The organism is Parabacteroides sp. AT13 (assembly GCF_002272965.1).
Lineage (GTDB): Bacteria > Bacteroidota > Bacteroidia > Bacteroidales > Tannerellaceae > Parabacteroides > Parabacteroides distasonis.
Map to the genome: position 1 here is coordinate 2501028 of NZ_NQMH01000001.1, position 57671 is coordinate 2558698.

General features: G+C 43.9%; 40 protein-coding genes (1 of these 40 only partly in view). 30 read left to right on the forward strand and 10 right to left on the reverse strand.

Annotated elements, in window-relative coordinates; translation table 11 throughout:
• Nucleotides 1–58: 58 nt before the first annotated feature.
• Nucleotides 59–1033, reverse strand: coding sequence for a GNAT family N-acetyltransferase (locus CI959_RS10385; RefSeq protein ID WP_005866962.1), 975 nt, complete (start codon nucleotides 1031–1033; stop codon nucleotides 59–61).
• A 12-nt stretch (nucleotides 1034–1045) separates the two neighbouring features.
• Complete coding sequence (locus CI959_RS10390; RefSeq protein WP_005861355.1) at nucleotides 1046–1870, reverse strand: 1-acyl-sn-glycerol-3-phosphate acyltransferase; 825 nt, start codon at nucleotides 1868–1870, stop codon at nucleotides 1046–1048.
• Between the two features lie 476 nt (nucleotides 1871–2346).
• Between CI959_RS10390 and rsmH the strand changes: the two genes are divergently transcribed.
• From rsmH to CI959_RS10460, 14 genes are all read left to right on the forward strand, one after another.
• Nucleotides 2347–3264 carry a 16S rRNA (cytosine(1402)-N(4))-methyltransferase RsmH gene (gene rsmH, locus CI959_RS10395; RefSeq protein ID WP_005861358.1) on the forward strand — a complete coding sequence of 306 codons (918 nt, stop codon included), beginning with the start codon at nucleotides 2347–2349 and terminating at the stop codon, nucleotides 3262–3264.
• A 12-nt stretch (nucleotides 3265–3276) separates the two neighbouring features.
• Entirely contained in the window at nucleotides 3277–3630 is a 354-nt protein-coding gene (locus CI959_RS10400; protein WP_005861360.1) for an FtsL-like putative cell division protein, read from the forward strand.
• Nucleotides 3631–3648: 18 nt separating this feature from the next.
• A complete protein-coding gene (locus CI959_RS10405) occupies nucleotides 3649–5844 on the forward strand; it encodes a penicillin-binding protein (protein ID WP_005861362.1) in 2196 nt (731 codons plus the stop codon).
• Nucleotides 5845–5846: 2 nt separating this feature from the next.
• On the forward strand, nucleotides 5847–7307 hold the full coding sequence (locus tag CI959_RS10410) for a UDP-N-acetylmuramoyl-L-alanyl-D-glutamate--2,6-diaminopimelate ligase (RefSeq protein ID WP_005861365.1): 1461 nt from the start codon (nucleotides 5847–5849) through the stop codon (nucleotides 7305–7307).
• 13 nt (nucleotides 7308–7320) lie between these two features.
• Nucleotides 7321–8580 carry a phospho-N-acetylmuramoyl-pentapeptide-transferase gene (mraY, locus tag CI959_RS10415; protein WP_005861367.1) on the forward strand — a complete coding sequence of 420 codons (1260 nt, stop codon included), beginning with the start codon at nucleotides 7321–7323 and terminating at the stop codon, nucleotides 8578–8580.
• Between the two features lie 3 nt (nucleotides 8581–8583).
• Nucleotides 8584–9921: a UDP-N-acetylmuramoyl-L-alanine--D-glutamate ligase gene (gene murD, locus CI959_RS10420; RefSeq protein ID WP_011966869.1), complete on the forward strand. Its 1338-nt coding sequence runs from the start codon at nucleotides 8584–8586 to the stop codon at nucleotides 9919–9921.
• 11 nt (nucleotides 9922–9932) lie between these two features.
• Nucleotides 9933–11240, forward strand: a complete 1308-nt coding sequence (locus CI959_RS10425; protein ID WP_005861371.1) for an FtsW/RodA/SpoVE family cell cycle protein — start codon at nucleotides 9933–9935, stop codon at nucleotides 11238–11240.
• Nucleotides 11237–12343 (forward strand): undecaprenyldiphospho-muramoylpentapeptide beta-N-acetylglucosaminyltransferase, encoded by a 1107-nt coding sequence (gene murG / locus CI959_RS10430; protein WP_095231441.1) that lies wholly within the window; start codon nucleotides 11237–11239, stop codon nucleotides 12341–12343. Before CI959_RS10425 ends, murG begins: the two co-directional genes overlap by 4 nt.
• 5 nt (nucleotides 12344–12348) lie before the next feature.
• Nucleotides 12349–13737 (forward strand): UDP-N-acetylmuramate--L-alanine ligase, encoded by a 1389-nt coding sequence (gene murC / locus CI959_RS10435; RefSeq protein WP_005861375.1) that lies wholly within the window; start codon nucleotides 12349–12351, stop codon nucleotides 13735–13737.
• Complete coding sequence (locus CI959_RS10440; protein ID WP_005861378.1) at nucleotides 13734–14462, forward strand: cell division protein FtsQ/DivIB; 729 nt, start codon at nucleotides 13734–13736, stop codon at nucleotides 14460–14462. The genes murC and CI959_RS10440 overlap by 4 nt, the downstream gene beginning before the upstream one ends.
• Before the next feature lie 5 nt (nucleotides 14463–14467).
• Nucleotides 14468–15820 carry a cell division protein FtsA gene (gene ftsA / locus CI959_RS10445; RefSeq protein WP_005861380.1) on the forward strand — a complete coding sequence of 451 codons (1353 nt, stop codon included), beginning with the start codon at nucleotides 14468–14470 and terminating at the stop codon, nucleotides 15818–15820.
• A gap of 33 nt (nucleotides 15821–15853) precedes the next feature.
• Nucleotides 15854–17218, forward strand: a complete 1365-nt coding sequence (gene ftsZ / locus CI959_RS10450; RefSeq protein ID WP_005866974.1) for a cell division protein FtsZ — start codon at nucleotides 15854–15856, stop codon at nucleotides 17216–17218.
• Nucleotides 17219–17237: 19 nt separating this feature from the next.
• Complete coding sequence (locus tag CI959_RS10455) at nucleotides 17238–17687, forward strand: GatB/YqeY domain-containing protein (RefSeq protein ID WP_005861384.1); 450 nt, start codon at nucleotides 17238–17240, stop codon at nucleotides 17685–17687.
• 115 nt (nucleotides 17688–17802) lie between these two features.
• The gene (locus CI959_RS10460) at nucleotides 17803–19212 is read left to right on the forward strand and encodes a carbon starvation protein A (protein WP_008773831.1); all 1410 of its coding nucleotides are present in this window, start codon (nucleotides 17803–17805) and stop codon (nucleotides 19210–19212) included.
• Nucleotides 19213–19265: 53 nt separating this feature from the next.
• On the opposite strand, the gene CI959_RS10465 is transcribed toward CI959_RS10460, so the two are convergent.
• The 4 genes from CI959_RS10465 to CI959_RS10480 form a co-directional block, all read right to left on the reverse strand.
• Nucleotides 19266–19997 (reverse strand): response regulator transcription factor, encoded by a 732-nt coding sequence (locus CI959_RS10465; RefSeq protein WP_005861388.1) that lies wholly within the window; start codon nucleotides 19995–19997, stop codon nucleotides 19266–19268.
• Between the two features lie 2 nt (nucleotides 19998–19999).
• Entirely contained in the window at nucleotides 20000–21559 is a 1560-nt protein-coding gene (locus CI959_RS10470) for a sensor histidine kinase KdpD (RefSeq protein ID WP_005861390.1), read from the reverse strand.
• Between the two features lie 264 nt (nucleotides 21560–21823).
• On the reverse strand, nucleotides 21824–24643 hold the full coding sequence (locus tag CI959_RS10475; RefSeq protein WP_057316908.1) for a TonB-dependent receptor: 2820 nt from the start codon (nucleotides 24641–24643) through the stop codon (nucleotides 21824–21826).
• Between the two features lie 130 nt (nucleotides 24644–24773).
• A complete protein-coding gene (locus tag CI959_RS10480) occupies nucleotides 24774–25325 on the reverse strand; it encodes an RNA polymerase sigma-70 factor (protein ID WP_034527742.1) in 552 nt (183 codons plus the stop codon).
• A 271-nt stretch (nucleotides 25326–25596) separates the two neighbouring features.
• Here CI959_RS10480 and CI959_RS10485 point away from each other — a divergent pair, with 271 nt between their 5' ends.
• The 13 genes from CI959_RS10485 to CI959_RS10545 all read left to right on the forward strand — a co-directional run bounded on the left by CI959_RS10485 (nucleotide 25597) and on the right by CI959_RS10545 (nucleotide 45478).
• A complete protein-coding gene (locus CI959_RS10485) occupies nucleotides 25597–26655 on the forward strand; it encodes a FecR family protein (protein WP_005861395.1) in 1059 nt (352 codons plus the stop codon).
• A 182-nt stretch (nucleotides 26656–26837) separates the two neighbouring features.
• Nucleotides 26838–30098, forward strand: coding sequence for a SusC/RagA family TonB-linked outer membrane protein (locus tag CI959_RS10490; RefSeq protein ID WP_005861397.1), 3261 nt, complete (start codon nucleotides 26838–26840; stop codon nucleotides 30096–30098).
• 17 nt (nucleotides 30099–30115) lie between these two features.
• Nucleotides 30116–31804, forward strand: a complete 1689-nt coding sequence (locus tag CI959_RS10495; RefSeq protein ID WP_008780726.1) for a RagB/SusD family nutrient uptake outer membrane protein — start codon at nucleotides 30116–30118, stop codon at nucleotides 31802–31804.
• A 16-nt stretch (nucleotides 31805–31820) separates the two neighbouring features.
• Entirely contained in the window at nucleotides 31821–32492 is a 672-nt protein-coding gene (locus tag CI959_RS10500) for a DUF1080 domain-containing protein (RefSeq protein WP_005861401.1), read from the forward strand.
• Nucleotides 32493–32505: 13 nt separating this feature from the next.
• Complete coding sequence (locus tag CI959_RS10505) at nucleotides 32506–34017, forward strand: Gfo/Idh/MocA family oxidoreductase (protein ID WP_005861403.1); 1512 nt, start codon at nucleotides 32506–32508, stop codon at nucleotides 34015–34017.
• Between the two features lie 145 nt (nucleotides 34018–34162).
• Nucleotides 34163–34735, forward strand: a complete 573-nt coding sequence (locus CI959_RS10510; protein WP_005861405.1) for an RNA polymerase sigma factor — start codon at nucleotides 34163–34165, stop codon at nucleotides 34733–34735.
• Between the two features lie 69 nt (nucleotides 34736–34804).
• Nucleotides 34805–35815, forward strand: a complete 1011-nt coding sequence (locus CI959_RS10515; RefSeq protein WP_008780727.1) for a FecR family protein — start codon at nucleotides 34805–34807, stop codon at nucleotides 35813–35815.
• A 282-nt stretch (nucleotides 35816–36097) separates the two neighbouring features.
• The gene (locus CI959_RS10520) at nucleotides 36098–39274 is read left to right on the forward strand and encodes a TonB-dependent receptor (RefSeq protein WP_022191823.1); all 3177 of its coding nucleotides are present in this window, start codon (nucleotides 36098–36100) and stop codon (nucleotides 39272–39274) included.
• Between the two features lie 12 nt (nucleotides 39275–39286).
• Complete coding sequence (locus tag CI959_RS10525; RefSeq protein ID WP_095231442.1) at nucleotides 39287–40876, forward strand: RagB/SusD family nutrient uptake outer membrane protein; 1590 nt, start codon at nucleotides 39287–39289, stop codon at nucleotides 40874–40876.
• A 111-nt stretch (nucleotides 40877–40987) separates the two neighbouring features.
• Nucleotides 40988–42328, forward strand: a complete 1341-nt coding sequence (locus CI959_RS10530) for a glycoside hydrolase family 28 protein (protein WP_057316825.1) — start codon at nucleotides 40988–40990, stop codon at nucleotides 42326–42328.
• Nucleotides 42329–42345: 17 nt separating this feature from the next.
• Nucleotides 42346–43761, forward strand: coding sequence for a glycoside hydrolase family 140 protein (locus tag CI959_RS10535; RefSeq protein ID WP_036631358.1), 1416 nt, complete (start codon nucleotides 42346–42348; stop codon nucleotides 43759–43761).
• 33 nt (nucleotides 43762–43794) lie between these two features.
• Nucleotides 43795–44973: a glycoside hydrolase family 172 protein gene (locus CI959_RS10540; RefSeq protein WP_008780730.1), complete on the forward strand. Its 1179-nt coding sequence runs from the start codon at nucleotides 43795–43797 to the stop codon at nucleotides 44971–44973.
• A 121-nt stretch (nucleotides 44974–45094) separates the two neighbouring features.
• A complete protein-coding gene (locus tag CI959_RS10545; RefSeq protein ID WP_005861419.1) occupies nucleotides 45095–45478 on the forward strand; it encodes a hypothetical protein in 384 nt (127 codons plus the stop codon).
• A 57-nt stretch (nucleotides 45479–45535) separates the two neighbouring features.
• On the opposite strand, the gene CI959_RS10550 is transcribed toward CI959_RS10545, so the two are convergent.
• Both CI959_RS10550 and CI959_RS10555 read right to left on the reverse strand, forming a co-directional pair.
• On the reverse strand, nucleotides 45536–48352 hold the full coding sequence (locus CI959_RS10550) for an NPCBM/NEW2 domain-containing protein (RefSeq protein ID WP_057316823.1): 2817 nt from the start codon (nucleotides 48350–48352) through the stop codon (nucleotides 45536–45538).
• A 104-nt stretch (nucleotides 48353–48456) separates the two neighbouring features.
• Nucleotides 48457–49749, reverse strand: coding sequence for a DUF1080 domain-containing protein (locus tag CI959_RS10555; RefSeq protein ID WP_057316821.1), 1293 nt, complete (start codon nucleotides 49747–49749; stop codon nucleotides 48457–48459).
• A 410-nt stretch (nucleotides 49750–50159) separates the two neighbouring features.
• Here CI959_RS10555 and CI959_RS10560 point away from each other — a divergent pair, with 410 nt between their 5' ends.
• From CI959_RS10560 to CI959_RS10570, 3 genes are read left to right on the forward strand one after another with little or no spacing between them, the layout of a single operon-like run.
• A complete protein-coding gene (locus CI959_RS10560; protein ID WP_057316819.1) occupies nucleotides 50160–53246 on the forward strand; it encodes a contractile injection system tape measure protein in 3087 nt (1028 codons plus the stop codon).
• Nucleotides 53247–53268: 22 nt separating this feature from the next.
• Nucleotides 53269–53856: a DUF4157 domain-containing protein gene (locus tag CI959_RS10565; RefSeq protein WP_005861423.1), complete on the forward strand. Its 588-nt coding sequence runs from the start codon at nucleotides 53269–53271 to the stop codon at nucleotides 53854–53856.
• On the forward strand, nucleotides 53853–55160 hold the full coding sequence (locus tag CI959_RS10570) for an ATP-binding protein (protein ID WP_005861424.1): 1308 nt from the start codon (nucleotides 53853–53855) through the stop codon (nucleotides 55158–55160). The genes CI959_RS10565 and CI959_RS10570 overlap by 4 nt, the downstream gene beginning before the upstream one ends.
• A gap of 1 nt (nucleotide 55161) precedes the next feature.
• On the opposite strand, the gene CI959_RS10575 is transcribed toward CI959_RS10570, so the two are convergent.
• Together CI959_RS10575 and CI959_RS10580 are read right to left on the reverse strand one after the other, a co-directional pair.
• Entirely contained in the window at nucleotides 55162–57285 is a 2124-nt protein-coding gene (locus CI959_RS10575; RefSeq protein ID WP_011966861.1) for a hypothetical protein, read from the reverse strand.
• Between the two features lie 10 nt (nucleotides 57286–57295).
• Nucleotides 57296–57671, reverse strand: the final stretch of a protein-coding gene (locus CI959_RS10580; protein WP_057316817.1) for a hypothetical protein. The gene runs 1343 nt beyond the window's last position; 376 of the gene's 1719 nt are visible here — the last part of the coding sequence; its start codon lies off the right edge, out of view; it ends in the stop codon at nucleotides 57296–57298.

A 57671-nucleotide genomic window follows, 5' to 3' on the forward strand; every position in this document is an offset into this window, starting at 1 on the left:
GGTTAGGCTGAACCTTTTTATATCTTGTTACGCTGTCGCGCTAGCCATATCTACGGCTTTATTCCCCGATGAAATTCTTGCGTATCAACTCGGCGGACTTGTACTCCTCTTCCAGATACGTCTCAATATGCCGTTTCTTCTTATCCTCTAATATCTCGTTAATAGCGATTAAGATACCCGTTTCTTCCACCTCTCCAAACTCATGGTTGATCGCTGTGCCGAATACACGCATCTTAGGCGACAAGCTCATGTAAGCATTTACCAAAGGAGGCACGTTGATGCCAAATTTACGAACCTCTTGGTTCAATACCTTGTAGTTATCCTTGAAATTATCGTGAGGGAAAAGAGATCTCATCTTCTCTACATCCATATTAGTCTCCAAAGGATATACCGGAGTGATCAGTTGGTCTGCGTCTGGGAAATGCAATCCGAGGAAGTATAAGATCATATTACGGGCCTCTTGGTTGTACGTATTGTACATAGTCACCTTCCCGAAATAATACCGCAAGCTCGGATCAACCACGGATAAAGCCCCCAATCCATCCCACAGGTTATCCAACACGAACAAGCCTTTCGCCCCGGAACGGGTGGATTGATACTCCAGAGCCACGAACGAGCGTCCCAACTCTACCGTATAAGGAAGGATCTCCTTGATAAATTTCTCTGAGAAATTAAACAAGTGCGAGGTCGCCAGGATCGGTTTACCATTCTCGTCGAACTTAACGTCTGAACCGCAAAGGAAACGGTATCCCCCCAAGATCTGCTCATCTTCCGGGCTCCAGACAATCAGCTGGCGGTAAGCGTCTTCCATCGTGTCATACTCATCGATATCCACCGGAAATCCCGTGCCACCCCCGTAATAACGGAAAGCGACCTCCCGCAGACGCCCTATCTCTTGCATGACATTGGGTGAGTCGTGCGCCGTGACGATATAAATCTCATTCTTCGATTTATTGGTACTTCTCAACCTCTTCTCTTTGGTCAATTCAGCCTTCAGTAGTGCCCTGTCTATGGGATTGATAATGTCTTGCATATGTTTCGTCTGTTAATCCTTGAGTTTGTAAACCTTGTTTTTTATCCACTCAGCCCATTCGGCGGGTTTCTTGCTATTGTCGAATGTCTGCCAAGGGATAGGCTTCCCGAAATAAATCCGGAAGGTCTTATGTTTGCTCCGGAACATCTCGTCCGGTAAATAAATCATCTCATAATTCATCTTTATACCCAACGCCTTGCGTATCCGGGCGAGGTTATAGAAGAAATTGGAATTCTTCCCGTCGAAATAGACCGGTACGATATCCCGCTTGTATTGCACCGCCTTCTGGATGAACGATTTCTTCCACTCCAAGTCTTGTATCTTGCCACCAATCTTGCGAGAGCATAATCCGGCGGGGAAAGTGATGATCTGGTCGTCCGAGGCAAAAGCCTCCTCCAGCATCCGTGCGTTGTCCTTTCCTTGGGTGCCGTGTTTGTTGATCGGTACAAAGATGGATTTTAGATTGGAGAGATAAAGTAATAAATCATTGACCGGATACTTGATGCGCCCTTCGAACCGGGAACCGATAACGGCGGAGAGACAGATACCGTCCAATCCTCCGAGCGGATGGTTGGAGGCGAAGATATAGCGCCCTTCGGTCGGGATGTTTTCCTCATGTACCAGATTGAGGGTAAGGTCAAAATAGCCGATAAGCTCACGCATGAAATCTACCCCTTCCTTATCGTGGTAACGGGTTAATATATCATTCAGTTCCTCTTGATGAACCGTGCGAATCAAGTAGTCCACGATAAATCCCGGAATCTTGCGTGACGCCTTGGGCGCCTTTTGTGCCAATACTTGCTTAATATCTATCTTTGTCACACCTTGTTTTGTCATCTATATAAGCTTGTCAAGGGGCAAAGATAAAGTTAATAATTAAAACGAGAGAGGTTTGAGTGAAGTTTTTGCTTTTTCGCCAGCTATCTTAGCCTTTTCCCCTTGATCTTTTAGCCGCTACCATTAGGGAGGTTAGTCCCCGGGAGCTTGACTATCGGTTATCTAACGGCTGTTGGACGATCATGCACCATCTGTTAGAAGATCATCTACCAACTGTTGCATGATCGTCCAACAGCCGTTAGAAGATGAAGGTGAAAGGAAGAATTGGTTAACGGATACCGATGAAAAGCGTAAGAGATAAGGACGAAAAGACGAAGGGTTAACGACCTGTTGATAACTTTTTCCTACTTTTCTTATATAAATGTTGGCGGGTAATTTTGGAAATGTGTACTTTTACCCACCGATAAGGCATGTGCGTGCGTATCAAAGGAGTACGGCGCTTGATTTTAAGAGGAAGTTTAACGTAAGAACGACGAATGGAAGAAAAAGATAGTTGCTATCATGTACCGGTAATGCTGCGGGAAAGTCTGGAGGGATTGGATATCCGTCCCGACGGGATTTACGTGGATGTTACGTTTGGCGGTGGAGGACATTCCCGCGAGATCTTGAAACGGTTGGGTAGCGAGGGCGAACTTTACGGCTTTGACCAAGATGCGGACGCCGAGCATAATGTCCCGGCAGACCCACGATTCACTTTCGTGCGCAGTAATTTCCGTTATTTGTATAATTTTATGCGTTACTACGGAGAAAGTGGGGAGGTGGACGGCCTGTTGGCGGATTTAGGTGTCTCTTCCCATCATTTCGACGATAAGGATCGCGGTTTCTCTTTCCGTTTCGACGGGACGTTGGATATGCGGATGAATACGCGTGCGGGGCAGACCGCCGCCGATATCGTGAATAATTATACGGCGGAGGCGTTGGCCGATGTGTTTTATCTATATGGCGAGCTGAAGGTGTCTCGGAAATTAGCCTCTGTGCTGGTGAAAGCTCGTGAGACAAAGAAGATAGAGACGATCGGAGACTTCTTGGAGGTGATCAAGCCGTTTACGGGAAAGGACAAAGAGAAGAAATTCTTGGCGCAAGTCTTTCAGGCGCTTCGTATCGAGGTGAACGATGAGATGAGGGCGCTGAAAGAGATGCTGCGGAGTACCTTGCGGGTGTTGAGACCGGGAGGACGATTGGTGGTTATCACGTATCACTCCTTGGAAGACCGTCTGGTAAAGAACTTTTTGAAGACCGGAAACTTCGAGGGGAAATGCGAGCAGGATTTCTTCGGGAACGTACGATCGCCTTTCCGCTTGGTCAATAATAAGGTAATCGTCCCGACCGACGAGGAGGTGGAGCGGAATCCCCGTTCCCGGAGTGCCAAGTTGAGAATCGCTGAGAAGGTATAAGGAGAAATAGATATGGAAGAAAACGGACAACATAAGAAAACGAGGAAGAAGGAGAAGCGTCTTTCGTTCTGGTATATACTCGGTGGCGGCGTGCTAAAAGAGGATTTTATCTTGAGGCATACGCGCATGATCGTGTTACTTGTCGTGTTGGCGTTTTTCTTTATCGGTAACCGGTATACTTGTATGCAAAAGCTGCGTGAGATCGACCGGTTGCAACAGCAATTGAGGGATGTGCGTTTCGAGGCGTTGTCGATCTCATCCGAGTTGACCGGCAATAGCCGCCAATCGCAAATCGAGTTGCTGATCGAGGAGCAAGGTATTGATCTGGAGGGTGCGAAAACCCCTCCTTATGAGTTATATAAGTGAGATAAGGTGTAAATAGGTATGTCTGAAGAAAACGAACCGAAAGAAATAGAGCCTAAAGGTAGCCGGATTTTATTCTGTTACTTCGTGGTCGTGCTGTTGCTGGGGCTTGTGGCCGTAGGAATCCTGTTCCGTGCCTTTGATACAGCCTTCGTGGAGAGGGATAAATGGATGAAGGTAGCCGAGAGCCAGAAACGACCAAACCGTTTGGTGTTGCCCGGACGTGGTAATATCTATTCGTCGGACGGTAAGTTGATGGCTACCAGCGTGCCTCGTTATTATATGTATATCGACTTTAAGGCGGATGCGTATACTCCGGCTAAGGGTGCCAAGTATAATTGGCTGGATACGTTCAAGACGTCCAAGAAGGATGGGGTGGACTCGTTGGCGTTTTATCTTTCCCGTAAATTGAAGGATCGTACGCCGGCGGGCTATAAGGCTTATCTGCTGAAAGGGCTGAGCGGTAAAAGCCGCCAGTTCCCGATTTACGCGGGGAAGGTCTCGTATTCGGATTTGAAGGAGATCCGTAAGTTCCCGTTTCTTCGTCTGGGACGTTATAAGAGTGGTTTTTATACGAAGGAGATGGTACAGCGCCAGAAACCTTTCGGGACCTTGGCGTCTCGTACGATCGGTGATATCTACGGAGAGATCGAGGAGGGTGGTACTACGAAGGGGAAGAATGGATTGGAGTTGCAATACGATTCGCTCCTGCGGGGGCAGGCCGGGTTGAGCTCCGTTCGCCGTGTCGGTGGAGGCTGGACGAACGTGATTGAGGTGGACCCGGTGGATGGCATGGATATCCGTACCACGATCGATATTAATATACAGGATATAACCGAGAAATCGTTGGTCGATAAATTGAAGGCGATCGATGCCGAGTCCGGTACGGCTGTCGTGATGGAGGTCGAGACCGGAGAGATCAAGGCGATCACGAATATGGGGCGTATCCGTGAAGGCGTATATGGCGAAACGAAGAACCATGCCGTGGCAGACGAGATCGAGCCGGGTTCTACTTTCAAGGTGGCCTCTATCATGGTGGCCTTGGAGGATGGTTTATGCAATCCGGGAGATACGGTCGATGTCGGCAATGGTATATATATGTATAAGGGGGCCCGCATGACGGACCATAATATGAATAAAGGTGGATACGGCCGGATCTCGGTGGAGCAGGCGATTTGGTATTCCTCCAATATCGGTGTGGCCAAGACGATCCTGAAAGGTTATTCGGATAACCCGACGAAGTTTGTGGAGGGACTGTACCGTATCGGTATGAACGCGGATCTTCGTTTGGAGATACCGGGGGCGGGACGTGCTAAGATACGTCGCCCGGATGATACGACCCGTTATTGGTCCAAGACCACTTTGCCTTGGATGTCGTTCGGTTACGAGACGCAGGTACCGCCGATCAATACGTTGGCGTTCTTTAACGCGATTGCGAACAACGGGGAAATGGTTCGCCCGATGTTTACGAAAGAGATCTTACATAACGGCAAGACCGTGCAGAGTTTTTCCACGGAGGTGATCAACTCTTCGATCTGCTCGGACCATACGCTGGCGTTGATAAAAGATATGTTGCTGGGAGTCGTGGAGAAAGGAACCGGTAAGGCGGTTCATTCGGATATTGTCCGGATTGCCGGAAAGACCGGTACGGCGCAGATCGCTACGGGCGGTGTCTACCGTACGAGCGGGCACCAAGTCTCTTTCTGTGGCTATTTCCCGGCCGATCATCCGAAGTATTCTTGTATCGTGGTGATCCGCCGTCCCCGTATTGGTTATCCTTCGGGCGGTACGATGTCGGGAGGCGTGGTGCGTGCGATCGCCGAGAAGATATACGCCAGCCATATGTCGTTCGATGTCCGGGATATGGAACGGGATTCGACGGCCGTGATGGTGCCTCGTGTGAAAGGCGGCGACCTGAGGGCGGTAGAGGAAGTATTAGATGAATTGGATATTAAGGCGGATACGGACAGTTTGGAGACAAAGTGGGTCGTAGCTTCTGCCGAGCAAGAAGAGAATAAAGTGAAATTGAGCGATCTGACGATTCGGGAAGGATTGGTACCCCGGGTAGTCGGCATGGGTGCTAAAGATGCGGTTTTCTTGTTGGAGCAAGCCGGTCTGCGTGTCTCTTTGTCGGGTGTCGGACGGGTCGTTTCGCAGAGTATTCAACCCGGACAGCGAGTGTCTAAGGGGCAGACCGTATTATTAACATTGAAATAGGTATGGAACTAAGGGATTTAATCGGTGCGTTGGAAGCTCCTATGTTGATGGGGGCGGATAATGTGGATATCACGAATATTCAATCAGACTCTCGTCGGGTGACGAAAGGGTCTTTGTTTGTCGCTGTGAGAGGTACGGCCGTGGATGGCCATGCCTATATGGACAGCGCCATAGAGAAGGGGGCTGTCGCTATCGTATGCGAGGAGGCTCCGTCCTATTTGGAGGGGAGATGCTCGTTTATCGTGGTGAAGGATTCGGCGGAGGCGTTGGGTCTTTTGGTTTCCCGCTGGTATGGTGATCCTTCCCGGAAATTGGTGTTGGTAGGCGTGACGGGTACGAACGGGAAGACTACGATCGCTACTTTATTATATGAGATGTTCCGGAAGATGGGACATAAGGTGGGATTGCTTTCCACGGTATGTAATTATATAGATGGCGAGGCGGTACCGACGGATCATACGACACCGGACCCGCTTACGCTTCATTCCTTGATGGCCCGGATGGTAGAGGCCGGATGTGAGTATGCTTTTATGGAGGTTAGCTCTCATTCGATCGATCAGCGGCGCATCAGCGGCTTGTCTTTCGACGGGGGGATTTTCACGAACCTGACCCGCGATCATTTGGATTACCATAAGACCGTGGAGAATTACTTGAAAGCGAAGAAGAAATTCTTCGATGACCTGCCTGCCGGGACTTTCGCCTTGACGAATGCCGATGATAAATCCGGCTTGGTGATGTTGCAGAATACGAAGGCGAAAAAGCTGACCTATTCCTTGCGTACCTTGGCCGATTTCAAGGGAAAGATATTGGAATCTCATTTCGAGGGTACAGACTTGATCATTAACGGTCGGGAGGTTATGGTGCATTTCGTGGGACGTTTCAACGCTTATAACTTGCTGGCCGTGTACGGAGCCGCGGTTTCTTTAGGGAAAGATCCCGAGGAGGTGTTGATCGTGCTGAGCACGCTTCGCTCCGTATCCGGTCGCTTCGAGACGATCCAGTCTCCGCTCGGTTATACGGCGATCGTGGATTACGCTCACACGCCGGATGCCTTGACGAATGTACTGAATGGCATTCATGAGGTATTGGACGGGAAAGGACGTATCATTACCGTCGTGGGTGCCGGGGGAAACCGGGACAAGGGGAAACGCCCGCTGATGGCGAAAGAGGCTGTCAAGCTGAGCGATCAGGTAATTCTGACTTCCGATAACCCGCGCTTTGAGGAACCGGATGATATTATTAACGATATGGTAGCCGGATTGACGAAAATGGATATGGAACGTACCTTATGTATCACGGACCGTACGCAAGCGATCAAGACCGCTACGATGTTGGCGAAGAAAGGGGATGTGATCCTTGTTGCCGGAAAAGGCCACGAAGACTATCAGGAGATCAAGGGGGTGAAACAGCACTTTGACGACCGTGAGAAGTTACGCGAGATTTTTTCGACACAACAATCATAATATTTAAGACGACATGCTTTATTATCTTTTTAATTATTTGGATCAGTTGGATTTCCCGGGAGCGGGTATGTTTAAGTACGTATCTTTCCGCTCGGGGTTGGCCTTGATCTTGTCCTTGTTTATCTCTACGGCGATCGGCCGGCGTATCATCGATAAGTTGCAAATGTTGCAGATCGGCGAGACGGTGAGAAATCTTGGGCTGGAGGGCCAGATGAGCAAGAAGGGAACGCCGACGATGGGAGGTATTATCATTATTATCGCTATATTGATCCCGACTTTACTGTGTGCCAAGCTGAATAATATCTATGTGATATTGATGTTGGTGACTACGGTCTGGCTGGGTGCCTTGGGATTCGCGGATGATTATATCAAGGTATTCAAGAAGAATAAGGAAGGTATGCACGGACGTTTCAAGATCGTCGGGCAGGTAGGACTGGGCTTGATCGTTGGCTTGGTATTGTTCATGAGCCCGGATGTGGTGATCAAGGAGAATATGGAGGTGCGCCATGATAACGTGATCGAGGAGGTGCGTTATCATACGGTGGAGACCAAATCGACAAAGACGACCATCCCGTTCTTGAAAAACAATAATTTCGATTACGCCAATTTGGTGAACTGGGCGGGCGATTATAAGGAGGAGGCCGCATGGCTGGTGTTCGTGCTGATGGTGATCTTTGTGGTGACAGCCGTGTCGAACGGAGCCAATATGACGGATGGACTGGACGGCTTGGCTGCCGGAACATCGGCGATCATTGGGGTGGCGCTCGGTATTTTGGCCTATATGTCATCCCACTTTGAGTTCGCCTCGTTCTTGAATATCATGTTTATACCCGGTGCGGAGGAGTTGGTGGTTTATGCCGCTGCCTTTATCGGTGCCACGGTCGGTTTCTTATGGTACAACTCATATCCGGCCCAAGTATTTATGGGAGATACGGGGAGCTTGACCTTGGGAGGTATTATCGCTGTTTTCGCGATCATCATCCGTAAGGAGTTGTTGATTCCGATCCTTTGCGGTATTTTCTTGGTGGAGAATATATCGGTCATGTTGCAAGTGGCCTACTTTAAATATACGAAGAAGAAGTATGGGGAAGGTCGCCGTATCTTCAAGATGGCTCCTTTACACCATCATTTCCAGAAGCCGGGAAACGCAGGTATACAGGCGTTGATCCAAAAGCCGTTCAATGTCGTGCCTGAATCGAAGATCGTGGTCCGTTTCTGGTTGATCGGTATTATTTTGGCTGTTATGACGATAGTTACGTTAAAGATGAGATAAAAGATGAGTAAGAGAATGGTTATATTAGGGGCCGGGGAGAGTGGTGCGGGAGCCGCTGTCTTGGCGAAGGCGAAAGGATTCGACGTGTTCGTGTCCGATAAATCGTCTATCAAACCTAAGTATAAGGAGATGCTGGACAACCACGGGATTCGTTGGGAAGAGGGACAGCATACCGAAGCCGACATCTTGAATGCCGACGAAATTGTCAAGAGCCCGGGTATTCCCGACAAGGCTCCTATCATACAGTTATTGAAGAAGCAAGGTACGCCGATCATCTCCGAGATCGAGTTTGCCGGAAGGTATACGGACTCGAAGATGATTTGCATCACGGGTAGCAACGGCAAGACGACAACGACGATGCTTACGTATCATATCTTGAAAGAAGCGGGCGTGGACGTGGGCTTGGCCGGAAATGTCGGAAACAGCTTGGCGCTTCAGGTTGCGGAAGATCCACATGCGGTCTACGTGATCGAGTTGAGCAGTTTCCAACTGGATAATATGTACGACTTTAAAGCGGATATCGCTATTATATTGAATATAACACCGGATCATCTGGACCGTTATAACTATGAGATGCAGAATTATGTAGACGCTAAGTTCCGCATCTTGCAAAATCAGACGAAGGACGACGCCTTCATTTTCTGGAACGATGACCCGATCATAGCCCGTGAGATCGCCAAACGGCATCCTGAGGCTACTCTTTACCCATTCGCCGAGACACATGAGAACGGCATGAAGGGATATACGGAAAATAATCAAGTAGTTATTGAAACGGCAAACGGAACATTTACGATGGAACAAGACCTATTGGCATTGACTGGTACGCATAACCTGTATAACTCTTTGGCTTCGGGGATAGCGTCCAAGATCGTGGACATTCATGATGAGAAAATACGTGCCTCACTCAGTGATTTTACGGGGGTTGAGCACCGTTTGGAAAAGGTGCTTCGCGTGCGTGGTGTTGATTATATTAATGACTCGAAAGCTACGAACGTAAACTCTTGTTGGTATGCTTTGCAGAGTATGACGACTCCGGTCGTTTTGATCTTAGGGGGCACGGATAAAGGGAATGATTACTCGGAGATCGAGGAACTAGTGAGTAAAAAGGTGCATTCATTGATTTTCATGGGTGTGGATAATACGAAACTGCATGCGTTCTTCGACGGGAAAGTGGCGAATATAGAAGACGCCCGCTCGATGGAAGAGGCTGTGGCGAAAGCTTATAAGATGGCTCATAAGGGAGATACGGTATTGCTCTCTCCTTGTTGCGCCAGCTTCGACCTGTTCAAGAGCTATGAGGATCGGGGCGATCAGTTCAAGGCTTGCGTACGTAATTTGTAATAAAGGATAAAATGGATCTGGCGAGTAAACTGTTTAAGGGCGACCGGGTGATATGGATCATCTTCATGTTCCTGTGTCTTATATCGGTGGTGGAGGTGTTCAGTGCGACCAGTACGATCGCTTATAAGAACGCGAATCACTGGGCGCCTATCGTACGGCACGCCACCTTTTTATTGGGAGGTTTCGTCATGGTATTGCTGTTGCATAATATACCGTGTCGCTTCTTTTCTGCGTTTATTATATTATTGCCGGTCTCGATGTTGATGTTGATCGTGACGCCCTTTATCGGCGTGGACGCTAATGATGCGCATCGATGGCTGGAAATCATGGGGATACAGTTCCAGCCTTCGGAGTTTGGGAAGCTGGCTTGTGTCGTGTTTGTCGCTTTCTTGCTCAGCAAACGGGGGAAATTAACGGAGAACCAGATTTTTAAGTATATACTGATTGGGGTAGGACTGACCTGTGTCTTGATTCTGCCGGAGAACTTTTCTACGGCGTTTATGCTATTCGGGGTTTGTTTCCTGATGATGTTTATCGGTCAGTTGCCATTTGGTAAGTTGGCGAAGCTGGCGGGTATCTTGATGTTGGCGTTGGTATTGTTCTTGGCGTTGCTTAAGTTTACGCCGGCCGCTATTACCCAGTATTTGCCGGATCGATTCGTTACTTGGCAGGGGCGTTTGGAGCGTTTCTTCGACGGGCATAAGGATAATTTGGATGAGAGTGGTACGTATAAGATAACCGATGATAATTATCAGGTAACCCATGCGAAGATAGCTATTGCCCGGGGAGGCGTATTTGGGCAGATGCCCGGACATGGCCAACAGCGTGACTTCCTGCCACAGGCGTATTCAGATTTTATCTATGCGATTATCATAGAGGAACTGGGTATCGTTGGGGGAATCTTTGTACTGTTGCTTTATATAATGTTGCTAGTGCGGGTTGGGATGATCGCCCGGAAATGTGATAAATCATTCCCGAAATTCCTAGTGTTGGGATGTGGGTTGCTGGTGGTAGTCCAAGCTTTGGCGAATATGGCGGTAGCTGTGAATTTAGTGCCCGTTACCGGGCAACCGATGCCGTTGGTGAGCCGGGGTGGTACGTCTACGCTTATTTCTTGTATCTATTTCGGGATCATATTGAGCGTAAGTCGTTTTGGAGCCAATATCGGAAATGAGGATGAGGAAGAGGAGGATACGGAGAATCCAGAGAATCCTTCCGACGAGCCATCCGGAGAGACAATAAATCAGGCGGTCGAGGGAGAGAGAGAAGATAATCCGCTATCGGCTGTCGAAACGATAACTGTAGAGTCAAAAGTATGAGAAAGTACCGGATCATAATAAGTGGTGGTGGTACGGGAGGCCATATCTTCCCGGCCATATCTATCGCTAATACTTTCAAGAAACGTTTTCCGGATGCGGAAATCTTATTTGTGGGGGCGGAAGACCGCATGGAAATGGATAAGGTTCCGGCAGCCGGTTATAAAATCGTAGGTTTACCGGTGAGTGGGTTTGATCGTGCCCACTTGATGAACAACGTGAAGGTCATGGTTCGTTTAGCGAAAAGCTTGCGCTTGGCGAGGAAGACGATCCGTGAGTTCAAGCCAGATATAGCGGTCGGCGTGGGCGGTTATGCCAGTGGACCGACTTTATGGATGGCGGCTTCGCAAGGTGTTCCCGCATTGATACAGGAGCAAAACTCGTATGCCGGTGTGACCAATAAGTTGTTGGCGAAGAAAGCGAGCAAGATTTGTGTCGCTTACGAGGGCATGGAGAAGTTCTTTCCGGCGGATAAGATCGTGATTACGGGAAATCCGGTGCGACAGGATTTGGAAGAGGCGCTGAGTAAGAAAGAGGAGGCGTTGGCGTTCTTCGGGCTTTCTCCGGAGAAAAAAACGATCCTTGTGGTAGGTGGTAGCCTTGGCGCACGGACGATTAACCGGAGTATTCAAGGGGATCTGGATAAGTTCTTCGCCTCGGATGTACAGGTTATTTGGCAAACCGGTAGGTATTATTACAGCGACGCTTCCAAGCATTTGAAGGCGTACCGGGGAATGCCGGTTTGGTGCTCAGACTTTATTACCCGTATGGATTATGCTTATTCAGCGGCCGATTTGGTGATATCCCGTGCGGGGGCTAGTTCTATCTCGGAACTTTGCTTATTAGGAAAACCGGTGGTCTTGGTGCCTTCGCCGAATGTGGCGGAAGATCATCAGACCAAGAATACCTTGGCCTTGGTCCATAAGGATGCCGCCGTTATGATCGCCGATAAAGATGCGGAAAAGGATTTGGTGCCTACTGCCTTGAAGATAGTTCATGACGATGAACGTTTGTGTACGTTGAGCCGTAATATCGAGACCTTGGCGCAACGCCATAGCGCGGACCGTATCGTGGATGAGATTGTTAAGATTATAGATAAGAAATAAGGAATATGGATATAAATAAAGTGACAGCGGTGTATTTCGTAGGTGCCGGGGGCATTGGAATGAGTGCCTTGATCCGTTATTTCCTCGCTAAGGGAAAACGAGTGGGCGGATACGATAAGACCCCTTCCGATTTAACCGAGGAGTTGAAAAAGGAGGGAGCCGATATTCACTATGAGGATAATGTAGCTTTGATCGGGGAGGCGTTCAAGTCGCCCGATGATACGCTGGTGGTTTATACGCCGGCGGTCCCGGAGTCGCATACGGAATTGACCTATTTCCGGGCGCACGGTTTTGAGGTGATGAAGCGGGCACGTGTCTTGGGAGAGATCACGAAAAGCAGCCGGGGTTTATGCGTGGCGGGCACGCACGGCAAGACAACGACCTCTTCTATGCTAGCTCATTTGCTGAAACAATCGCCGGTGGATTGCAATGCTTTCCTCGGAGGAATCCTAAAGAACTACGAGAGTAATTTGATGTTGTCGGATACGAGCGACTTTACCGTGATCGAGGCGGATGAGTTCGATCGTTCTTTCCATTGGCTTACTCCTTATATGGCAGTGATTACTTCCGCGGATCCGGATCATCTGGATATTTACGGTACGGCGGAGGCTTACCGGGAGAGTTTTGAGAAATTTACCTCCTTAATTCGTCCCGATGGTTGTCTACTGATCAAGAAAGGAATCAACGTAACGCCCCGTTTACAGGAGGGTGTCAAGAAATATACCTATTCCGTTACGGAAATAGCGGACTTTTACGCTGAAAATATTCGTATTTGCGACGGAAATATTACCTTTGACTTCGTTGGTCCGGAAATCCGTATTCCTGATGTGGAATTAGGTGTTCCCGTAAAGGTTAATATAGAGAACGGGGTAGCGGCTATGGCGATCGCTTGGTTGAACGGAGTGAAACCTGAGGATTTGAAAAAGGGTATGGCTACATTTGCCGGACCTCGCCGCCGTTTCGATTTCCATTTGAAGACTGATCAAGTGGTATTGATCGATGATTATGCCCATCATCCGGCCGAATTGCGACAGAGTATCTTGTCGGTGAAGGAATTATATGCGGGTCGTAAGGTGACAGGTATTTTCCAGCCGCATCTATATACCCGTACCCGAGATTTCGCTGGAGATTTCGCTGCGAGTCTCTCTTTATTGGATGAGTTGATCTTGCTGGATATCTATCCGGCTCGTGAGGAACCGATTCCGGGGGTGAGCTCTCGGATCATTTTTGATAAGGTGACGATCCCTTCCAAGACGCTGTGTAAGAAGGAAGAGCTTTTGGACGTGGTTGCCGCCGGGAAATATGAGGTAGTATTAATGGTAGGCGCCGGCAATATCGACCGTTTGGTGGAGCCTGTAAAAGAGATTTTATGTAAACAAATAAGGAAACCGTGATCCGAATAATTTCCATAGTAGTAGCCACGTTGTTGTTCTGTTACATCGTGTTTGTGTCGTTTTTCTTTCGGGAAATACGTCAAGACTCTATTTGCCAAGATCTGCAAGTCGTGGTGAAAGACAGTCTGGATAAACACTTCGTGAGCGAGAGTGACCTTGTGTCTATACTGAAGAAAGCCGGGCTAGATCCGATCAAGCGGCCAATGGCCGACGTGAATACGGATCGGATAGAGACGGAATTGCTTAAGAATGAGATGATCGCCCAAGTGGAGGCGTATAAGACTCCTTCGGGGATTATCAAACTAGAGGTCATGCAAAAGATGCCTATCCTCCGGATTATGGGCGTAAGAGGTAGTTATTACGTGGATAATCTGGGAACCACCATGCCGATCAGTCGTCGGTATGCTGCGCATGTGCCAATTGTGAGTGGATATGTGGAAAAAGAGCTTGCGGTGACCGACTTATACAAATTTGCATTATTTTTGCAAGAGAATGAGTTCTGGAATGACCAGATTGAACAAATCTATGTCTATCCGGATAATGATATAGAACTTATTCCAAGAGTGGGTAACCACCGGATCATGTTGGGTACTTTGGATGAATTCGAAGAAAAGCTTGCGAATTTAAAGCTTTTCTATGAACAAGCGATCCCTAAAGTGGGTTGGGAAAAGTACAGTATGATTAATTTAAAATATAAGAATCAGATTGTTTGTACTAAAAAATAGATGATATGGCATACACAGACTTTATAGCAGCTATTGACCTAGGTACCTCCCATATGGTAGGAATGGTGGGGACTAAGAATGCGACGGGCGCTCTTTCAATCATCGCCTACGAAGTTGAGAACTCCGGCACCTGCATACGAAGAGGATGTGTATATAACGTGAAGGAGACGGCGAGTAAGATAAGACGCTTGATCCTCAAGTTGGAGAATAAACTGGGGGGGGCCAAGATCGGGCAGGTATATGTGGGACTGGGTGGCCAGTCACTCCGTTCTATCGAGCATACGGTTTGCAAGGTGTTGGGAACGGAAGGAGTGGTCACAGAGGAGATCATAGACTCTCTTTATCAAGAGTGTAAGGATTATCGTCCGGATATGTTGACCGTTCTTGATGTGGTTTCTCCTTCCTATTTTTTAGATGATAAACCAGAGTCCAACCCGGTGGGCGTGCCTTGTAGCCGTATCGAGGCTCGTTACAAGTTGATTGTTGGACGTCCTTCCTTGAAATTAAATATTATCAATAGCATCTCGGAACAAGCGAAGATCGAGATCGCCGGTATTCTCGTGTCGCCCCTAGCGTTGGGTGATGTGGTCTTGAGCGACAATGAGAAGGACTTGGGTTGCGCCTTGATCGGCTTCGGTGCCGGCGTGACGACGATAACTGTCTATAAGGGTGGTAAGTTGGCCAGCCTTTCCGTTGTTCCCTTTGGAGGTAATTTGATAACAAAAGATATAACCAATCTCAGGGTTGTAGAGTCTGAGGCGGAACGCTTGAAGATCACTTATGGTAGCGCGAAAGCGGACCGGGATAATGATATGACCATCCAAGTGAGTTTAGCGGATGGAATGGGCTTGCGTGAGATTAAGCTGGCCGAGTTGAACGGTGTGATCGAGGCCCGTATGGATGAGATCTTAGAGAATGTATATGCTCGTCTGGAGGCTACAGGCTTGATGAGCGTTCTCGGTGCTGGCATCGTGATTACGGGTGGAGGCGCCGCTTTGAAGAATTTACCGGCTGTTATGAGCGAACGCTTGAAGATGGAGGTTCGCTATTCAGCGGTTCGCAAGGGGATTGTCGCTAGTGGTGATTTAGTGGTTGCCAGCAATCCCGAATATGCGGTAGCCGTCGGCCTCTTGGCGAAAGGAACTAAGAATTGCGCGTTATATATTCCTCCTAAACCGGAGCCTAAGATTGAGCCGGTGGTTGAGCCTGAACCGACAGTGGAACCGACTCCGGAACCCGTCAAGGAGAAGCCGAAGAAAGAGAAGAAAAAAGGTCCCGGCTTGTTCGGGCGGTTGACAAAAGGAATCGATACCTTTGGTAAAACCCTCTTCGATGACGATGATAACGAGAGTAAATAACGTGATCTACGAATGTAATAAAACCGGAAGACAATGGACGATACAATATTAAATTTTAATTATCCTACGGATACTCCCAAAATCATTAAGGTGATTGGTGTTGGAGGCGGTGGCGGAAACGCTGTTACTCATATGTATAAGGAGGGCATACACGATGTTACATTCGTGTTATGTAATACGGATAATCAAGCCTTGAACCGTTCGGATGTTCCTATCAAGTTATTGCTGGGACGTGAGATCACGCAGGGATTGGGCGCAGGAAATAAGCCGGAACGTGCGATGATGGCGGCCGAGGAGAGTCTGGACGATCTTCGAGGTATGTTGAACGACGGTACGAAGATGGTATTTATTACCGCTGGTATGGGTGGTGGTACCGGTACGGGTGCCGCTCCGGTTATCGCTCGTATCGCGAAGGATATGGGAATATTGACGGTAGGTATCGTAACCATTCCTTTCTTGTTCGAGGGTGAGCGTAAGATTATACAGGCCTTGAATGGTGTGGAGGAGATCGCGAAAAACGTGGATGCCTTATTGGTAATCAATAACGAGCGTTTGCGTGAGATTTATTCGGACCTTTCCGTGATGAACGCTTTCGGCAAGGCCGATGATACCTTGACGATCGCCGCCAAGAGTATCGCGGAGATCATTACGCTTCCGGGTATTATCAACCTCGACTTCGCCGATGTTAACACCACGATGAAAGATGGTGGTGTCGCTTTGATGAGTAATGGTTTTGGTGAAGGAGAAGGACGTGTTCGCCAAGCGGTGGAAGACGCTCTGAATTCTCCGCTATTAAGCAACAACGACGTAAAGAACGCCAAGAAAATCCTGTTCAACGTATATTTCAGCGAGGAAGCCGAGTTGCGCATGGAGGAGATGAACGACGTGCATAACTTTATGTCCGAGTTCAACCGTGATATAGAGGTTATCTGGGGTACTGCCGTGGATAATACATTAGGTAATAAAGTGAAAATGACGATCCTCGCTACTGGATTTACGATGGATGATATTCCATTGATCGCTGATAAACGCAGGAATGAAGCCGCTCAGATGACGGAAGAAGAATTGCGCTTAGAAGAAGAGCGAATCGAGAAAGAGCGTAAGGAGCGTGATTTGATTGGTAAATATTATGGTGCTTCCGCACAAAAGGCGGGTCGTTTTACCTCTCGTGCGAAAGCGGTAGTTTTGACTCAGGAAGAGTTGGACGATGATGCCTTGATCGCTTTGATAGAGGATAATCCGACTTATAACCGGGATCCGAAGATCGTGGCCCGTGCCCGTTCCAAAGTAGCGGGAGAGGATATTCAAGTATCGGCTCCGACAACGGCGAAGCAACCGGCTAACCAACCTCGCCAAGATTCTCAGCGGGGGGGTAAACAAGTGATCAGTTTCCGATAGTTAATAATATAATAAGGATATGGATTTATTTGAACAAGTCAGTGAAGACATTAAAAACGCGATGAAGGCGAAAGATAAAGTCGCCTTGGAGACATTGAGAAATGTAAAGAAATTTTTCTTGGAAGCGAAAACCGCTCCGGGAGCCAATGATACGCTGACGGATGCGGATGCCTTGAAGATCATGCAGAAGTTGGTGAAACAAGGGAAAGATTCTGCTACGATTTATGTGCAACAGGGCCGTCAAGACCTAGCGGATGTTGAGTTGGAGCAAGTAAAAGTGATTGAGAAATATTTACCTCAACAAATGTCTGCCGAGGAATTGGAGAAAGAATTGAAAGCTATTATCGCTCAAGTCGGTGCCGCTGGCCCGAAAGATATGGGTAAGGTAATGGGTGTAGCCTCAAAAGCATTGGCAGGAAGAGCCGAAGGACGGATGATTTCCGAGACGGTTAAGCGTTTACTTAATTAATTGATTCATACGAAGACCGCACTAAGGGCATTCTGACAATTACTCGTTAGAATGCCCTTGGTACGGTTTTCTCGTATATACCTTTTCCTTTGACAATTTAATTCTTTAGAAAACCATGATTACTTTTACATGTTGTCTGATAGCCCTTATCGTTGGATATTTTACGTATGGTAAATTTGTCGAGCGGGTGTTTGGCGTAGATCCCTCCCGGGTTACTCCCGCTTTCACAAAACAAGATGGTGTTGATTATATACCCTTGCCTACTTGGAAGATTTTCATGATCCAATTTTTGAATATAGCGGGTCTGGGACCTATTTTCGGCGCTATCATGGGGGCTAAATTTGGGGTAGCTTCTTTCCTTTGGATCGTATTGGGAAGTATATTTGCGGGCGCTACCCATGATTTCCTATCGGGAATGCTTTCGTTGCGGCATGATGGAGAAAGTCTTCCTGAATTGATCGGACGGTATCTGGGGAACAACTTTAAGCAATTTATGCGGGGCTTTACGGTTATCTTGATGATCTTGGTGGGTGCTGTTTTCGTAGCTGGGCCTGCAGGGTTGCTGGCTAAACTGACTCCGGAATATCTAGATGCTACGTTCTGGATTATCGTCGTATTCATTTATTATATACTGGCTACTCTATTACCTGTTGATAAGATTATCGGAAAGATCTATCCATTATTCGCCATCGCTTTGCTATTTATGGCCGTAGGTATCTTGGTTATGTTATTTATTAACCAGCCGCCGTTACCTGAGATTACGGATGGACTTAGTAATACGCATCCGGGAGGCTTGCCTATTTTTCCGATCATGTTTGTTAGTATCGCTTGTGGCGCTATCTCTGGCTTTCATGCTACCCAAAGTCCATTGATGGCTCGTTGCATGAAAAGTGAGAAATACGCCCGTCCCGTATTTTACGGAGCGATGATTACCGAAGGTATCGTAGCCTTGATCTGGGCCGCCGCCGCTACGTATTTCTTCCATAATAACGGAATGGAGGAGAACAATGCCGCTGTCGTAGTAGACAGTATCACAAAAGAGTGGCTGGGCGCTGTCGGAGGTGTATTAGCGATACTGGGGGTGATAGCAGCTCCGATTACTTCTGGCGATACGGCTTTCCGCTCGGCTCGTCTGATTGTCGCAGACTTCCTGCATATGGAGCAAAAAACGGTGGTCAAACGTCTGATGATCTGTATTCCCATGTTTATCGTTGCGATAGGAATCTTATTATATAGTCAAAAAGATAAGGATGGCTTCGATATGATCTGGCGTTATTTCGCATGGAGTAACCAGACGTTGGCAGTATTTACCCTATGGGCCTTAACCGTATATTTGGTACAAGCAAAGAAATTATATGTGATAACCTTGATTCCCGCCTTATTCATGACGGCGGTATGTTCTACCTATATTTTTGTAGCTCCGGAAGGGTTTGGTCTTTCCTCCGGTTTTTCTCAACTTTTGGGGTTACTAGTTACATTGATCGTTTTCGGGATCTTCTTAGTCTGGAAAAGAAAGAAAGTATAAAAAAGGCTGGCTTACATTTAGCCAGCCTTTTCTGTCGTTATTGTTCAAGTGAATTAAAGCACTTGTATGCCTTCCTCACGGGCTTGTTCCTCCCCGGAAGGAGTGATTAATTTATAACCCTTGCCGTGGATGTTGATGATCTCGATACCCGGATCGTCTTTCAACAATTTACGTAATTTCGTGATATAAACGTCCATGCTACGAGCGTTGAAATAGTTATCGTCTACCCAGATTGTCTTCAAGGCGTAGTTACGCTCAAGGATCTCATTTGCGTGGGCGCACAACAAACTTAATAATTCGCATTCCTTCGTAGTAAGTTTCGTAACCTTGTCTCCGATAGCCAACGTTTGTTTTTGGGTATCGAACAAGAAGTTTCCTAACTTGTAGAAAGGAATATCTTTCATCTTCTTACCTTTCACACGGCGAAGGATAGCCTCGATACGAAGCAATAGCTCTTCCATGCTAAACGGTTTTGTCAAGTAGTCATCTGCGCCGATCTTGAATCCTTCCAAGATGTCTTCCTTCATAGTCTTGGCTGTAAGGAAGATAATAGGGATATCAGGATTGATAGAGCGAATTTCTTGTGCCAAGGTGAAACCATCTTTCTTTGGCATCATGACATCCAACACACAAAGATCGTATTTACCTTTGGTAAAACCTTTGTATCCGGCTTCTCCGTCAGAGAATAGGTCCGTTACATACCCTTTAGCTTGTAAGTATTCTCTTAAAAGCATTCCTAAATTCTCATCGTCTTCACAAAAGAAGATCTTTAGTTTTTCTTCCATAACTAACTTTTTATAAGAGGTAAAGTAATAATAAATTTTGTTCCAATGTTTCCCGCACCACTTTCGGCACGGATCGTACCTTTGTGGTCCTCAATAATTTTGCGTACGTAAGCGAGTCCGAGACCGAACCCTTTCACGTCATGTACGTTGCCTGTCGGTACGCGGAAGAAACGGTCGAATACCTTTTTCAGATATTCTTTCTTGATACCGATACCATTATCTTCCACGGAGATCAACAGCTTTCCGTTCTCGTTCCAAGTGCGTGCCATCAATGTAAGCGGAACTTCCGGGCGGCGGTATTTAACCGCATTGTCCATCAAGTTGAACAATACATTGGTGATATGCATTTCATCCACATATATATCCGATTCTGTAGCTTGCAGGTCTATATCCATTGTACCGCCGTACTTCTCGACCTTTAAAACGAAGGTGTTAGCCACGTTCGCTACCAAATCATTCGCGTCAATTTCTTTCAATTTAAGCGCTGCTTTCTGTCGTTCGAACAAAGACATCTGTAGCACTTTCTCGACCAAGAAGCTCAATCGCTTCGTCTCGTCGTTGATTACGCCGGATATATGCTTGAATACGTCCGGACTCTTCGTTATATCCGAATCCTTCAACATCTGGGCGGCGAGCGAGATCGTGGATACCGGTGTCTTCAACTCGTGCGTCATGTTGTTGATAAAATCGTTTTTCATCTCGGATAACTTCTTCTGACGGAATACGATGTAAATCGTGAAGACGAAGGTTATCAACAGGATCAATGAGAATATAACCGATGGAACGATGAAAGTAATAGAGCTTGAGATATAATCCCCTTTCGTCGGAAAATAAACTCTCAGGTAGTTTAGTTTCGATGGGGGATCGTTCGGGAAAAGCACTTGGGTGATCACGTCAGAGGCGATCGGTTGCTTTTGGAATTCTCCGCTCTGGTATACTACATTTCCATCTTTGTTAATAACAGAAAACACAAACGGCAAGTTCAAACCGTTGTTAATAAATTCTGTTTTTAAGTAATTGTTCAGCTTTTTAAAATCTATACGTTCCTCGATCGGCTTTAGATTTGCGGTGTATAAGATGTTGTAAATCACCTCCTCTATCAGTCCACCTTGGTACTGGTAACGTCTTTTTAGTGTCTTCTGTAAATCTTTAGATGTGTTTACGATGCTGTTGGCAGACTGCCGTTTTGACAAGGAAGAGAGCGGCTCGAACTTATGGGCGCTAAAACTTTGCATCTCTATTTGTTGAACGGTTCCATTAGAATCCTTGATCTGTAATTGGTATTTCTCATGGTTGATCACTTGTCCTAGGCTTTGGGCATCCGGGGCATTTTGATACATGAAATTTGTCTCATCCCGGTTGATATCATCCTCGAGGTATTTACGGGTCTCATCCAATTCCAGATTCTTAGATACTTGGCGCAGGCTTCTTTTGACAGTCTCATTGAACTGTTCGCTGCGTGTCTTAAGTATAATGCTCACATAGTTTACCTGTAGGTATAATAACCCGGCGAAGGCAAAAGCCATAACTACCGCAAGCAACCAAATTGTCGACTTCCTCATATCAATATCTTTCTCTTAATATTGCAACAAATAACGTATGTTTTAGTTTAATATTTACACAAAAAAGGTAAAAATAATCCGTTTAAAATGTTAATAATACTTTGTGGGCATAGAGGATATATGTTAGCTAAGCATTGAAACTCCGCTGTTAATGCGCTAGTTAGCGTTATTTTATCCTAAGTTTTTTATATATTATCCTAAGTAAAAACAAGTCCGGTGCGTTTTTTGTTGCGTACGGACTTTATAAAGTCTCCACTTAGGGGATTAAAATCGATGTCCCGGAGGAGCGCCCATCGGACCTCTTCCCCGTCCGCCTCTACCCGGCGTTTTCATGTCGCTGGTAGTGGCCCCACCTTTGAAGATGCTGAACCGATAGATGAAGTGTACCATGAAATAACTGCCTAGCGTGTTATATTCTGAGTCTTGTATATAGCTAGCGGTAACGGAACGGGAGATATTGCTTCGTTGTTGCAGGATATCGTAGATCTTGAAACGGAGCGTCCCTTGGTTATTCTTTAAGAAAGACTTGGAGGCTGAGGCATTCCATAGGACTTCGTTCTGTTTGAATCCGTCCCCGTAGCCAGAGTTGGTAGACCAGTTCACGTCACTCTCTATCTTGAAATTGAGGGGCAGATAGATTGTCGTGTAACCGCCGGCTCCGTAATTGAAGGTGTTTTGGTTATTTTCCTTTTGCAGGGAGTTGCTGGTGGCATTGTAACGAATATTCCCGTTTACGCCCAGATCCAGATAAGAGGAGCGGAAGTCGATACCACCACGTTCGGACAATATGAGATTCCGGTTCGTATTCTTCTCCTCGTTGATATATCCGTTGCTATTAGCGAACGAGGCCATTGTCATGGAGTTGATGGAGAATTTCTTATTCTTCAAGGGGGTATTCAACATCATACGGACGTTGCCACTATAGTTGCCATTTACGTTTTTGTAAGTGGTGGTCTTTACACCTGTCTCTTGGTTATAAGAGGTATAACTTACGATATCGTTGATGATATAACTACCGTTTGCCATGATCATAAAGGCCCGTTGTTTCTCCGGTGTGAACTGTTGGAAACGAATAAATACGTTGTTCGTATAGCGGGGATTCAAATCCGGGTTACCGATCGTGATATTCGTCGGGTCCGAGATATCCGCTACCGGTTGTAATTGAGTCATGCTCGGTTGGCTGGTACGGCCATTATACATGATACGAAGATTCGTACGCTTATCGAACATATAGTTGAATTGAGCCATCGGGGAGAGGTTGACCACCTTACGGGTTATCTTGGATAAGGTCGTGTCGCCAACGAAATTCTCGCTGCTGGAATAGGATGGGTCCAGATTCAAGCCGATCGTGTAGTTGAACTTTGCCCGTTGAGACTTGAAGCTCAAGCTGGCCCGCTGGCTGATAAAGTTATTGCGATAGCTTTGGCTGTAGGCGGAATCTAATACATTATATATACCATCAGCGTCTTGGTTGTAAACATTCTTCAAGGCTTCTTGTTTCCGTTGGCTGATGCTATAAGTGGCTTGGATGAAATTATTATGCCCGATCGGTTCTACCCACGATACGTAGGCCCGGTAATTGAAACCTTTGTTGTCGTAACGTGAGCGCTGGTCGATAATGCTATTCTTCAAGGCATCAGTCTGGTTGAAATAAACGATGTCGGAACGGTTCATGCCGTCACTGTACGAATCGCTATTGCCTCCAGAAAGGGTGGCGCTGAACACACGTCCTTTGTTATTCAGCTTACGGCTGAAATCGATGCTGGCATTTAGGTTGTACCCGTTACTTTCCGAGTAATTACTGGATTTGTTGGTATTGACCGTATCCCGTTCGTTATCCAAGGTGGTAGCATCACTGAAATTGTCGTTCATGCTGTGGCTGAAGCTGAAACTCGGGCGGAAGATAAGTTGAGTCATCGTATCCGGTTTCCATTCCAAGCGAAAGTCTACGCCAAAGTTATCGCTCTTCGTACGGCTCATCGCCTCGCTATTATCATAGGAGGAACTATCTCCGGGAAGGATATTCTGCCGATCACTCTTGCTGCGAGCGTCATTGTCGGAATGGGAATAACGAGTATTTCCCCCAAGAGTTAGTTTATCCGGCTTGAATTCCTTGCTGAAGTTCAAACCTGCGTTTCCGGAAGAGGTGATACCGCTACCCGCTCCGAAACCTCCTCGTCGGCCTCCACCGCCTCCCATACCGGAGAACATTGTTGAGGCTAGATCGGAAAAGCCCATATTATTCGTGTTATTCGCTCCCCCCATGAACGTGATCTGGTCATTATTCACGAAACGATTGACCATGGCGTTGCCTTCATACCGATCTTTACTTCCGTATCCACCATATGCGTTGCCAAACCAACCTTGCTTCATGCCGGGTTTCACGGTTAGGTTGATGACGGTCTCTTCCTCTCCATCGTCGAAGCCGGTCATTTGGGCCATATCGCTTTTCTTATCAAGTACCTGTAATTTATCGATCATCTTGGCTGGAAGATTCTTGGAGGCCACTTTCGGGTCATCGGAGAAGAACTCCTTTCCGTCCACCATTACCTTTTTCACCTCTTTTCCATTGACGGTGATCTTGCCTTCGCTATCTACCTCCACACCGGGCATCTTTTTCAATAAATCCTCCAAAACGGAGCCTTCGGTTACTTTATAAGAATCCGCATTGTATTCCACAGTGTCGTTGCGAACGGTAACCTCGGGTGCCTTACCTATAACTACGGCTTCTCCCAACTCGATCGCTCCGTCGCTTAATTCAAGTTTACCTACGTTTACGGGGTTTTTCTTTCCGGTGATTTGCAAGGGTTGGTACAATGGATCGTATCCGATGAATGTGATGTGTAGTAAATAACTTCCTTTCTTTACGTTTTTCAAGGTAAAACTACCATTACGGGCGCTCACCACACCTCGTACCATGGCACTGTCTTTTACGTTCAGCAATCGTACCGTTGCTTGCTCGATGGGGGTATCACTACCTTGCTCAACGACAGATCCGGTAACATTAACACCGCTTTGCTGTGCGAAAGCCATCGGTGAAAAAAGGATCATCAACAACATCAAAAGGCACTTTCCCGATTTCATAACTATATGGATTACATTGTTTACAATTACGAAAAGATAGACATGGTTCATTCAAAATAGTTTAATATAACTTTTATGGATTTGATATTATTAACAATCGTGCAGGCCTTTGGATTTATGGAGAGTATTCTTAGAACAAGAACATTATAAAAGGTAAATAGTCCTTCAACTTAACTCGCAATATTTTCAAGGATTGTGTAATCCGGTATTCCACGGTTTTTATAGAAACCCCTAAGGCCTCTGCGATTTGGAGATTAGATTGTTCTCCGAATCGGCTAAGTTTAAATGTCTCCCGGTAATTCTCAGGCAATTCTTCGATTGCTTTCGTGATATTCTCTGTAAGCTCGTTTACGAAATAGGTATCAGGATTCTCAAATTGATCTTTAATCTTATCATAAATCAGGCTATGTACTCGCTCATGATACAATTGCCTTTTGATCGCATTGAGGCAACGATGCTTAACAGCCATAAAAAGATAGGATTTCAAGGATATCTCTACAAATAAGGAATTTCGGTTTTCCCATATAAATAACATTAGCTCCTGAATAAGTTCTTCGGCATCCTCATCAGAAACATATTGGGAAGCATATTCGCATAGTGGCGAATAAAATTTGATAAACATCTGTTTAAAAGCGTCTTTACTTCCTAATTGTATTTGTTCAATTAAAGTAGAATCATCCATAGCACCTTCTTCATCCTTTCTTTTCTGTAAGCAAAGATATATTTTATCTTGGATATTCAAGGTTAAAATTAGGGTAACCACATCGAAATATCACTTTTAGGACATCCTTATCACAAGATATACTTACTTTACCGATGAAGTACTACTTACTTTACTGATGAAGTATATATCCTATGGAAAAGTAGGTAAGTCTAAAGTCTTCCGTAAAAAAATGCTTTTTAGTTAAGGGTGTGTTCGTTCAGGATTGTCTTAGTTATAGAAACAGATAAGAATGAAAACTGAAAATAGACATATTAATATCCAAGAGCCGGAAGGTATGATGCTTTTACGGTATATAAAGGACACAGCTTCCAATGAGGAAAAATCTTATATTGAAGCTTGGCTGGAAGCGGATGAAAATAATAAGAGGATCTTATTACAGACCGCCCGTATATATTATGCGAACAATGCGATGGAACGGATCGCTAGCCGAAATCCATTGATTGCCTACGAAAAGCTGGAACAACGATTAGCAAAACGGACCCGTTTATATTGGCTGAAGAGGTTCTCTGCTGCTGCGGCTTGTATAATTGCTATCATTGGGCTATCAACCTTATTTTCCCATAGAAAGGTTGATTCTGAATTTGGAGATCCTCAAATTATAACACTTCAGGCAAATGCGGGAGTCCGTACACGCTTTAATTTACCGGATGGTACTGTTGTTTATCTAAATTCGGGTAGTGTTTTATCCTATCCGATGTCTTATGACCAAAAAGAAAGAAAAGTATGTTTATCAGGAGAAGCCTATTTTAAAGTCACTCACAACGAAAAACAACCTTTTATTGTCAGTACTTCAGGAGATCAGCATAGGGTTAGAGTTTTAGGCACGGAGTTTAATATACAAGCTTATGGGGATGAGAATATAATTTCGACTACTTTAGTGACGGGCTCCGTAAATCTCGAGGTGAAGAATAAATCAGGGAATGTGAGTCATAGGACGTTACTACCATCCGAAAAAGCGATTTGCAACTTGGATAAAGAAGAAATTTCTGTGATGAAAATAAATACGATCTATGAAACCGCATGGATGGATGGCAAACTGATGTTCAAGGATACGCCTTTACCTGAGGCTTTGAAAAAATTGTCATATTACTATAATGTTGAATTTGTGATTCAGGATGCGGAGATTAAAAGCTATTGTTTAACCGGTATTTTAGATAATAGGCTGCTATCTCAGACACTAGACTATTTGAGAATATCTTCAAATATTGATTATCGTATAGAAGATATGAAGACAGATGATAGCAAAGGTACTAACCGTACTCGGGTTATACTTTGGAAAGGAAAATAAAGAAAAATGTATAATAATTAAATAATATGGCCTATGGAATAAAAGAACAAGAATGTAGACTTGATCTATCTAAAAAACATACGGGAAAATGTTACCAGCATCTTCCCATATGAAACAATTTGATAGAGGTCTTTAAACCGACTAAGAAATTTATTTTTTAATCTTAAATCAATTACAAAAATATGATGAATAATTTATATTTCCAACTTGATGGAGATAAATCAGCGTTTGTCAGGTTGGTATCTAAAATATCAAGAATTATGAAGTTGACCTTATTTCTTGTATGTTTATCAATTAGTATGTCATTTGCTATGACAACAAATGCTCAAAGCACCTCACTTTCTTTTAAAGCGACAGATCAATCTATAAAAGAAGTTTTGGAACTGATTGAAAGTCAAACCGATTTTCACTTCTTTTATAATAGTAAATTAGTTGATATCAATCAAGTAATATCTGTTGATATAAAGGATAAAGACGTGTTCACTACATTAGATCATATATTTAAGAATTCGAATATACGATATAAAATAGTAGGAAAAGATGTGATTCTATCAGTAAAAGGCAGTAAGTCTGATCAAGATGAAAAGACAGTAACAGGTACTGTTGTTGATGAGGCGGGGGAGCCTATTATTGGTGCAAATATTGTAGAGAAGGGTAAAGCAAATGGAACTATGTCTGATTTGAATGGTCATTTCTCTATTGTAGTGTCTTCCGATGCGGTACTCCAGATTTCTTATATTGGATTTTCTCTTCATGAAGAAGCCGTGAAAAATAAAAATGTACTTCAGGTCATTATGAAAGAGGATACACAAAAATTAGATGAGGTTGTTGTTGTTGGTTATGGCTCAGTTGACAAAAAAGAGTTGACTTCTGCTGTAACCGCTGTTTCTAGTAAAGACTTTTTACAAGGAGCATTTACAAGTCCGTTGTCAATGATCGATGGAAAAGTATCAGGCGTTAATGTCTCGAATGCGGCAGCGGCAGATCCTAACTCTTCTCCTAATATCCAGATGCGAGGTGCTTCTTCCATAGAGGCAGGGAATTCGCCATTGGTTATTATAGACGGAATGCCGGGTGCAGATTTAAGAAGTGTCGCTAACCAAGATATTGAATCAATTACAATATTGAAAGATGGTTCGGCTGCAGCGATTTATGGTTCACGTGCGGCGAATGGAGTTATTTTGGTGCAAACAAAAAAGGGAAAGGCTGGAAAAGTTTCTATATCTTATGATGGCTATATCGATCATGATATGGTAGCTAATCAACCAAAAGTACTTTCTGTAGATGAGTTTCTTGCGCATGAAAGAGATGTAGATTTTGGTCATCGGGTGGATTGGTATGACAAATTGTTGAATAAGAGTAATCTGGGTCAAAGTCATTATTTAGCTGTTTCAGGAGGAAGTGAAAATTTGACCTTTAGAGCTTCTGCCAATTATAAGAAGAAAGATGGCTTGGATATAGCGTCTTCTAGAAAAGAGTATGGAGTTAGAATGGGATTCACCGCAAAGACATTAGAAGGTCTGTTAGAGATTCAAGGAAACTTGTCCACGCGAGTTATCAATGAGGAATATGTGGATTATGGCGTATTTCAGCAAGCGGTAAAATTGAATCCGACTCATCCATTGATGGATGAAAAAGATCCTTCTAAATATAGTACTCTGTATGGGTTTGATACCTATAATCCTGTAGGATGGTTGAAAGACAAGGAGGATGGAGGTGATAGACAGTTTTCCCTTGCTGATTTTAAAATGAAACTAAATATTTTACCGACGCTAAATACTGAATTATCTCTAGCTAGACAGGGGCAAGAGTATTTTAAGCGTATATATGTTAATTCAAATCATAAGGAATCTATAGATAATATGCGTTCCGGACGAGGAACTCTGCAGGAAGAAAATTATACGGATTATACATTGGAATGGATCGGTAATTATTTTACGACAATTGACAAGCATACAATTAAATTAATGGCTGGATATTCGTATCAAGAGTTTAATCATCGTAGTTTTTCTTCAGAGAATGCAAATTTTCCTTCGGATGCGATGTCCTATAACAATCTGGAAGCTGGAGATTGGAATATGGCAGCAGGTCGTTTAGGGGTATCTTCGTTGAAAGAAAAAGAAAAGACAATAGGTTTTCCTGCGCGATTGATTTATAACTATGATGATACTTACTATTTGACGGCTTCTGTTAGATATGAAGGAAATAGTAAATTTGGGGCAAATCATAAATGGGGATGGTTCCCTGCAGCCTCTGCAGCATGGCGAATGTCAAGTTTGCCTGCTATTAAAAATATTGAGGCCATCAATGATTTAAAACTCCGTTTTTCATATGGAGTTACAGGACGCTCTGGTTTCCCAAAGTATTCAGCGTTGGCTCGTTATGAGCAAGGTGGGTATTGGCTAGACGATAATGGACAATGGACCCAAGCGTGGGGACCTACGAATAATCCTAATCCTGATTTACATTGGGAAAAGCAGATATCTTATAACTTGGGTGTGGATTTTTCTCTTTTAAAGAATAAGTTATCAGGTAGTTTGGATGCCTATGTAAAACAAGGTAAAGAAGTAATTTCTAATTATGACGCTCCACTACCCCCTTTTATGTTTGATCAGATATTTACAAATGTAGCTTCTACTAGTTCAAAAGGTTTGGAACTGACTTTAAATTGGGATGTTGTAAACATGAAAGATTTTAGTTATTCGACTAATCTAGTTGCTTCTTTTACGAAATCTAAACTGGATAAATTCTCGAATGGTACATATCAGAAAGGATATATGGATCGATATTTACTGCCAGCTCCCGGAAATCCCGGCTATGCCCAACGCTTACAAGACGGAGTGGAAATTGGTTCTTTTTATGGCTTAAGATATGCGGGAGTTGATGATAATGGCAATATGTTGGTTTGGAAAGACGCTAAAATTGGAGGAGAAAAAATACTCGCTAATGGTGAAGCTAGTGATACAGACAAAGATTATATTGGCCATGGAACACCTAGATATTCTTTGTCTTGGGGGAATACATTTCGATATAAAGGATTTGATTTAAGTCTATATTTCCAAGGGCGCTTTGACTATCAAATATTGAATATGTATCAAATGTATTATGGATTAGTTGCTGAACCGGGTATGAATTTATTGGAAGATGCTTATGGAAAGAATGGGCATATTAAGTCTGGAAAAGTGATGTGTGATTATTTTTTGGAGGATGGAGATTATTTTAGGTTGGATAACATAACTTTAGGATGGACTCCAAAATTAGATACAAAGTGGATTAGCAATTTACGGGTATATGCGACAGTTAAAAATGCGTTTACTATTACGAAATATTCAGTAATGGATCCGACATCTGTGGATATAAATGGTCTAGAACCAGGTATTAGCGGTCTAAATGTGTATCCTATTGCCAGATCATTCACATTTGGAATTCAAATTTCATATTAATCTTAATTTCATTTATTATGAAGAAGTTTAAATATATAATAGTTCTTTTCGTGATGGGATTAATCTCATTTTCTTGTACAGATTTAGATGAAGAGATTTTTAGTGAGATTACAACGGATAACTATTATCAAAATAGTAATAATATTTATGCGGCGTTGGTGAATAACTATGCTAAGGCTTTTAGTACGGGTTGGTCTGATGCTCGATACTTTTTACAGGAAGTTACTGCCGACCAGTTAATGATTCCGACAAGAGGAAAACATGGTTATAATGGTGGGGAGTATGTTCGTTTGCATGAGCATAAATGGACTGTGGAGGAGAATTTCGTATATAATGGTTGGGCTGCTCCTTTTCAAGGTATAGCATTATGTAATAATACATTGTCTGATTTTGAAAATCTAGATTTCTCTACGTTTAAATTGACGGAAGAAACGAAAAATGAATATATAGCCGAATTAAGAGCTCTTCGGGTTTGGAATTATATGTTTTTAATAGATTTCTTTAGGCATGTACCAATTGTTACAGATATAGAAGAAGTGAAGGCCCAATCTACACCCCTAGAAGTATTTAACTTTATGGAGTCAGAGCTTTTAGCTATATTACCGGACTTACCTAAAAATAGGGGGGTATCTAGGTTTGATCAAGCAGGAGTAGCTTCTATACTTGTCCGTTTATACTTGAATGCGGAAAAATGGATAGGTATCTCAAAATATGATGAATGTGAGCAAATGGCTCAGGCTATATTAGATGGAAAATATGGAGAATATAGTATTGACCCTGATTATAGAGGCCCGTTCCGCTCGGGGATAAACGGTTATAGATCTAAAGAGAATATTATGGAATTTGCGATTAAGAAAAATTATTTTGAGGCATCTTGGCTATATAATATGTGGATGCACTATCAAGATCGTTATTCCTTGGATAATGACTGGCAAGGTTGGAATGGAGGTAATTTAGCACCGTCTCGGGACTTATATGGAAATTTGTACCAAGATAAATTAGGTATGCCGTTTGAAAAATTCCCGGATGAAGATATCCGAAAGAAAGCTTTTAGAGTTATTTCAAATGATGGAGATTATGAGGGCTTTTTCTTGATGGGAACTCAATATAAATTTGATTATGAAAAAGGGTATGGATTTACAGATGAAGTAATAACTGGTACGGAAGAATATAATGGTAAACCTCTAGTTTATGTGGATCAAGTTGGACGCTTTTCGGAGGGAGAGACTGGTTTAGCCAAAGGCTCTCATGTAATTTACGGAGAAGAGAATACGGGATATCGTTTGATAAAATTCCCTTGGTTACCTCAATCGAAAGATTTGTTCCAAATGAACTCTATTCCAGAGATCAGATTGGCAGAGATTTATTATTCGTTAGCTGAATGTAAATATAGATCAGGGGATAAGATAGGGGCTGCTCGGTTGCTGGATGCGGTTAGGAAACGTTATTATAAAGCGGAAGATTGGTCTAAATTTAGTTACGAATCTAATATCTCGAAATTAACTGATGATGAATTTGTCGATGAATTAGGTCGTGAGTTCATAGGAGAGCGTCATCGTCGTATTGATTTAATACGATGGAATCGTTTTAGTGAAGGTGCGTGGTGGGATAAAACTCCGGATGCGACGAATCAAGACGTATTTCCGATCCCTTATCGTGCTTTGAATGCGAATCCTTTGTTAAAACAAACAACAGCTGGCTTTTAATAAATAGAATCGATATATGAAACAGTTTATAAATGTAAAAAGAGTATTTACCGTATTGATTATACTTTTGTTATTAATATCGTGTAGGGTCGAAACTGATTATAGACCATTATTTGACAAAGATTTATCAAATGCTGATTATGATAGTTCGGTTTGGACCTTTAAAAATGGCATACTTACTGCCACTGCCGATCAATCTATTTGGACGAAGGTGCAGTATGAAAATTTTATCTTGGATTTAGAATTCAAGACAGATGTGAATACAAATAGTGGGGTTGTGATTTATTGTACGGATAAGGGTAATTGGATCCCATCTTCCATTGAGATTCAAATAGCGGATGATCATCATCCTGAATGGCAATCATATCCAGAATATTGGCGTTGTGGTTCTATTTATGGACATAAAGGAGCAAATGAACAATTGGTCGTGAAGAAACCGGGAGAATGGAACCGCATGATTGTCACTGCTAAAGGTCAGCAGATAGATATCGAATTGAATGGGAAACATATTGTTTCGGCTAATTTAGCAGATTGGACTTCTGGAACAACAAATCCAGATGGAACAGAGATTCCGGAATGGCTACCAATCCCGTATGCGAATATGCCAACAAAAGGTTATATTGGTTTGCAAGGGAAACATGGAGAATCTAATATTTGGTTTAGGAATATTCAACTGAAACAACTTTAAAATCATCATTATTATGAGACATATATCAAGAAGAGATTTTTTGAAGACAGGAGCTTTAGCAGCAGGTTTAACGATCGTACCAAATTCTGTTTTAGGTAAAACGCATGGGTTTACTTCACCAAGTGATAAATTGAATATTGCTGGAGTTGGTGTCGGGGGAATGGGCCGTGGTAATTTACGGAATATGAGTACAGAGAATATTGTGGCTTTATGTGATGTAGATTGGAGATATGCAGAGAAGACTTTCAATGATTATCCAAAAGCAAAAAAATTTAAAGATTGGCGTGTTATGTTCGATGAGTTCGGAAAATCAATTGATGCGATATTGGTTGCTACTCCAGACCATACACATGCGGGAGTTACTGCTCATGCTATTACATTAGGGAAGCATTGTTATACTCAAAAACCTTTAACCCATTCTGTCTATGAATCTCGTTTACTAGCAAAACTCGCTAAAAAATATAAAGTAGCGACACAAATGGGTAATCAAGGAAATTCTTTTGATTGGTGTCGTCAAATAACAGAGTGGATTCAATCCGGTGTTATTGGGGAAGTATATGAAGTTCATTGTTGGACAGATCGTCCAATTTGGCCTCAAGGATTGATGCAACCTAGCGATAATCTGAAATGCCCGAAGACTCTTGATTGGGATTTGTTTATTGGGCCAGCGCAAAAAAGACCATATAATCCAGTTTATACGCCTTGGAATTGGCGAGGATGGTGGGATTTTGGAACGGGTGCTTTAGGAGATATGGCTTGCCATATTATGGACCCACTTTATTGGGCACTTGATTTGAAGTATCCGATAAGTGTGATAGGTAGTTCAACCTTGAGCAATTTATATTCGCCACCTCATGCACAAGTTGTAACTTATACGTTTCCAGCTCGTCCCCCAAAAGGAAACACAAAAATGCCCGAGGTTAAGGTATATTGGTATGATGGAGGTTTAATGCCTCCTCGTCCAGAGGAATTAAAAGATGGACAAATGATGGGAGATGAAAATGGTGGTATTATTTTTATTGGGACAAAAGGGAAAATCATGACTGGCTGTTATGGAATGAATCCAACTTTATTGCCCGTATCTGATATGGAACATTTTAATCAACCTAAGCCTTCAATACCAAGAGTTAAAGGTGGTAATGGCAATATTTGGGCTACGAATGCCCATGAGCAAGATTGGATTCGTGCTTGTAAAGAATCTCCAGAAAACCGAGTAGAATCATCTTCAAATTTCCAATTCTCCGGACCTTTTAATGAAATGGTAGTAATGGGAGTTCTTGCGGTACGTCTTTCTGGTCTTCATGGACTACATAGAGAATTGTTATGGGATGGAGAGAATATGAAATTTACCAATATATCTCCTACTGACACAATTAAGATTGTAACAGTTGATGATTTTAAAGTTGTTGATGGTGATCCTCGTTTTGATCGTCGTTTTGCGGACTTTAATGCTCTTGATGTTGCGAATGAGTGGATTAAGCATACTTATAATAATGGTTTTAGTTTACCTAGTATGCCATTCTGAGAACATAGAAAGGTCGTGAACTACTGTTGGATGTCATTTAGTTAAAGAGTATCCGTAATAGATAGAGGTTATTTCTTTTCAAGAGGAAATAACCTCTTCTTATTTTTTTATTTTATATTTGTTCGGTCAATATGTGCTAGAGGAGATGGATGTAGAACGGATATACCTAGAACGATTACGAAGCGGTTCATACAGAGACTTTACGAAACTGTATGAATCATACGCTTCACGCTTATATGCGTTCGCATTGCACTTGACTCATTCTGATGCTCTTGCAAAAGATATTGTACAAGAGACTTTTATCAAAGTGTGGGTGCGGAGAGAACAGATTGATTTAGATATGTCTTTCAGTGCTTTCCTATTTACGATGGCCAAGAACCAATTATTGAATGAGTTTCGTAGGCAGGCAAATAGTCCACTTTTTTTGGAAGATGTTGTACTGAATGAGTCTGGAGATGGAGAGGAAACAGCGATTGAACGTAAATTATCTTTTGAGGAATTTAACCATAGACTGGAAATAGCGAAACAAAAGTTGACACCTCGCCAACGAGAACTGTTTGAGTTAAATAAGGAACAAGGTATAACTATAACAGAAATAGCGGCTAAAGCCTTTATTTCAGAACAATCTGTGCGTAACCAGTTATCGCAAGCCTTACATGTTTTAAGAAAGGAGCTCGGTAAGTATGCTTTGCTGTTCTCTCTTTTCTTTATCGGATAAATAAAATTGAAAAAATAATATTCTTATGTTTTATAACATCTAAAAAGACATGTTATAAATTAACGGCTCATGTGTATACCTTATAAAAAGGGTATTATGCAGGAATCACATACATATTATTTGCTCTCAAAGTACATGGATCATACGATCTCTACGGAAGAGTTGAAAACACTACGGCTTTTGGTTAATTTGTCTGATGATGATGAATTATCGTTGTCATTGTCTCTTTTATGGGAAAATGGGCGACCCTTTGAAGAGGTTGATGAGAGAATCATACGAGATATGTTCAGCGGGATTCAAAATCGAACGAGAAAAGAACGATTCGTTATGGTGTTTAGGAAACTGGCTCGTATCGCCGCAATACTATTAATACCTTTATTAAGTGTATTGTCTGGTTATTTATATTTCAATCCAGTCAATCAGGAGGAGGGTATTGGTAATTTAGTGGTTCATGCCGATAGAGGGGAAAGATCGGGGGTGACTTTACCGGATGGAACACAAGTAAAACTAAATGCGGAATCGAGCTTAAGTTACACTCACGATTTCGGTCGAGAGCTTCGACAGGTTAATTTAGAGGGAGAGGCCTATTTTGAGGTGACTCGGAATGAGGATAAACCTTTCGTGGTACATACAAAATATCTGGATATAGAAGTGTTGGGCACAAGTTTTAATGTGTATTCGTATGAACGGGAGAATGTCATGGAAATGGCCTTGATATCGGGACGGATCAAGATACAGACTTGTTCAGAGCCTTCTCGTGTCGTTTATCTAAAACCGAATGAAAAAGCATTGTTCAATAAAGAATCGGGTATTATAACCGTGGAGAAAACAGATAATCGATTTGAAACGGCATGGTTAAGAGGAGATCTCGTTTTCCGATCAACGACATTAAGTGATGTCTTGGCTAAACTAGAGCGTAGATATGGCGTGAATATCCATTTGAATGATTCTTCTTTAGCGAATGACTTATTTACCGGAAATTTTGATAGTGAATATATCGTAGAGGTAATGGACCTTTTAGAGAGGCATTATGACTTTACATATGATGTACGAGGAGATGATATCTTTATACATCCTTGAGCGAGTGAAAATAAAAATGTACAACCTTAAATCAGTTCTTATGCGACAAGATTCTTCATAATAAAAACGGAACCGAAAAATGGTCGAGATTTTCCGGTTCCCCAATTAATACTCCATTTACGAGAATGGCGATTAGGCCATAAAACGGATTGTATCAATTTAAAAAAATAATATATGTTCAAAAGTAGAAAAAATCAATGTAGCTATATAATTTTTTTGGCTCTATTTCTGTTTTTTAATCCTATTTTGGTATTAGCTCAGACAGGAAGTGTCACTCTTTCCATGAAGAATGCTACATTAAAGCAATTTTTTGAGGCTGTAGAGAAGCAAACCACATATATATTCTCTTATCGGGATGCTATAGTGGAAGGAAAGAAGGAGGTAACTTTAAACGTGACGAATCAGCCGATTCAGCGTTTGTTGGATGATGTATTGCATCAAAGGGACTTGCAATATACGATGACAGGCCATTCAATTGTCGTAACTTTAAAGACTGCAGGTAAAGTAAAGCAGGTATCTGGTACTGTGGTGGATAGTAACGGCGAACCGATTATCGGAGCGAATGTTGTTGAGAAAGGGACTACGAATGGAACGGTAACGGATATCTCGGGAAATTTCTCATTAAATATAGATGATACCGGTATTTTACAGATCTCGTATATTGGGTTTAATACTCAAGATGTAGCAGTGAACGGAAAATCAAGTTTAATGATAAACTTGAAGGAAGATACTCAAAAACTGGATGAGGTAGTCGTTGTTGGTTATGGCGTGCAGAAGAAGTCGAATGTAACGGGATCTGTGGCTTCTATTAAGACGGATGATTTTAATGATTTAAATATGGATGTGTCGCATGTTATTCAAGGACGTGTGGCTGGTGTCAATGTTTCCAATGGGAACATTATCATTCGTGGAGCGGCTTCTATCAATGGCGCGGATCCGTTGTGGATCGTGGATGGAGTGCCGGGTAGCGCTCCTAATTTTAATGATATAGAATCTATCGAGATCTTGAAGGATGCGGCTTCTACTGCTATTTATGGTGCCCGGGGAGCAGGTGGTGTGATCCTTGTAACCACTAAAAAAGGAAAGATAGGGAAACTTTCTATTAATGCGAGAGTAAACTTTGGAATAGAGACTCCGATCGATTTGCCGGATATGCTGCATACCGCAGACTTTATTGACCGGAAACTGGCGGCAGGCTTCCCTAATAATCCCAATTCCGGCTGGGATAATCCCGCTTCGCTACCAGATACAGACTGGGAAGATCTGGTTTGGCGTAATGCTTTTAGGCAAAACTATTTTTTACAGATGACAGGTGGTAATGAGAAAACTACATTTAATATGTCTGCGGAGTTCTACAAGAATCAGTTTATCGAACGTTATTCATTTGAGGATGCGGGTAATTTTCGTGTGGCTAGCCAGACAAATATAAGTAAACGTGTGAAATTTTCCGAGATCCTGACTGTTGGTTTTAATAATACGGATCCCCATTTGTATGGGCAGACGAATAATGATTATGTTTATTACCGCCAAGTTCCTACGATGGTGCCTTATGATAATACCAACGAAGCTGGTGGAGGTTGGGGGAAACATCCGGCAGGTGGTTACTACGAGGGACCTAATCATGTGGCTACACTAATGTCGCATCATGCGAATGAACGTAGGTTTTGGGCCCGGGCAAATGCGATTTTGGATTGGGAGATTATCAATGATTTAAAATTCCAAGCGAATTTCTCTGCCAATTTTGACTCCCATGCGAATAATTTGTTCTTAGAGTCATGGAATTTGGGATCTTTGTCTCAACAGGATTATTACTCGAAGGACTATGGTTCCGGTTATGATTTGCGTATGTTATATACATTGACCTATGACCATACTTTTGGGGAGAAGCACTATGTAAAAGGTATGGTAGGCTACGAGGCTTATCGGGCGACGGCTTCTTCTGCAGGTGGTTGGAAAAACGGTTTCTTGGTTCAACCTTCGGATGATATTAGTTTAGGTACAGGAGATAAAGATGTATCCGGAACGAAAACGGAAGGTCGTAGTTTATCCCAGTTCGCTCGTGTAAACTATGCTTATGATGACAGGTATTTGCTAGAGGCTAGTATTCGTCGGGATGGTTATGATAACTTTGGTCCAGAGAATCGGTTTGGTGTGTTTCCTTCGGCTTCTGTTGGTTGGAATGTGGGAAAAGAGAGCTTTGTAAAGGATAATATAACATGGATGTCTCAATTAAAACTGAGAGGAAGTTATGGTAAAATTGGTAACAATACAATTCCTCAATTCTTGTATGAACCTTCTTTTACGAATAATTATCTATATTATTCATATGATGGGCAAAATACGCAGAGAGGATTCTGGTATTCAAATGTTGCGAATGCTACGATTAAATGGGAAGACGTGGCCCAATGGAATATAGGTGTTGACGCAAGTTTTCTGGATAATCGCTTGAATACGACAATCGAGTATTATGATAAGAAAACTTCCGATATGCTGTATTCAGTAGGTGTGCCACCTTCTGCCGGGCCTTCTTCGGAACCATTTAGCGAGACCTCTTCTTATCGGGCTAATATCGGAAAGATAAGCAATAGAGGTTTCGAATGGATGGTTCAATGGAGGGATTCCTATAAAGATTTCAGGTATGACGTGGCTTTTACGTTGTCTACCAACAAGAACAAAGTGGTAAAGTTAAGTGACCAAGTGAATCCGATCATTTGGGCTGGAAGCGATGCGGCTTTGAATAGTTCTATTTATCGTACGGAAAATGGGCAACCGATGGGACAGATGTATGGATATGTAGTGGATGGCATTATTCAAGACCAAGCGGAAATCGATGCCTTAAACGCTCAATCTCCGGATGGATTGTACCAACAAGCAGGTACGGCTCCGGGTGATTTGAAATATAAGGATTTAAATGGAGACGGAAAGGTGACGAATGAGGATAAGACATATATCGGTAATCCTTGGCCGGATTTGATGTATGGATTGAATATAAATTTGTCATGGAAAGGCTTTGATTTAAGTATGGGCTGGTTAGGAAACGCAGGTGTTGATGTCTTTAATAGCGCTAAGCTTTATGAAAGAAGTTTCTATGGCGACTATAATACGACTTATAAGGTATATGAGGCGTGGAGTCCGACGAACCGGGCTACTTCACATCCTCGAGTAACGAAAGAGGATCCGAATGGAAACTTCAAGAATGTCTCCTCTTATTTTGTGGAGGATGGTTCTTTCTTTAAATTGAAGAATTTACATTTCGGCTATAATTTACCGAAATCAATACTTTCTCATTTGAAGATAGAAGGTTTGAAGTTTTATATTAACTGCGATAATTTATTTATTATCACAAAGTTCCAAGGAGATCCTGAATTGGGTGGTGGATATTTGGAACGAAATATGTATTCTGTGAAACGGGCTCCCTCCACCCGCACCATTATGGGCGGTTTAAGTTTAACCCTCTAAATTAATAGGAAGATGAAGAAATTAGTTATATTATTAGCTGCTGCGTTAACTTTTAATAGTTGTTCGGATAGTTTTCTGGATTTATCAAATCCCAGTGCGTTATCTCCAAGTGTCTACCCTAAATCTATGGCGGATATGGAGACTATCGTAACTTCAGTTTATGCGAATATGGTCGCTGTGCCTTTGTATGGAAAAAGGGTTATGGCGAAAGGGACATTCTGTGTGGATCATACGGTAGATATGGCTTGGACTGGTGACGCCAACTGGAACCAGTTGGCGACCAATCAAGTGACTTCTGATAATGCTTACATTGGGACGTTATGGATTGGTTATTATAAAATGATTTCTTGTGCGAATACCGTATTGGAGCAATTGGAAAGAATCGACAAGGAGAAGTTTACGGATGCGGATTTAGCAAGACTTTCGCAGATGAAGAGAGAAGCTTTGTTTTGGAGAGGTTGGGCACACCAACAGTTAGTAGCGTTTTTTGGGGAGGGATATCCTTGCAACGGGGATGGCGATAAAAAAGGTGTACCTGTTCGTTTACAGGTAGCATCGACTCCGGATATGCTAAATATAGAACGTAGCACGGTGGCCGAGGTTTACGATCAGATCTTGAAAGATTATGAGGCAGCCAAACTTTTGCTACCTGCCGTATGGGAAGAGCGGGCGGACTATCCACGTCCAACCTCTGTTGCCGTTGCTAGTTACATCGGGCAAGCGAATTTGTATATGGGTAATTATGATGCGGCAAAGAAAGTGTTGAAAGAGGTTATTGATTCTTCCGGAAAAGAATTGCTCCCTTTCAATGAATATGCGAAGATGTTTAATGAGGATCAGGAGAAATTTAATAGAGAATCGATCTTAGAGATTAATTTCCGTAATGGGGATACTTCCGGATATTTTTGGTATGGAGAAGGTTCTCAATATGGATTGATCGTTGCCTTATGTTTCCAGAACGCAAGTGGAGATGTTGAGGCGGCCGGTTGGGGTAATATTTTCTTTCATGATGCGAATATTAAACGTTTTAATGGAGATCCTCGTCTGGATATCGCCGCTTTGCGTCCGGGAACTCCTGTTATTATGAATGGACAGCAGACGCAGGTTCTGAAATATAAGGATACGGAGGCTGACATTCAAGGTTGGAGCATGCGAAAATACAATCCGTTGAAAAGTACGGTGAATGAGTTGAATTTAGGGGTTGGTATTAATATGTATTTGATGCGTTTGGCGGATGTATATTTGATGTATGCGGAAGCTTGTCAGGCTACGGGAGATGAGGTAAATGCCCGGAACTATATGAATCTGGTAAGAAGAAGAGCTTATAATGGAGATAGTTCCCATGATATAACGGCTAGTGGAGAAGCTTTGAGAGATGCGATTCGGGAGGAACGTTTCATGGAGTTCTGCGGTGAGGGCGTACAACATTGGCAAGATGTTTGCCGCTGGAAGGTCTTGGATGAGGAGATTAGCCGTTGGTATGGAAAGACACGTGTTGGTAATCCGCATTATGATGCGAAAGATTTGTATTTCCCGATACCCAAGGTTGAAATGGAGAATAATCCGAATATGACACAAAGCATAGGTTACGAGAACGAGTAGATATAACTTGTTGAAAAGTTCATCAAAGAAAAGGAATAGGATAGTTCTCTTGGGATCGCTAATCCTATTCTTTTTTTATTCCTTTATGATCATATTAAATCTTATTGAATAATGAAGATGATAGATGTATCGAAAGTAAGAGTCTTTCGGGGGAGTCTCTTTGTATTGCTTATGCTCTTTATGCGGATAGGTTGGGCCTCAAATGATGATAGCACCTATAATATCGTGGATTTTGGAGCTAAAGGAGATGGAATAACAGACAATACCCAGTTCATCAACAGGACAATAGAAGCTTGTTCCTTGAGAGGGGGAGGAACGGTTATCATTCCGGAGGGAACGTTTTTGACAGGAAGTATTCTGCTGAAAAGTAAAGTAAACTTATTCTTAGAAAGTAATGCCGTAGTGAAAGGCATAAATAATCTGGAAAAGTACCGTTCTATATCCGATCTTAATCAAGATGAGGCTTATTATAAAGTAAAACCCCGGAATTGGAACAAGGCATTGCTTTTAGGAGATCAAGTTGAAGGTGTGTCAATTACAGGAGAGGGGGTAATCGATGGTGCCCATATTCAAGATAAAAAAGGTGAAGAAGGGATGAGAGGCCCTCATATTCTCTTTTTGTCGAGATCGAAAGGGATTAAGATATCGGGAGTTAAACTACGAAGAGCATCGAACTATGCTTTTATGAGTTATGATATTGAAAGGGCTTCTTTCGATAATCTTTTAGTGGAGGAAGGATGGGATGGGATTCATATTCGTGGCGGAAAAGATATCCGTATCCGAAATTGCCGTTTTTATACGGGTGATGATGCTGTTGCGGGTGGGCTATGGAAGAATATGGTAATAGAGAATTGCTATATGAACTCATCGTGCAATGGGATAAGGTTGATAATGCCGGCTACTGGTTTAAAGATCGTTGATTGTGAATTTAGAGGTCCGGGAAAATATCCACATCGGACTTCCGGTGAACAAAAACGTAGGAATATGCTTTCTGGGATATTGCTCCAACCGGGCGCATGGTTCCCTGCGTTTGGGGAAGTAAAGGATATATTGATATCTAGCTGTTCTTTTGATCAATTGGATAATCCGTTTCTAGTCACATTGAATGAGGGGAACCGGGGAGAGCGGATCTGTCTGGAGCATATAAGAGGTACACGTTTAATGAAAGCGGCCGCCTCGGTAGAGAGTTGGGGAGATAGTAGTTTGAAAGATGTCCGGCTTTCGGATGTTTCCTTATCGTATGTTGGAAACAAAGATCAAGAAATAGTAGGACGTACTCCCTCGAAGCCATTGACCGATTATCGTGCGCTCCCTTGCTGGGGGCTTTACCTTCATAATTTAGATCGAGTGATTTTACGGAATGTTCGGTTAGATTGTGAGAATGAGAAAGTTGGCCCAGCCTCTTGTTTCGATAATGTGGGGTCCGTGGAGATTTATAATGTAAGTTTTTAATCTTAAAAAGAATTAGTATGCGAAAATATCTTTTGTTTTGTCTAGCTTTTTGTGTATTGGGTTGTTTGGCTCAAGATTTGATTGTCCGTCCGAACGATCCTATTATTTATAAGAAAGAGGGCGGTGCCTTTTTATGGCTGGGGGATACGGCTTGGGAGTTATTTCATGTATTGGATAAGGAGGAGATCGTTCATTATCTGGATAACCGGCAAGAAAAGGGCTTTACGGTAATACAGGCTGTTATCTTATCTGAACTGGATGGTTTGGATAAACCGAATGCGTATGGATATTTGCCCTTGGTTGATAAAGACCCTACCCAAATCACGGAAGGGTACTTTGAGTTGGTGGATTTTGTGATTCGAGAGGCCGGCAAACGAGGAATGTATATAGGGCTTCTACCTACTTGGGCAAACAATGTGGTAGAGAAAGACGGAAATCCAGCATTGTTTAATCCAGATAATGCGTATACATACGGGAAAATACTGGGAACCCGATATAAAAATGAAGCTGTAATATGGATTCTTGGTGGTGATAGAAATGTGGTTACGGATAAGGAGTTCGATATCTGGCAATCTATGGCGAAAGGAATTCAGGAGGGAAATGGAGGAACACAACTAATGTCCTATCATCCGACGGGAGAGATTTCCTCGCATTATTGGTTCCACAATGAGTCTTGGCTATCATTCAATATTCTCCAAAGCGGGCATTACCGCCGGATGGATCCGGTATATCGTTTTTCGGGTATGTATGCTCAATTGAACCCGATTAAACCGTTTGTAAACGCGGAACCTTCATACGAGGACATACCGGTTCTTTTCTGGGAATATTTTGATTATGCTAAGTTCGGGAAGAAAAAGGAGGACATAATAGGTGATAACGGATTGATTAAGGATACGACTTATTTTACGGATGGAATTTACGATGACTATGATATTCGTATGCAGGCTTATTGGACTTATTTCTCTGGAGCTGCCGGATATACATATGGGAATAACGCTATTTGGCAAATGTATAAGCCGGGTGGTAAATATCATGTACCATGCCTTACGTTTTGGGATGGTGCGTTGGATAGGCCGGGAGCCGAATGTATGCGCTATGTAAAGTCTTTGTTTACGATGTATCCGTTAGATCGTTTCCGTCCGGATCTATCCGTCCTGTTCGGAATTAATTACAATGACGCAAGCTATATCACTCCCGTTTTAGCAAAAGATAAGACTTTTATTTTAGTTTATTTGAGTCAAGGGCAGGATGTAAGAATACAAATGAGTAAATTGCGATCTTTAGGTAAAGCTTATTGGTTCAATCCGAGGAATGGGGCGAGAACCTTGATCGGACCGGTCGAGAATAAGGGAATTCGTACATTCAATGCGCCCGGAGAAGCGGGAGAGAGGGGAAATGATTGGATCTTAATTTTGGAGGCGGATGATAGGTAGACGATGTATAAATTTTAAATAATAAAAGTCATTATGAAGAAGATCAATGTTTTGCTGTTAGCCTTTTTGCTGTTAAGTTTTTGGGCGAATGCCCAGCAGTATCCTTTTAACGGGTTGGATATGAATATGGGAAACCTTTCTCGTTTGTCGAATGCGCAGAGTCGTTCGATCAGTCCGGAGAATTTTACGGGGGAGAAAGGGAAAGGAGCGATGGCTGATCCCGTGAGAGATAAGGATGTCCGGAATAAGGCGAATGCGGCCGGCCCAGCGAAAGATTTGGGGAAAGGCTGGAAAGTAAATCCTTTTATTATCGTGAAACCGGGGGAGACAGTTACCATCGCGGAGATTGATGGCCCGGGGGCTATCCAGCAGATATGGATGACTCCCACTGGCAACTGGCGATTCTCGATACTCCGTATGTATTGGGACGACGAGAAAGAGCCTTCGGTTGAATGTCCGGTCGGGGATTTCTTCGCCAGTGCTTTTAATGAGTATGCCCAACTATCTTCGTTAGCGGTCTGTGTAAACCCCGGGAGCGCTTTCAATTGCTACTGGAAGATGCCGTTCCGTAAGAAAGCACGCATAACATTGGAGAATATTAACAATGCGGAAGAGATGCGTTTGTATTACCAAATTAATTATACCTTGACGGAAGTGCCGGAGGATGAGGGATATTTCCATGCACAGTTCCGTCGTTCCAACCCGACACAAGGCTCTAGCCATACGTTGGTGGATGGAATCAAGGGAAAGGGACAATATGTCGGAACTTATTTGGCTTGGCGTGTCAATGATAACTGTTGGTGGGGTGAAGGAGAGATCAAGTTCTATATGGATGGCGACAAGGAATACCCGACAATCTGTGGAACAGGTACGGAGGATTATTTCTGCGGTTCGTATAACTTCGAGAATCAGAAAACACATCAGTACCAAGAATTCACCACTCCTTATGCGGGAATGCACCAAGTGATCCGTCCGGATGGCCTATATCGGGCTGTTACGGCGTTCGGCTTGTATCGCTGGCATATCTTGGACCCGGTTCGTTTTGAAAAGGATCTGAAGGTTACGATTCAAGATTTGGGTTGGCGGCACGACGGTAGGTATAATAACCAGAAGTCGGATATCTCATCGACTACTTTCTGGTATCAGGCGGAACCACACGCTAAATTCCCGGCATTACCCAGTAAGGATGATTTGGAGATTCCGAGATGGTAAATGGCCTGTGGTAAGATGTTAAATGTTATTTCCGATTAAACCTTTCCTTTTTATCGATGTCTATTCTTTCGAAGCGCTTCATAAACAGGTAATTTATAATAAAAGTAATAAGTAGTAGTTTATGAAAAAGGTAATAGGATTGTGTTTGGTTGTATTGTTGAGTTCAACTTCTGTGTTCGCTCGTGAGAACAGGCGTATGGACAAGCGTAAGATGGATCCGTCCGCACGTTGCGAGAAGATGATCGCCGACTTGAAGCTGGATGAGAAACAAGCGGTGGAGTTCCGTAAACTTCAAAAAGAGTATATGGAAAAGGCTCAAAAAGAACGTGAGGCGATGAAGGCTGAGCGTGAGAAGCAACGGGAAAAGATGTTGGCCATGCGTGAGGATAAGAACGCCCAGATGAAAAAAATATTGACGGAGGAACAATACAAACAATATCTGGAAAAACAGCAGCCTAAAGGGAATAAACATGGCAGAAAACATCTAGGTAACGGACGTAGATAAAGAAGTCTATAGATAGATAAAATGGCCGGGGTAGCGATTATCCCGGCCATTTTAGTTCTAATCGGCTGCTTCAACCACATACCAAGTATATCCGTTGGCAGGGATTTTAACCGTAAGCTCCACCGTATAGTCCCGGTTCAGTTTGTAGGTGACAGGCTTTTGCTCTTTTTCCCGGATGCGGGCTGTTTGTGTCAGGCCGGTATAATAGAGTGGAATATGGATCGTACGGGTGATCTCTTGATGGGCCGGATTGAAGAACATGGCTAGACCTTTCTCCTTCTTGTGAGGATTGACGTGTATGAACCCGTCCCAGTCTCGTGCGTCCGGCCGGCGTAAGTGGATCATATCGCTGTTGAGTATATCGCGGTATTTCTTATACCATTGAATAACCTCGGTTACGGCCGCTTGGGTTTCCGGGGTATCATATAGGCGTGGCCCTCGATAGCAAGCTTGGACACCAGCTCCGTAATTTTGCATCATATGTGTTTTGTATTCGAACAAGTGTTCGTGGAGGGGCTCCAAGGTGGCGGCCTCTCCTCCTCCTTGATACTCCACGAGAGGAACGAAGCTCCAGCATGCCGAAGCCATCCGATCCCATGTACCATCATAATTCAATTGGCGGGCATGGATGATCTGCCGGTCCCGGGGAAGCGACCAGTTGGCTTCACGGTAACCAATGCCTGTCTTGGTAGACCCGTTCAAGAAATAGAAATCGGGAACATTGATATAAATGCCATTCTCGCACATCCAACGATAGAGATCGGTTATCTTATGGAACTGATTCCATTGGGAATCTTCCAGCCCTTTATGATAGGTATGGTGGGTGGAGGCGCATACGTCGCCGGGATAGGAGCCGTCGTGCTCGAAGCAACGCATGCCCGTACGCTCGAAGAAGGTTCGTATATGATGGAAATACTCATATCCCCAATCGCTGCACAGGCAGGGAGCGCTACCGAAACGCATGCCTCCCCGTTTGCCCGTCTTGGGATTGATAACATCCACCTCGTCGCTGATCCAACGGCTTGATAAGAGGGAGTAACATCCTAACTCTACACCTTTGCCGCGGGCGTAATCTACCAAGGATTTATATTTGGCGATATTTTCTTCCGAGATATCCTCGGCGTTCAATCCAGACCCGAAGCTGATGATCACCATCTCGTAGCCCACGGTAGCGCATTGATCGATAGCGGTACGAATAACATCCGGATCGGAAGAGGTAAGGTGCATGAAGATCGGATTCTCCGTAGCCCATGGAGCTACCGTATAATGAAAGCGTCGTTTGAACAAGCCCTTCCGTTCCCGGTCATCGCTGTCGAACGGCATCTCGTATACGCTGAAGGACTTGAACTCCTGGCCCGCCGCTAGGGTATAATCGGGACCTAGCTTGGGCGATACGTCTAATATGCAAGGCGTGAGCAAAGGATAGTTGCGTTGGGAAGTATATTCCGGATCGGCTACCCATTTCTCCGTGATATCGGTTTCCTGCTCGGTAAACTCTCCGCCACAAGCATAATCGCTTTCTATATGTATGTTCGGGAGCCTGAATTTGGAGGGATCTCCACCGCCGGGAGACTCCGGTTCGGCGAATGCCAGATATTCCAATTGAAAGGCATCGATATCTATGGACTGCGGGGTCTTGTTGGTAACCTCCATACTTTTCCGGATAACCGGGATATGATCGTATAAGTCGTAATGGAGTTCTACGGTGACACCTTCTGTTTCTTTCTCTCCTTTCAATACGAAAGTCAGTCTTTTCCCTGTGGGTACGTTCTTATTCAGTGCCCAGCGGCTTCTGGCCCATTTGATATCTTCCTGCAGCTCCTCTATGCGGAAATCCTCAATGAGAAAAGAACCGGAGCGGGTAGTCATCTGCTCGACCCATTCCATCTGGAAGTATCCGCGCTCGGGCTGGCCGGCCAGCCCGCCAAGTTCCCAACGTTTCCCGTCAATCGTCAAACTGCCTTCGCTACTTACGGCACGAAGCATACTTTCTCCGGTCATCCGGTTAAAGATATCTAGAGTGGAGAGATTGGGCAAGACACGGAACATACGTGCTACCATTCCGTTTGACAATAAGATGCTTTTGCCATCGGGAGTCGCATATATGCCGGCTTTGGATCGTGAGGGTTGTAAAAGCCAGTCGAAAGAGGTGTTTTCCAAAGGAAGCCCTTGTTGGGGCAATCGCTTGATTTTATCAAGTAATTTCTTCTCCGTACCGGATGATACCTCCGGCCCTTTCCCTTGATAGCTTGTGGAGATGATCGAGGGGATGATCTCCATATACTCTATTTGGGGCGTGATCCATAAGGCATGATCTCCGCTGGGGCCATCGTCGGTAGGCTCTACGATAAGGTCCAATATCTTTATGCCATTTAGGGGGATATCGATTGTTTTCGGGGCGTCGCCAAGTTTGACGATACCGCTGTTATAAAGCTCCTTGTCATCTCCTTTCAAGATAAATAAGACCGAGCCCGGATGTACCTTTCCGTCTTTACCTTCTAGACCAACAAATGTCTTGGCGTTTTTTCGGGTATCGAAATACATTTTCGTTCCGTCAACAAAAGGGATAACCGTGAGGCTTTTATCTGTATAATCGATATGTGAGTCGGCGATCCCGACCTGTGCTTGAAAGCGTGACGCATTCTTGTGTAAATCGATCTTGATATGGCTTTTGGCTTGTACCCCGATCACGTCATCATACGTTTTTCCTTGTATGGAGGCGGGCTCGTTGGTAACTGATTTCCCTTTGACGGCGCCACCGTAGGTTTGGTAGGATTTATTTAGGTCCATGTCCATAAGCCGGATCTCGTTCTGGCCCATGGCGTAGAGACCGGCAAATCCCGAAAGGATAGCTGTAAAGATAAGTTTATTCATAAAATCCAGTGATAAAAGAGCGTGTTATCAATGATAAAAATAAGGTGCTTCAAAAAGACTTCTTTTGAAACACCTTATTGGGTTTATAATCTAGTTTCGTTCTATTATAATGTCGTAAGTTTTAAATTACGCCAAAGAACCTTGATGCCTCCACCGTCGTGAATCTGAAGGGCGATGCGGCCTTTGCCGGCTCCGATCTTCTCGTCATTCAAGTTTACCATTTCCTGTCCGTTCAGCCAAGTCTGTACGTTGTCGCCTTGTACCTTGATACGCATCGTGTTCCAATCGCCCTCTTTCAATATATTCTCTTTCTCGTCCGGAATCTGAACCAGCCAGCCACGTCCGTACGACTCATAGATACCACCTGTATCGTGACCCTTCGGAGCTACTTCTACCTGCCAGCCGTTTACTTTCACGCCTTCCTCTACGAAAGAGCGGATGAATACGCCGGAGTTTCCGTCAGCCTCTTGCTTGAACTCTACGGTTAGATCGAAATCATCGTAATAATCACGGGTAGCGAGATAACCGTATTGTTTGTCGGGACCGCTTTCGCAAACCAATAAGCCGTCTTTTACGTACCATTTCTCCGTACCGTATGGTTCCCATCCCGTCAAATCCACGCCGTTGAACAAGTTCACTTCCTTACCGGCCTTACGGGGAAGTTCCTTGATCTTCAAGTTGCGGAAAGATGCGGGATAGCCATGGTCTTGCAAGCAAAGCACACCTTTTTTCGCCAATCCGTATTCCGGTGCGTTGGCCCATTTACCGCTATTTTTCTTAGCGTGCCAATCGTCTGTCCATGCCTCGAACTCAACGATCTTTTGTCCGTTCAACCAATGTTCCACATGTCCGTTATCGAATACGATCTTGGAGTTGTTCCATTCGCCTTGCGGATTCACCTTCATCTTGGATTTATCCGGCAAGTGCATCGCGTAATCTACGCCTAATTTCTGCCACTCTTCCAATGGCTCCGGGAAGTTCGGCTCGTCGATCAATTGATACTCCGGCCCTGTTACGTAAGGAACAGCGTATTGGGGACGCTCTACCACGTGGTACAACATACCGCTATTGCCCCCCTTGGACAATTTCCAGTCCCAAGAAAGCTCGAAGTTCTCATACTCTTTATCGGTTACGATGTAGCCACTAGCGTCGCTGCCATCACCTTTGGCTTGGATACAACCATCCACTACATGCCAAGGCTGTGTCAATGTAGTCCCGTTGTAATCTTTCCAACCATCCAATGTCTTTCCATCAAAAAGCAGGACCCATCCGTCAGCGATTTCCTCGGGAGTAAGTGTGTTTTGTTCTTGACTGGCACAAGAGGAAAACAAGGCCAGCGATACCGCACAAGAGGCTAACAAGCTTGTGGCGGCTGTTTTTTTCATTACAGATTCCATGTAAATAAAGAATTTAGGTTGATAAATTGTAACTGAATGGCAAATTTACGTAAATATCTTTGATATCTCTCTCTGTTGGAGGAAAAACGCTTCTCTCCCTAGGAAATACTTCTCCAAGAGCCTATATATTCTTTGTCGGATAAGCTCTATTTCTTAATTTGGCGGCGCTGAATTTATATTCACAGCCGCTGAATATACAAATGCCGCCGCTGATTGTAAAATCAATGGCGATAATTTAAGAATAGAATAGGTACCGATCAGGTTTACCTATAGGTACGCATAAGTTTTATTCTGGCACAATCAACTTTTATATGTTTTTGTGGAAAAGAATCTGGATAATACTTGTTTAATCGAAGAATAATATAGATATTGCATGCATCTAATAAAGACTGAAATACCCTGCAAACCATATGATAACAATAGGCACCTTAAAACTAGATTTAGTTGCGGATCGGGAACCTTTCGTTCATGATTTATATGGTCGTTGGGATACCTTTAACCGAACCTCTTTAGAAGGGATCGTGGATGAGATTTTAAGCCGTTATGATACGGAAGATGAGTTGATCCGGATCGAGAGTTTAGATTTGGATCTAGGTGAGCTAGAAGAAGATGAATTCTATGAGCAATTCCCCCGTAGACTGGCGGAGAGACTGGACGAGACTTTCGCTTCTTATTTGCGAAGTAAAGAAGAGCATCCAGACCGAATAGCAGTTGTTCCCATCAGGCAATCTTGGCTGGAAGAGGAGCGACTCACCTTACCGGAGCTTCTGGATAAATTAGTACGAACATCTTCGATAGAATTAAGTCATTTCCTGCGTGAGAAGGGAAAGGCGCTTACCATTCGTAAACGTCTAGTCTTTCAATTGGATGATATCTATCAAGAACGTTTGGTACATGTGGTGGTACCCTCGGAAAGCTCGTTTATAAACGCTTATGCCCGTTTCTTGCAAGACTCTTATCCCGAGATAAAGCGTCCGGAGATAGGGAAGAATGATTACAGAAACGCTATCTGGATAATCCTATGGGGATATTTATTATCTCAGGATCAAGGCTATTTCAACCGGAAACAAATGGTGACGTACGCACTGCGGGAATTATCCGGCTATTATTCCATTTATTTTGTGGATTTACTGGGGATGCTGACGTATGATTTAGATAAGTTCGCCTCTACCCGCTTGTTCATGCCCGAGTTACTGTCGCTTTTGAAGGATATCCGGCTAGAGACATTATCGGAAAAGGAATTCACTAAAAATTTCTCTCTTTTTTCTCTGGAAGAATTGAAGGCTTTGCTCGTGCGGCGGGAGAAGAGCTTGACTTTCTTATCCGGGTATAATGAGGAACAGATTTACCAGATCGTGGAACAGGTGATCCCTGCGGAGAGTCCGTTTGTCATCGACTATGCGAGAGCGTTGGATAAGGAGAAGGAATTGGGCATGCTCGAAGGGAAAGCCGGGAATGATTTCCGGGTGCTGAAATGGGTGTTTATCTTCGAGGTTATTCTCGGTAGAAGTGGAAGCGTATATTCCCGCCATCAGTTCGCTTTCTCCGTGTTAAAGGAGTTGGCGGCGCATTATAATCTGACGGTGATGGAGTTGTTGGGATATTTTTACCGTACCTTGGCTAGTGGACTGCTAACGGCTTATCCAGCCGTTCGGGAATTGATCATTGCTTTGTACTTGAATGCTATCGATGATTCTCCCGCCGGTATATCCGTTTATTACCCGGAAGATTTGAAAGATCGGTTGTCTAATCCCGGCTTGTGCCGTTGCTTTATCCGTTTCTTGTGCGAGGAGCAAATCTATTCGGTGGTCGAGCAAACCGTTCCGGTGGAAAGCCATTTCATTATACGGTATGCCCAGACGCTGGATAAGGGGAAAGAGCAAGGGCGTTTGGAAGGAAGGGTGGGTGACGAGTTCCGGCTGTTGAAATGGGAATTTATCTTTCTGGTGCTGTTTAGTGCGCCATTGTCCGCTTTTAGCCGGAAACAATTCGTACGTTCGGTGTTGGGACAGTTCTCTGCCCATTATAATATCACGGTGCGGGAGCTGATCTCCTATTTCCATGAGGGAACACATGGGGAACATCCATGGGTCCCGGAAGAGTTACGTGAGATAATAGATCTGCTGTACGAGGATATGGATAAGGAATCTCCCGAGCCTTTATTCTCTGTTTGGTTGAATGAGGAGAGGAAAGCCTATCGGTTCGGGCAATTTATAATCACGGGCCGTGCCGATGAACCGCTGGGCGATCTATTCGAGTACGTGAGGGACTTGGAGAAGACGAACCCGAAAGTCTTACTGGACCAATTACGGCAATTGAAGGATATTCCTTCATCCGGAATAAGGGTGGAAGAACCGATAGAGGCCGCTCGTATCTTCGCTTCCTTATTACTGCTTGTCATCCGTGAATACGGTCTGGCTTTTCCGAATCAGGTATCCTTGATCCAATACCTTACGAATGTAAAAGAGAATCGTACATTTGGAGATGCTGCTCGGCTGCGCTTGTTATTGCATGAGTGTATGTTGGAGAATATGGATGCGTTTACACGTACCATGGATGCTTTACTGGGCACGAAACCGGGGAAAGCGCCCGAGCTTCCCATCCGTACTGCTTTTCCCGCTATCTATCCGTCCAATTCCAAAAAAATGGAATTATTGGAGGAATTATATACAGGGGCGACTCCCGCTTTGCGCTTACTTGTAGAGGAGGTAATCCGCTTGTTTCGTCTCAATAGCTTCGGGTTGGAAGAGAACCTTTGGTTGGGGTGGTTACAGGCTCTTTCCGGCAACGTTTACCGGAATTATTCCAAGGATGGATTGTTGTTCCTCTTTTGGCAGCGTTTGAGGGAGTCTGTGCCAGAGGAGGAATTACGTAAGATCGAGACTTTTATAGGGCGACATATAACTAATTTACCTGAATTGTCAGTTTTTATATATCAACTTAAAAATAATATGAATATGAACGTTTTGAATGGCCAGTTAAAAGACCATGGCGTGTCTATTGACAATGCGGGCCTAGTGATCATAGCCGTCTACCTGCCAATGCTTTTTAATCGGTTAGGCTACTTGAGTGATGACAGGCGTGACTTTAAATCGAAAGAATGCCAAGTGAAAGCTATTTTTGTGTCCCAATGTTTTGTGACGGATGAGAAGGAAATCCCGGAGTCAGAATTATTCTTAAACAAAGTCTTGACGGGCTATGACAACAGCCCGGAACCGCTTCCTCGCTCGTGTGATTTAACCGAGAATGAATTGGAGATCATGGAACAATTGAAGAAAGCGGTACTTATGAATTGGGACAAGATGAGGCATACAAGCTGGGAAGGTTTTCAAAAAACTTTTATCCAGAGAAAGGGAATGTTAAAAATGGAAGAGGATAATTGGATGCTAACGGTCGAGGAGAAGCCTTTTGACATCTTATTAGACTCGCTTCCTTGGAACTTCAAGCTCGTTAAAGCTCCATGGATGGAAAAAATGCTTAGAGTAAAGTGGCGGTAAAATACTATTAAATGATAACATTATGAATGCGGATCGGATACAGATTCAAGAAGGACCTTCGCAGGTCTTTCAAAACCGTAAAGGTGAATCAACACAATTGATGGAAGATAATCGGGTACAATCTGTCTTGCAGGCTAAAATGGTGGAAACTATGCAACGTGACGCGATGGATGAGGATGATTTGCAGCAAGGTAAGTTCGCCGTTCAGCGGGATGTGGAAGATGAGGATGAGCTTCTTCAAGGAAAATTTGTGGCCCAACGGCAAACGAAGAACCAGACAGGGATTCCGGATTATGTAATCCAAGGCATGGAGTCTTCCTTCGGGACGGATTTCTCTTCGGTACGTGTACACCCGGATTCATCGAAAGCGCCGGAGGTTGGGGCTTTGGCATATACGCAAGGTACGGATATCCATTTCGCCCCGGGACAATTCAAACCGGATACGTCTGCCGGACAGCAGCTATTGGGACATGAGTTGACACACGTCATCCAGCAAGCAGAGGGACGTGTGCAGCCTACTACCGAGGTAGGTGGAATGGCCGTTAACGATGATTTATCCTTGGAACACGAGGCGGATGTGATGGGCGCTAAAGCTGCTTCTGTCTTATGAACGAGTGGATCGATTGGTTCCAGCGGGTATTGGATGTCTCTATTCGTTTGTATTTCCGGCAGGAGTGCGATTTATCTTCCGTCTATGATATCGCACTCCCGAAGGCAGGACCGCTTTGGAAGGCGTTGTTGCCGGAACAGGTCGATCCTACTTTCGATGAGTGGATGGTGTTGATGTTGGCCTTAATGCCTCATCTTTCTCCGCAGGTGTTGGATATTTTCTTTGTGCATAATAAGAATTTTGACCGTCCTTATACGGAATTTGGCGGTTGGAAAGGACTATCGCACGGAGGATTCTTGCCAACGGGCGAGACGGCCGTTTTCCTGTTGGCGGGCGATCGTGTGGAACGCCGTCTGGAAGTGGTTCGTCTATTTCGTGAGGAGCATTGGTTCCATATGTATCACGTCGTTGGCTTGGAAGGAGCCGGGAATGGTGAACCGTTCTTGAGCGGACAACTGCGTATATCGGAGGATTTCTTGTACCGTTTATCTTTTGAGGGAGAATATAAGCCGGACTATAATATGGGTTTTCCGGCCAAACGGATTAGTACGGCTTTGAATTGGGAAGATGCCGTATTGCCTTATTATGTGCGTGAGGAGTTGGAAGAGATAAATAATTGGATTACGGGTCATCGAGTCATCCTTTCGGACTGGGGATTGAGTCGTTTTTTGAAGGCCGGTTACCGCACTTTGTTTTATGGCCCGCCGGGAACGGGTAAGACGCTTTGCGCGACCTTGATCGGCAAGAAGAACGGGATGGATGTATATCGTATCGATCTTTCCATGATTGTCTCCAAATATATCGGCGAGACTGAAAAGAACCTTGCGAATGTATTCGACCAAGCGGAAAACCGGAATTGGATTCTCTTTTTCGATGAGGCGGATGCCTTATTCGGTAAACGAACCTCGACGAACACTTCTAATGATCGCCATTCGAATCAAGAGATCGCTTATTTGCTGCAACGGATCGAGGATTTCCCGGGAACCGTTGTTTTGGCCACAAACTTAAAGAGTAATATTGATGAAGCTTTCTCCCGTCGTTTCCAGTCTATTATCTATTTCCCAATGCCGGATCAAGACTTACGTGAGGAATTATGGCGTAGAATGCTTCCCTCTTCTTGGCTACCTGCGGATGCGGACAAAATGATTCGTATGGCAGCTACTTATGAGTTATCGGGTGGCTCCATCTCGAATGTGATCCGGCGTTGTGCCCTTCGGTTGCTAAAGCAAGACACTCCCCGGCTAGATTCCGATATCTTATCTATGGCGATCCGCCGGGAATTGAATAAAGAGGGCCGGTGGTGATTTAAGGCAACGGCTCTCTTTCCCGGTGCCCGATCGGTACGATGATTAAGAGAAAAAAGAAGAGTGGGAGCGCCAACAGTATCATTTGGGTCCATATGTCGAAAGTTTCCCGCGAGGATACGATATTGGTGATTAGGTATAATACCAATACGATCTCGGATATGAATACCAGTAATAGAGGCAAGACATATCGCTTATAATGTTGTGCCAACATGTAGAACTTACTGGATGTCATATACAGGTTGATTAGGATTAATAGTATGAGAAATAGGAATATATCACCCAATACGAAATAAATAAGCATCGGGTTGGAGAATTCCGTATTTGCCAGTTGCGCCAGATCATCGGAGCAACTGGTGAGTTGCTCGCCTTGCGGAAAAGGATTTAGCAAATAGAATAAAGAGTTGAAAAGATTATCTAGTAAGGATACCTCGCATTCTTCCTCATACATGACCATCTTGAGTACTGGTTCTTGCTTATTCTCTCGATTTTCGCAAGTAGTTACAGGAACGCCCATTTCATCGTAATCGACAAAACAAAGGCGGTCTACCAATTGGTATTTCAATAGAATGGATAGATAACCGATATGCTTTTTCTCCTTGATAGGGAATATGACATTTAAATCGTAGTTTCTATATATTTTATTACCCATCACACAAAAGGAATCAATTACGAAACTGGTGGACTTCACGAATTGTACAAGTTCTCTCCGGTTCTCCAGCTTAAAATCGAAATCAGGGAAGTAAAGAGTCAAGCCGTTGAGTTTCCGGAGAGACGGGTTCCGGTTGATCGTGCCGGTATCCTTTGTGAATAAGTTATTTAAAAGAGCCATCTGGGATTCTTTCGATCTTAGGAAATCATTCGTCGCTTTTGAGTTTCGGAATAGGACCAGCAAATCGACAGGCGTATCCGAATAAACGGGCATATCTACCAGACACTCCTGTTGTTGCCAGTCGCTTACTTGACTAGGTTGCCCGCTTTCTGTATCCACTACATACCCTAGATATTCCATCCGGCTGAATTTCCGAATAAGGCCTGCCGGTAATTGCTCGTATACGGATTGCAACCAATACGGCACGATGGGAAAAGCTCGTTGGTTGTATTGACTTAGGCGTTCGGATAGGCGTTCGGTTTCCGATGATGCGCCATCTACCTTGAATACGGGAATACTGCAATTTCCCTTTTTCTTTTGTGTGGCGATCTCTTCTTTGCTACGTTTATCGAAATAACAGAAGAACGTACGAATCGTGGAGGGACGCAGCTCACGCACGGATAGCAACCAGTTCTTTACGGCTTGCGTGTAAGTGGTGTCGTAAACGAATGGGATGAAATCGGTTTCCCGGTATCCAATGGCGTCTTCTTCCCAAGGCGTGATGTTGAGGGCGATGGAAAGGGGAGCTTCTTTGATGAAAAACTCAATCGTTCCGCTTCCTCTGATGGAGGGATTCTCGTCCGGATTATCCAGAACTCCTGTAACGTCTTCTGTCCATACGGGGCAAATGATATAGCCTTGTTTATCGGAGTTGAGCAACGATTGCATATTATCCATATCTCCGGTTTTGCCCTTGAAGAAATACATATTCTCGACGGTAGGGGGAGGCAATATCCTTTCCGGTTCTCTTTTATTGAAATAATACCACAAAGCTTGCGTTACTTTGACTGGGCCGGGCATTGCATCGAAGAAGCGGAAGAGAGGATCTGCGTTGGCCTTATTCTTGGATGCGGTTAATAACTCGTTTCCGAACAACCAAGGTGTATATGCACATTGTTCCACATGATCTGGTAATAAGGAACTCGGGGACTGTAAATAACCCAAACGCAATATCGCTTGGTTCGCGTCCGGATTTATTACGAAAGTGAAAGCGTTCCCCAATTCAGCGGGATAGACGATATAACTGCATTGCTCCGTTAAGATACGCTGGGTGATCGAGTCCATAAGAGCTTGATAGGAGACGATCGGGGTACGAATCTCTTCCAGTTCCAATTCGGTCCGCTCTCCTAAACTCCGGAAATAATCCAATCGCTCCGAGAGACTTCTTTGGGCGTTAACGGCTTGTGCCATGATTACATGAAGTAATAAGCCCAATAAAATGCCGTGGTAGGTAGTTCGATATCTGGTTGACATAAGGGTAAATTTAAAGTTCTATATTTATTCGTATCAGATTATTCTTTAAGATTTCTCCGGTGCGGTCAATCTCTTTGTCGTCTTTATCGGCCCACGCTTTTCGCCATGCCTTATAGTCTTTGACAAATAGGGCTAGCTCTTTCGGAGGAAGCCAATGAACCGTGAATCGTAGATGTGCCGGTATCTTCTCTCGCAAGAATTCTTCAAGACGAAGCTGAAAATCCGGCCGTTGCCGCGTACGTTCTGTTTGTGAGAGGATTGCCGTTAAGGTAAATTCCCGGGAGGGGACTGGATGATCAGTCGCCTTCGGTGAATGCAGGAGTATGTTTTCCAGAATGAAAATTTGCTCTTTCGCATCTTCCCATCCGAGTATGGAATAGAGATAT

Coding starts and splice junctions, on each gene's coding strand:
- CI959_RS10385 (WP_005866962.1), bottom strand. CDS start 1,033: ATGCAAGACATTATCAATCCCATAGACAGGGCACTACTGAAGGCTGAA.
- CI959_RS10390 (WP_005861355.1), bottom strand. CDS start 1,870: ATGACAAAACAAGGTGTGACAAAGATAGATATTAAGCAAGTATTGGCA.
- rsmH (WP_005861358.1), top strand. CDS start 2,347: ATGGAAGAAAAAGATAGTTGCTATCATGTACCGGTAATGCTGCGGGAA.
- CI959_RS10400 (WP_005861360.1), top strand. CDS start 3,277: ATGGAAGAAAACGGACAACATAAGAAAACGAGGAAGAAGGAGAAGCGT.
- CI959_RS10405 (WP_005861362.1), top strand. CDS start 3,649: ATGTCTGAAGAAAACGAACCGAAAGAAATAGAGCCTAAAGGTAGCCGG.
- CI959_RS10410 (WP_005861365.1), top strand. CDS start 5,847: ATGGAACTAAGGGATTTAATCGGTGCGTTGGAAGCTCCTATGTTGATG.
- mraY (WP_005861367.1), top strand. CDS start 7,321: ATGCTTTATTATCTTTTTAATTATTTGGATCAGTTGGATTTCCCGGGA.
- murD (WP_011966869.1), top strand. CDS start 8,584: ATGAGTAAGAGAATGGTTATATTAGGGGCCGGGGAGAGTGGTGCGGGA.
- CI959_RS10425 (WP_005861371.1), top strand. CDS start 9,933: ATGGATCTGGCGAGTAAACTGTTTAAGGGCGACCGGGTGATATGGATC.
- murG (WP_095231441.1), top strand. CDS start 11,237: ATGAGAAAGTACCGGATCATAATAAGTGGTGGTGGTACGGGAGGCCAT.
- murC (WP_005861375.1), top strand. CDS start 12,349: ATGGATATAAATAAAGTGACAGCGGTGTATTTCGTAGGTGCCGGGGGC.
- ftsA (WP_005861380.1), top strand. CDS start 14,468: ATGGCATACACAGACTTTATAGCAGCTATTGACCTAGGTACCTCCCAT.
- ftsZ (WP_005866974.1), top strand. CDS start 15,854: ATGGACGATACAATATTAAATTTTAATTATCCTACGGATACTCCCAAA.
- CI959_RS10455 (WP_005861384.1), top strand. CDS start 17,238: ATGGATTTATTTGAACAAGTCAGTGAAGACATTAAAAACGCGATGAAG.
- CI959_RS10460 (WP_008773831.1), top strand. CDS start 17,803: ATGATTACTTTTACATGTTGTCTGATAGCCCTTATCGTTGGATATTTT.
- CI959_RS10465 (WP_005861388.1), bottom strand. CDS start 19,997: ATGGAAGAAAAACTAAAGATCTTCTTTTGTGAAGACGATGAGAATTTA.
- CI959_RS10470 (WP_005861390.1), bottom strand. CDS start 21,559: ATGAGGAAGTCGACAATTTGGTTGCTTGCGGTAGTTATGGCTTTTGCC.
- CI959_RS10475 (WP_057316908.1), bottom strand. CDS start 24,643: ATGAAATCGGGAAAGTGCCTTTTGATGTTGTTGATGATCCTTTTTTCA.
- CI959_RS10480 (WP_034527742.1), bottom strand. CDS start 25,325: ATGGATGATTCTACTTTAATTGAACAAATACAATTAGGAAGTAAAGAC.
- CI959_RS10485 (WP_005861395.1), top strand. CDS start 25,597: ATGAAAACTGAAAATAGACATATTAATATCCAAGAGCCGGAAGGTATG.
- CI959_RS10490 (WP_005861397.1), top strand. CDS start 26,838: ATGATGAATAATTTATATTTCCAACTTGATGGAGATAAATCAGCGTTT.
- CI959_RS10495 (WP_008780726.1), top strand. CDS start 30,116: ATGAAGAAGTTTAAATATATAATAGTTCTTTTCGTGATGGGATTAATC.
- CI959_RS10500 (WP_005861401.1), top strand. CDS start 31,821: ATGAAACAGTTTATAAATGTAAAAAGAGTATTTACCGTATTGATTATA.
- CI959_RS10505 (WP_005861403.1), top strand. CDS start 32,506: ATGAGACATATATCAAGAAGAGATTTTTTGAAGACAGGAGCTTTAGCA.
- CI959_RS10510 (WP_005861405.1), top strand. CDS start 34,163: ATGGATGTAGAACGGATATACCTAGAACGATTACGAAGCGGTTCATAC.
- CI959_RS10515 (WP_008780727.1), top strand. CDS start 34,805: ATGTGTATACCTTATAAAAAGGGTATTATGCAGGAATCACATACATAT.
- CI959_RS10520 (WP_022191823.1), top strand. CDS start 36,098: ATGAAGAATGCTACATTAAAGCAATTTTTTGAGGCTGTAGAGAAGCAA.
- CI959_RS10525 (WP_095231442.1), top strand. CDS start 39,287: ATGAAGAAATTAGTTATATTATTAGCTGCTGCGTTAACTTTTAATAGT.
- CI959_RS10530 (WP_057316825.1), top strand. CDS start 40,988: ATGAAGATGATAGATGTATCGAAAGTAAGAGTCTTTCGGGGGAGTCTC.
- CI959_RS10535 (WP_036631358.1), top strand. CDS start 42,346: ATGCGAAAATATCTTTTGTTTTGTCTAGCTTTTTGTGTATTGGGTTGT.
- CI959_RS10540 (WP_008780730.1), top strand. CDS start 43,795: ATGAAGAAGATCAATGTTTTGCTGTTAGCCTTTTTGCTGTTAAGTTTT.
- CI959_RS10545 (WP_005861419.1), top strand. CDS start 45,095: ATGAAAAAGGTAATAGGATTGTGTTTGGTTGTATTGTTGAGTTCAACT.
- CI959_RS10550 (WP_057316823.1), bottom strand. CDS start 48,352: ATGAATAAACTTATCTTTACAGCTATCCTTTCGGGATTTGCCGGTCTC.
- CI959_RS10555 (WP_057316821.1), bottom strand. CDS start 49,749: ATGGAATCTGTAATGAAAAAAACAGCCGCCACAAGCTTGTTAGCCTCT.
- CI959_RS10560 (WP_057316819.1), top strand. CDS start 50,160: ATGATAACAATAGGCACCTTAAAACTAGATTTAGTTGCGGATCGGGAA.
- CI959_RS10565 (WP_005861423.1), top strand. CDS start 53,269: ATGAATGCGGATCGGATACAGATTCAAGAAGGACCTTCGCAGGTCTTT.
- CI959_RS10570 (WP_005861424.1), top strand. CDS start 53,853: ATGAACGAGTGGATCGATTGGTTCCAGCGGGTATTGGATGTCTCTATT.
- CI959_RS10575 (WP_011966861.1), bottom strand. CDS start 57,285: ATGTCAACCAGATATCGAACTACCTACCACGGCATTTTATTGGGCTTA.